Raw genomic sequence first — 55,939 nt, 5'->3', positions numbered from 1 at the left:
CATCGCAGTGTTCTTGTCTACGGCAACAGTGTGGTGGCGGTGGCCGTCTCCTGGATTGTCCCTTTACCTTGTGGTGCTGGCGATCAGTGCTGTCTTTGCCGGTCTGGCCAGGGCGTTCTTGAAGCAGTACGCCGGACTGGGGATCCTGCTGGCGGCGTACGGGATCTTGCTGGTCGATGGTGTGCTGGGGACTCCGCTGCAGTTCGGCAGCATGTTCGCTGACGGTCCGGTGATCGGCGGCAGGTTCTACGGCTTCGGCAACTCGACATTTGCCACGCTGGCTGTTGCTGCGCTCGTCACTGCGGGTTGGGTGGCGCAGAAGCTGCTTGACCGAAGCAGGGTCCAGGCTGCGCTCGCAGTACTGGTGATTGGCGGTCTGGCGATCATCGTGGACGGCAAGCCCGGTTGGGGCACCGACTTCGGTGGCATCATCGCGCTGACTCCCGCAGTACTGCTGCTGGCCTGGCTGACCTGGCGCGGCAGCATCTCGCTGAAGGCACTGGTCGCTATCGGTGTCGTCGGAGTGCTCGCTGTATCGGCAGTAGCGTTCCTGGACTACCTGCGACCTGCGGATCAGCGCAGTCACTTCGGCACTTTCGTAGCGCGGCTGCTGGACGGCGACGGCGGCGACGTGATCATCCGCAAGCTTCAGATGTCACTGGCCTTCTTCCACACGCCAGCGGGCTGGTTCATGCTCGCCGGCGTCCTGCTGGCGATGTCCGCGACCGTCTGGCCCGCCAAAGTGCCTTTCGAGACCTACCGCCGGTACTACGTGAGCCAACCGATGATCAGGCCGACCCTGCTCGCGCTGTCCACCTGCGGCCTCGTCGGCATGCTCCTCAACGACGCCGGCGTCGCCTTGCCCGCGATCATGGCCGGCTTCGTCCTTCCCTTACTTGTAGCTCACCTGCTTGCAGCAGCTACCGTTTCACCCGAGTCCCACCTAGTTCAGGAGTCATCAAGTGTCGACCGACACCGTCAGTAACGCGACCAGTACGCCGGACGTGGAGCAGCCGTGGGCGGAGCTCGGGCTGAAGCCGGACGAGTACCAGCGGATCCGCGACATCCTGGACCGGCGGCCGACCAGCTGCGAGCTGGCGATGTACTCGGTGATGTGGAGCGAGCACTGCTCGTACAAGTCCTCCAAGGTGCACCTCAAGCGCTTCGGTGAGATCCCGCAGGAGACCCCGGCCGGCAAGATGCTCGCCGGGATCGGCGAGAACGCCGGCGTGATCGACATCGGTGAGGGCTACGCCGTCACCTTCAAGGTCGAGTCGCACAACCACCCGTCGTACGTCGAGCCCTACCAGGGCGCGGCGACCGGGGTCGGCGGCATCGTCCGCGACATCCTCGCGATGGGCGCCCGCCCGGTGGCGGTGATGGACCCGCTGCGGTTCGGCCCGCTGGACGCGCCGGACACCAAGCGCGTGCTGCCGGGGATCGTGTCCGGCGTCGGTGGCTACGGCAACAGCCTCGGCCTGCCCAACATCGGCGGCGAGGTCGTCTTCGACGCGACGTACCTGGGCAACCCGCTGGTCAACGCGCTCTGCGTCGGTGTGATGCGGCACGAGGACCTGCACCTGGCGAACGCGACCGGCGTCGGCAACCAGATCATCCTGTACGGCGCGAAGACGGGCGGCGACGGGATCGGCGGTGTTTCCGTGCTGGCGTCGGAGACCTTTGCCGACGGCGGCCCGACCAAGCGTCCCGCCGTACAGGTCGGTGACCCGTTCATGGAGAAACTGCTGATCGAGTGCACGCTCGAGCTGTTCGCGGCCCGGATCGTCGAAGGCATCCAGGACCTCGGTGGCGCGGGGCTGTCCTGTGCGACCTCCGAGCTGGCCAGCGCGGGTGACGGCGGCATGCACGTCTCGCTCGACAAGGTGCCGCTGCGCGACGCTTCGCTTGCTCCGGAAGAGATTCTGATGAGCGAGTCGCAGGAGCGGATGATGGCGGTCGTCACTCCTGAGAACGTCGAGCAGTTCTTGAAGATCTGCGCGAAGTGGGACGTGCAGGCCGATGTGATCGGTGAGGTCACCGACACCGGATTGCTGCAGATCGACTGGCACGGCGAGCGCGTCGTCGACGTACCGCCGCGGACGGTCGCGCACGACGGCCCGGTCTACGAGCGCCCGTACGCCCGGCCGGCCTGGATGGACGAGTTGCAGGCCGACGGCGCCGAGAAGTTGCCGCGGGCAACCACTGGTGAGGAGCTGCGGGACACGCTGCTCAAGCTGATCGCGTCGCCGAACCTGTGTGACAAGTCCTGGGTCACCGACCAGTACGACCGGTACGTGCTCGGCAACTCGGTGCTCGCGCAGCCCGAGGACAGCGGGATGATCCGGGTCGACGAGACGAGTGGCCTCGGCGTCGCGGTCTCCACCGACTGCAACGGGCGCTTCGCCAAGCTCGACCCGTACACCGGCGCCAAGCTCGCGCTCGCCGAGTCCTACCGCAACGTCGCCACCACGGGCGCCCGGCCGGCCGCGGTGACCGACTGCCTGAACTTCGGTTCGCCGGAGGACCCGGGCGTGATGTGGCAGTTCTCCGAGGCCATCCGCGGTCTCGTCGACGGATGCATCGAGCTGGGCATCCCGGTCACCGGCGGCAACGTGTCGTTCTACAACCAGACCGGCGAGACCCCGATCCTGCCGACGCCGGTGGTCGGCGTCCTGGGGGTCATCGACGACGTCACCCGCCGTACGCCGATCGGCTTCACCGCCGACATGGAGGGCCACCAGCTCTACCTGCTCGGCGAGACCGAGGAAGAGCTGTCCGGTTCCGAGTGGGCGCACGTCATCCACGGTCACCTCGGCGGTCGCCCGCCGGCCGTCGACCTGGCGGTCGAGGCACAGCTGGCGGACATCCTGATCAACGCGTCCCGCGACGGCCTGATCGACGCGGCGCACGACGTCAGCGACGGCGGTGTCGCCCAGGTGCTGGTCGAGTCCGCGCTGCGCGGCGGCGTCGGGGCGCGGGTGTGGGCGCCGGACGGTCTCGACCCGTTCCTGTTCCTGTTCGCCGAATCGGCCGGCCGCGCGGTCGTCGCCGTACCGCGGACCGAAGAGGTCCGGTTCACCGACATGTGCACCGCGCGCCGCTTCCCGCACACCAAGATCGGCGTTGTCACCGGCGAGTCCCTCGACGTGCAGGACCAGTTCGAGGTCTCGCTGGCCGACCTCCGCTCGGTGTGGAGCGCGACGCTGCCCGCCGCTCTCGGATGATCTGGGAGGACGCGCAGCTGCTCGGCGGCCAGGTCTATCGATCCCGGCCGCCGAGTGACGCAGTACGGGAGCAGTTGATCGAGGCCGGAGTCACCGGTGTCGAGGTTCCCGAGGAGGAGCCCGGCGGTCCGGCGTACTACGGGGAGGTGCTGCGGCGCGCACCTGGTCGCATCACGTCCGTCTTCGCGCAGATCGCGGACGCCGAGCCGGGCTCCGAGGTGCTGGTCTTCGGGGACCGGACCTCGATGATCGCCGCGATGCTGCAGACGCTCGCTGGGAAGCCGGTCGCGGACATCCTGGACGAGTACGAGGACGACCTCCGCGCGCTGAACTCGGTGGCAGCTGAGCCGTTGGATGATGCGGCGCTCGACCTGTACTGCGCGGACGCGTGCCTGGCGATGGTCGCCTTCCTCGGCTCCACCGATATCGCCGGCTACCTGACCGCGAGCGGTCTCACCTTCGAACAGCTCGCCCGCCTGCGTGAGCTGTTGCTCCAGCTCTGACCAGGTGACGGAACGCCCGGGCGGTGGGTGAGCCCGGATCGGCCGTGATGAAGACGATCTGCTGGTCGTCCTCGGGCACGGTCAGGACATCGCAATTGATCCGAAGCGGGCCGGCCACGGGATGGTCCATCGTCTTCGAGCGATGGCCGGGAGCATGGACCGGGCTGACCTTGTTCTACGGCCAGGCGCTGGCCGGTGAACGCCGGCGTGCCAGGTGAAGGTCAACGCGATGGCCCCGGGACGCCGGCGTACGGAGCTCAACGCCCGGGCCGCCGCGACGGTTGACGGCGACCCTGCCGAAGCCGCTGCCGGCGCAGTACGGCTGGCTCTGCTCCCGGCAGACGGCCCGACCGGCACTTTCGTCTCCTGGGACGGCAGCCCGATGCCCTGGTGAGGTTCGAAACGGTTGTCGACCACGCGTCTGGCACACTCGAAGGGAGGCGAGTGGGGAGAGTGGATGGCCGAGAAAGCGAAGCCGAATCTGGTGAACCTGACCGGGATGGCTGCTGCGGCGGGACGGGAGGCGCGGGAGGCGGCGGCGCGCCGGAAGATGCAGACCATCCGGCTCACCGACGCGGAGCGGCGGATCTGCTCCGACGATCTCGCCGAACAGTTCGCCGTCGGCCGGATCGACGTCCGTGAGCTGAACGACCGCCTCGACCTCCTGCACAGCGCCGTCACCCACAGCGACCTGGTCCCCATCTTCGAGGGCCTCCCGGCCCCGCAGCTCTACATCCGCGAACCCAGCAAACCGGGGCGCTGGCGCTGGGCCGCGTTCGTCGGCGCGGTCTGGCTCGCCCTGCCGTTCTTCCTGACCGGCCTGATCTTCCTCGTCTTCGGCCGCGAGATCACCGCCGCCATCTTCGGCGTTCCGTCCGTCCTCTGGGTTCTCGCGACCTGGCGCTGGGCCCGCAACGGCACCCGCGCCAAATCCGCTCCCCGCCGCTGACCTACTTCGTCGCTGCCACGTACAGGGTGACCTCGCCCGCGACGTACTCGGTGGCGTCCCGGACGTACCAGTCGTCGGGCGGTGCCGGGATCGCCTTGGCGTTCCGCGGCTGGTCTGCGTCGTAGTACTCCGCCACCTTCAGCTTCCGCTCCGCGAGGACCTGCTTGACCTCGGCGACCGTCCGGTCGCGCCAGTTCGCGCCGTGCATCGCCTCGCCTGGATCGTCCACCTTGCTGCTGAAATGGAAGTAGTTCTCGCCCGGCTTCGCGGCTCGCCCGAACTGGATCTCGGTCTGCCCGTCGTAGTTCTTCGGGATCTCCAGGCCGTCTTGGCAGCCCGGATCGGAGGCGTTCAGAGTGCCGCTGCACAGCTCGCCCGGTTCGAGCCGGTGCAGTTGTGCCGTGTCGCCGTCGTCGCGGCCGGAGAAGCTGACCATCTGACCGACGAACGGCGCGCTGACCGGTACGGCCAGCACCTTGACGTCCAGGCCGAGCCGCTTGAGTTCGCGGTTGTACTCCTGGGGATCCGCCGCCGGATCGACCACCCGGATGATGAGGTTGTCGCCGTGCGCGGTGACCGACAGCGCCTCGCTCCGGTCCTGGTCGGGACGGTTCACGACGGCCGCGGTGATCACGCCACCGATGACGACCAGGCTGGCTGCTGCGAGCAACAGCCGCGGGCGACGCGACGTACGCCGTACCGGCTGTGGCGCTTCCGCTGTGATCCCCGCGGAGAGCTGCTCCCAGGCGGCATCGCTGACGTGCGTGTCGGGGGCAGGATTGAGACCGCGGGTCACCGCGTCGATGTCATTCATGCGAAGCCTCTTCTCTGAGGTTGGTCAACGGCGGGGCGGTCAGCAACCGGGCGAACCGCTTCCGCGCCCGGTGCAACCTGATCCGTACTGCGTTGCGCGTGATCCCCAGCGCGGTCGCGATCTGCGTGGTGTCGAGTTCTTCCCATGCGACGAGACTCAGCAACTCCCGGTCCTGTTCGGGCAATCTCTGGAACGCGATCGCCGCCGGAGTGACATCCGCGAGGTGCGGTCCGGGCGGCTCGTGCAGCTCGTGGCGGAGCCGGTTCGCCAGCGCGTGCCGACGACCCTCGCCGCGCCGATGGTTGGCGAGCGCTCGCCGCGCCACGCCGTACAGCCAAGGCCTCGTCTGTTCACCCGGCGGTACGTCGTCGAGCCGCCGCCACGCCACCAGGAACGTGTCGGCGAGCAGATCGGCCGCGTCCTGCCGCTCCGCGGTCCGCCGCAGCAGGTAGCCGAGCACCGCCTCGCGATGCGCCCCGAAGAACTCCTCGAACCTCTCCCGCCGGGGATCCCGTGGCACGCCCGCCCCGCTCTCCGGCCCCGGCCGGGCCCTGATCGATATCTGGCTCATACCCGGCATATGTCCGGCACCGGTTCGATCCATTTCACCTTCGCCGGAGGTCACCTGCTTCTTGAAGTGCGCCGGGGCTGAAATAGCCTGGCGGGGTGATTGCCGAGCAACGTCTTGCCGAGCCTGCCGATGCGCCTGCCATCGCGGAGTTGATGCGGGCCTCCGTCCGGGAGCTGTTTCCCGCGTACTACGACGCCCGCCAGGTCGCGAGTGCCGAGGCGCACATCGCGGCGCTCGATCTCGCGCTGATCGAGGACGGCACCTACTACGTGCACGAGGCCGGCGGTGAGATCGTCGCCTGCGGTGGCTGGAGCCGGCGCAACAAGCTGTTCAACGGCTCGGCCGCCGGCGCCGACGAGCGGCTGCTCGACCCGGCCACCGAACCGGCCCGGATCCGGGCGATGTTCGTCCGCGGCGACTGGACCCGGCGCGGACTCGGCCGGGCGATCCTCACCTCCTGCGTGGACGCGGCCCGCGCCGAGGGATTCACCCAGCTGGCCCTGATGGCGACGCTGCCCGGCGTACCGCTGTACAAGGCTTTCGGCTTCACCGAGCTCGAGTCCGCCGACCTGACGATGCCCGATGGTGTCGTCCTCGGCGGTGTCGCGATGGAACGACCGGTCGACCAGAACGGAGACGCACGATGACCGCAGGCACCATCGTCCAGGCCCCCGACGGCACCGAAGTGGTGCTCGGCGAGATCGGCACCCGGGTGCTGCTGGAGAACCCACGCGTCCGCGTCTGGGAGGTCTCGCTGGCCCCCGGCGAGGCACAGGCCTGGCACCTGCACCACAACCCGTACGTCGTCCTCTGCCTCGCCACATCCCCCTGCCACATGGACTGGCTCGACGGCAGCGCCGCCCGCGAACTCAGCGAAACCGTCGGCGGCTCCGTCTACCGCCCGGTCTCCCCGGTCCACATGCTCACCAACGACGGCGACGCCCCCTACCTCAACCGCCTGATCGAACTCCTGGACCTGGGCGAAGAAGCCTCCGGTACGCCGTACGCCGCCTCCTCCGCCGCCCCGAGTTCCTTCGACGAGCCCGGCGAGATCCCCACCAAAACCGTCGTCGACGACCCCGACGTCCGAGTCCAGCACGTCACCCCCGCCCCCGGAGAGACCTACACCTGGCGCACCGGCCCGCACCCGTCCTTGGTCGTAGACCTCGACCGAACCACCCCCACCATCACCTACCTGGAACCAGGCGAGTCCCACACCCTCCCCGCCAAGCCCACCCAAACCCCAGGCTTCAACCTCGTAGAACTCCTCTACTACTCCGCCTAATTCCCCGTCCGCTTTGGGGAGCGCTGCCCACCCGGATCGGCGGCCCACACTCCCCAGTCCCGCAAGGCGAGCTACTTGGCGAGTAGTTCTCGGACGGCTGTGGCGCTGGGGAGAGTGAGGGCGCGGGCGGCGGTTTGTTGGGCGTCGGTGAGGGTGGTTCGGCGGAGGCGCGACTTGATGAGGGGGATCTGGGGGCCTACCGCGCTGAGTTCGTGGATGCCTAGGCCGGCCAGGAGGACGGCGGCTTCGGGGGAGCTGGCGAGGTCGCCGCAGACTGCTACCTCGACGCCGGTGGGGACGTTGCGGACCACGTGATCGATGAGCTGGAGGACGGCTGGGTCGAGGCCGTCGGCCAAGGCGGCGACGGTGGTGTTGCCGCGGTCGGCTGCGGTCGTGTACTGCGTCAGGTCGTTGGTACCGATGCTGACGAAGTCCAGGCCCTCCGCGAGCGACGAGATGCGCAGCGCCGCGGCCGGAACCTCGACCATGATGCCGACCTTGACGCCCCAGCCGGACGAGCCGATGTCGGCCAGTTCGGCCAGCGCCCAGGCGACTTCCTCGGCCGTCGTCACCATCGGGAACATCACCCGGACAGGCGTCTCGAGCGCCACCTGGCAGATCGCCTTGAGCTGATCGCGGAGCAGTTCGGGGCGACGGCGGAAGGCTCGGATGCCGCGCTCGCCGAGGAACGGGTTCGCCTCGGCCGGCTGCGCGAGGAACGGCAGTGGCTTGTCACCACCGATGTCCCAGGTCCGGATCGTGATCGGCTTGCCCTGGAAGGCCGCCGCGATCTCCCGGTAAACAGCGACCTGCTCGTCGACGGTCGGCGCGACCCGACGATCCCCGAACAACACTTCGGTCCGCACCAACCCAGATCCATCAGCACCGGCAGCGTCCAGAGCGTCCTGCACGGACCCGACATTCGCCAGCACCTGGATCGTCCGACCGTCCACGGTGGTCGCGGGCTGGGCGGCATCGGCAAGGGCGGCCTCGCGCTCGGCGAGGCGGTCACGGATCGTCGTACGGAAGGCTTCTTCGTCCGGGTCGACGACGAACGATCCCGTCCGCGCATCGAACCCGACGAGGCTGCCGGAGGCAACCTCGACCTCGCCGATCCCTGTGATCAAAGGGATTCCGCGCGATCGCGCGACGATGACGCCGTGCCCGGTCGTCCCCGCGGCGCGTACGGCGATGCCCGCGATCCGCTCGACATCAAGGCCGGCCGCGGTCGCGGCGTCAAGCTCCCGTACGACGAGCAGCCCCGCGTCGGCCGTCGTCGTCTCGCCGACGCCGACCAGCGCGCGCAGTACCCGATCCCGAACGCTCCGGACATCCTGCGCCCGCTCACGCTGATAGGGATCGTCGAGCTTCTCGAACGTCGAAGCCACCGCATCCATCGCCGACTTCCACGCCACTGGCGCACTCTTGCCCTGGGCAATCAATGTTGCCACCGAGTCAAGTACCGCCGAGTCGTCCAGCAATGCCAACTGGGCCTCGAAGATCGCGGCAGCCTCAGCGCCGCCCTGGTCTCGCAAGGCGCCTAGTTGCTCAGTGGCAACCCGACGGGCATCCTCGGAGCGCTCCGGTTCGTCGCCTGCTTGGTAGCCGGCCAGCGACACCTCTTCGTCGGCAACAATCGCCCGCCCGAGTGCCACGTCCAACCCGGACCCACTCTTGCCGGGAACCACCGTCGCCACAGAAGGCGCATCGTCGAAGGAGCGCTCGGCCAGTGCGCTGATTGCCGCCAACACCTCGTCCGCGTCCGGCCCGCTCGCGCCGACCCGCAACCGATGCCCTTGTTGCGCGTTGAGCGTCGCCACCATGCTCAAACTGCCGGCATCAACCGGCCCACGCCCACTCGTCAGATCGGCCACCGTCACCTGCGCATCGAACCGTCGGGCCAGCGCCACCAACTTCGCCGCCGGCCGCGCATGCAACCCATGTTCATTGCTGACAGCAACTTCAATAAAGTTGTCTGAGGCAATCACCGATGCAACGGCAGCAGGTCCGTCCCCGAGATGATCCTGCTTCCCGGCCAACCCCCGCGAAGCCTCTTCCAGTACTGCGTCCAGCGAAGCCCCCGTCGACGTCGTCACCACCGCCGCGACGAGCCCTTCGACCAACGGCGCACTCGACAGCTTCACCCGCTCCGCGACCTCGGGATCCACGAATTCCAAGGCCATCTCGGCACTCAGTACCGCGCTGCCCAGGTCCAGCAACACCAGTACGCCGTCGGGACTGTCCGCCGTCCCGATCGCCTCCGCGACCGCGGCCGCATCGGTCCCGAATGTCGTCTCGTCCAGCCCGGCAGCCACCGCGATCACCGGCCGGTCCCCCTCGGCAACCATCTCCGAAGCCAACCCGACAGCCGCCTCAGCCAATGCGCGGCTGTGCGAAACGACAACGATCCCGATCATGCCAGCGTGCGAGCGGCCGACTCCAGCAGCAGCGTCGTACTCGTCGCGCCCGGATCCTGATGACCAGCACTCCGCTCGCCGAGATAACTGGCGCGCCCCTTGCGAGCGACCAGCGGCGTCGTCGCGTCGCGCCCCTTCGCCGCCGCCTCGGCAGCAGCGCCCAACGCCCCTGCGAGATCCGCCCCGCCCGCCACCGCCGCGTCGTACGCCTCCAAGGCCGGCGCCCAGGCGTCGTACATAGTCTTGTCGCCCACCTCGGCCTTGCCGCGGGCAAGAATCCCGCCGACACCGGCCTTCAAGGCCTCGCCAACAGAAGCAGGTGTGATCTCGACTCCGGCTAGCGCACCGCCGAAACGCAGGAAAAACGTTCCGTACAACGGCCCGCTGGCCCCGCCGACCTTGCTGACCAGCGTCATCCCGGCCTTCTTCAACAGCTCGTCGACCGACGAGAACGAAGACTCGTCGAGCACCGCGATCACCGCCGCGAATCCACGGTCCATGTTGCTCCCGTGATCCGCATCCCCGATCGCCGAGTCGAGCTCGGTCAAGTACGCCGCGTTCTCATGCAGCCTCTTCGCCAGATCCCGCAACCAGCCCTCGAACGCATCCACTCCCATGCTCACGCGCCCCAGCGTAGGCCGGGAGTGTTCACCGGTGCGTCCCAGAGACGTACCAGTTCGTCGTCCACCTTCAGCAAGGTGATCGAGCAGCCGGCCATCTCCAGTGAGGTGATGTAGTTGCCGACCAGCGACCGGGCGACGGTGATCCCTGCGCTGTCCAGCAGCCGGTGCACCTCGTTGTACATCAGATACAGCTCGATCAGCGGCGTACCGCCCATCCCGTTCATGAAGGCGATCACCGAATCGCCTTGAGAATAAGGCAGGTCGCCGAGCACCGGCTCGACCAGCATCGCGGCGATCTCCTTGGCCGGTGCCAACGGCAACCGTTGCCGGCCGGGCTCGCCGTGGATGCCGATGCCGACCTCCATCTCGTTCTCGGCCAGCTCGAACGTCGGCTTGCCCGCGGCCGGCACCGTGCACGAGGTCAGCGCCATCCCCATACTGCGGCCGTTGTCGTTCACCCGCTTGGCTAGATCGGCGACCTCCTGGAGAGGTCGGCCCTCTTCGGCGGCCGCGCCGACGATCTTCTCCAGCAGCACGGTCACGCCGACACCGCGGCGACCGGCCGTGTAGAGGCTGTCCTGGACGGCGACGTCGTCGTTGGTGACGACGGACAGTACTTCGGTGCCCGCGTCGGCCGCGGCGAGCTCGGCGGCCATCTCGAAGTTCATCACGTCGCCGGTGTAGTTCTTCACGATGTGCAGTACGCCGGCGCCCGCGTCCACCGCCTTCGTCGCGGCCATCATCTGGTCCGGCACCGGCGAGGTGAACACCTCACCCGCACAGGCGGCGTCGAGCATCCCGAGCCCGACGAACCCGCCGTGCATCGGCTCGTGCCCCGACCCGCCGCCCGAGATCAGCCCGACCTTCCCGGCCCGGGGTGCTTCCTTGCGGTAGACGATCCGGTTCTCGTGATCCACCCGCAGGCGGTCCGGGTGCGCGGCCTCCATCCCCAGCAGCGCTTCACTCACAACATCGGCAGGGTCGTTGATGAGCTTCTTCATGCCCCCATCTGAGCACACCGAACGCAACTAGGGGAGTCCCTGCTCGGCGGCGACGTCGGCCAGGAGCGGGATCGCCCGGATCGCACCGCTCAGGGTGAGCATCAGTGCGGAAAGAGCGATGATGCTGCTGAAGACGAGCAGAGCGGTGCGCGCACCGGCGTGAGCCAGCAGAATCCCGCCGAGGGCCGGGGCAACCGGCACCGTGCTGTTCGCGAGGAAGCCGATCGCGCTCTGCGCCCGGCCCTGCATCCCGTCGGGCGTGATCATCACCTGGTAGCCGAACAGCCCGGAGTTGAACGAAGGCACCAGGAAGATCGCAGCCGCCAACAGAGCAACCAGTACTAGGGGTTGCAGCGTGAACGCCGTCGCCGCGAACGCGATCGCGATCGCCCAGGCCGCGACGATCCCGATCATGCCGGTCCTGAACCGGCGGAGGATGCGCGGTGCCGCGATCGCCCCGAGCACACCACCGATGCCGATCCCGGTCTCCAGCAGCCCGATGGTCGACGGGCGGACGCCGTGCCGCTGCAGGTTGAGGATCAGCACCAGCAGAGTGCCCTGAGCGGCGAAGTTGACCAGGGTCGCGGACAGCGCCATCACCCGGATCGCCGGTTGCCGGACCACCCATTTCAGGCCGGTTCCGATCGCTCGCAGGATCGGCTCGTGCTGCTCGCCGTCCGGCTCCGGCGCGGGCAGCGGCCGGCGGATCGTCATCAGCATGACCGTCATGAACAGGTACGACACGGCGTCGAAGGCGATCGGCAGCACCCGGCCGACCGCGTAGAGCGCTCCGCCCAGCGGAGCACCCAGCAACCCCGCCACGTGCTGCCGGCCCTCGTTGGCGGCCATCGCCGTCCCGAGGTCCGCCGGCTGGACGATCTTGCGGAGCGCGGCGTTCTGCGCGGGCATGAAGAAGGAGTTGGCGGCGCCGGAGCAGAAGGCGACGACGATCAGGTGCACGATCGTCAACCGGTCGAGCCACCCGGCGACCGCGACCGACCCGAACAGGACGGTCCCGGCGAGACTGCACGCGACCAGCACGTTCCGCCGGTTCACCCGATCCACCAGCGCTCCCGCGGGCAGCGAGAACACCGTTCCGCCGAGCGCACCCGCCGTACCGACCAGACCCGCCTGGACCGGCGATCCGGTGATCGCCAGCCCGAGCAGGGTGAACACGAACGCGCTCATCGCCGTACCGAGCGAGCTGATGCTCTGCCCGCTCATCAACCGGAGATAGTCCCCGTTGTGCAGCAGACGTCGCGGCGCAGGCATGCCGAGAGCGTACGGACCGGGAGGATCAGGTCTGGAGCTTGTCGATCGCGCGGTCGAGCCACTCGCCGAGGAGCACTCGCTCCGCCGGGCTGAGCATCTCGAGGTCGGGGGTGATCGCCCGCAATGCGACTGCCGAGGTGACCGCTCCGCTCTGGGCCGATGGCGGGGTATCGGTCAGGATCTGCCGGAGGACTGCGTCGAAGATCTCGTCGGGCAGACCGAGGTCGCGCTGCTCCGGTGGCGTGGTCAGCAGCACCTGGATGGCGCCGACGCCGGCGGCCTGGATCAGCCCCATCGCGCGTTGTTCACTGACGCGGAGACGACCGGCCTCGGCGATCCGGCGAACCCGCGTCCTGAGTACCTGCAGGCCCGACTCCGCAGCGGCCGAATGGAGCACCCTGTCCGGGTCGCTCAGCAACCGGAAGATCGCGGGGTTCGCGAGCCCGAAGTCGATCTGTGCCTGCCAGCCGGCCCGCAGATCGTCCAGCGGGTCGACGCCGTCGGCGGAAGCCGAGGCCACGATCGCCGCCTTGCTCGAGACATACGAGGCCATCACGTGCTCGGCGACCGCTTCGAGCAGTCCGTCCTTGTCGCCGAAGAGTCGATAGATCGTCGGCGCCTGAACTCCGGCGCCCTGGGCCACCCCGCGGGTCGTCACCGCCGCCGGTCCCTGCTCACGGAGCAACTGAGCAGCGACGTCGATGATCTTGGCTCGCACGTCGCGGCGGGTGTCGGTCACGTATCAACGATAACGCATTCTTGATTTCGCTTGTTTCCATCGTTACGCTGAATCTGATTCCAACGATAACAAGGAGATTTCATGATCATCGTCACCGGAGCTACCGGCGCACTCAACGGCGCAACCGTCGACCATCTGTTGCAGCGGGTCCCCGCGAGCGAGATCGCCGTCGCCGTCCGCGATGTGGCCAAGGCGCGGCGATTCGCCGAGCTCGGGGTGGAGGTTCGTCGCGGTGACTACGCCGACCCCTCGTCGCTGCCCGCCGCGTTCGAGGGCGCCGACCAGTTGCTGCTGGTCTCCTCGAGCGATCCGCGAGCGGATGCCGTCAGCTTGCACCGCGCCGCCATCGAGGCTGCCGTGCAGGTCGGAGCCGGCCGCATCCTCTACACGAGTCACCAGGGCGCCGCGTTCGACACCCCGTTCGGGCCTGGACGCGACCACGCCGAGACCGAGCAGCTCCTCGCCGAGTCGGGCGTTGCCTGGACGTCGCTGCGCAACGGCTTCTACGCCCACAGCCTCAACTGGTGCCTCGGGGAGTGGCGCGAAACCGGCGTCATCGCGGTGCCGGCCGACGGCCCGATGTCGTGGACCGCGAGAGAGGATGCCGCGGAAGCAGCCGCGGTCATCCTCGCGTCGAACGGTGGCTATGACGGTCCGACGACGCTGACCGCGAGCGCGGCACCTACTTTCGAAGACATCGCCGCCATCGCGTCCGACATCTCAGGCCGCCCGGTAGAGCGTGTAGTGATGGAGGAGGGCGAGTGGATCGCCGCCCAAGTGGCCGCGGGGCAGAACGAGTTCGCCGCACGCTTCATGGTCGGAATGTTCCAGGCAGCGGCGGGCGGCTTCTTCGCCGGAACCGACCCGCTGCTCGGCATCCTTCTCGGCCGCGAACCACGCTCGGTGCGCGACCTCCTCCGGGAGCCCGTCGCCGCGTACTGACCGCTGTCAGTCTTTGGGGCGGAGGAGGGGCCGGACCACCTCGCGGGCGTCGTGGATGCGGGACTTGATCGTGCCCAGCGGAGCGCCGACCTCGGCGGCGATCTCCTCGTAGGAGAGCCCGTAGACGTCCCGCAGGACGAGCGGGGTGACCATCTGCGGCCGGTCCCGCTCGAGCGTCTCCAGGGCCTCCAGCAGGTCGAGCCGGGTGCCGGCGATGACGCTGGTGGTGCGCGGGTCCGGCTTCTCCATCTGCTCGGGGTTGTGCGCGGCCTGGGCGGTGCGCTTCAGCTTCCGGTACGTCGACCGGGCCGAGTTCGCGGCGACCGAGTGCACCCAGGTCGAGAAGCTGCTCCGGCCGGAGTACGTGTGGATCTTGGTCGCGATGTTCAGCAGCGCTTCCTGAGCGGCGTCCTCCGCGTCGGCGGAGTACGGCAGCACACTGCGGCAGATCCGCAGCACGCGCGGGTGGACCTGTCGCAACAGGTCGTCCATCGCGTTCTTGTCACCGCCGGCGGCACGCTCGGCCAGGATGCCGAGGTCGTCGGTCGGGCTGCTGCTTTCGCTCATCTGCGCCTTCGTTGTCAGCGGTCCTCCGGAAGAGGGACTCCGAGTACTCCATAATGCCTTGTATGGGGGTCCCATCCAGACTAGGCCGGTACGTCGTGCGCCGACGCCTGGGCTCAGGCGGTTTCGCGACGGTCTGGCTCGCGTACGACGAGCAGCTGGACGCCGAGGTCGCGGTCAAGGTGCTGGCCGACAACTGGGCCCACGACGACTCCGTGCGCCGGCGGTTCCTCGAGGAGGGCCGGTTCCTGCGCCGGGTCGAGTCCGAGCACGTCGTCCAGGTCCACGATGTGGGCGAACTGGAGGACGGCAGGCCGTTCCTGGTGCTCACGTACGCCGACCGCGGCACCCTCGCCGACCGGCTCAAGAAGGAACCGCTGCCCCTGGACGTCGCCGTCGGCGTGATCGTCGAGGTGGGCCGCGGCCTCCAGGCGCTGCACCGGCGCGGGCTGCTCCATCGCGACGTGAAGCCGGCGAACGTGCTTTTCCGCAGTACGGACGAGGGGGACCGGGCGGTTCTGTCCGATCTCGGGCTGGGCAAGTCGCTGGACGAGGTGTCGAGGATCACGATGCCGGGCGGTACGCCGTCGTACGTGGCTCCCGAGCAGGCGATGGGGGACCGGCTGGACCAGCGAGCCGATCAGTACTCGCTGGGAGCGGTCGCGTACGCAGCGTTGACCGGGCGTTCACCGCACCAGGTGGACGGGCTGGGCGCAGCCGGGCGGGTCGAGGCTGCGCCGCCACCGAGTTCGCTGGGCTTCGCCGTACCGGACCGCATCGATGCCGCGATCGTCCGGGCGCTCCAGCCCGATCGGGAGAAGCGCTGGCCGGACGTCGCCTCCTTCACCCGGGAACTCGTCGGAGCGCTGGACGAGACCACCCGGAACTTCAGCGGGCCGGCGAAGAAGCCCGTGGCCGCCGTTGTCGATGTGGACAGCGTCGGCGGGGTCAAGACGGAACTGGCGGAGAGCGAGGCCGTGACGGTCGGCCCGCCGGGTGAGACAACCGCGCTGAGCGACGCGAACAAACCGACCGTCATCAAGACCGCACCAGCCGTCGACGCCCTCCCCGGCCCTGAAACCAGCACCGAGACCGGCGCTGAAACTGCCGCCGGTGCTGAGGCTGACGCCGCGACCGCGTCGGTCGCTCTTCTCGACGCGAAGGCCGGTACGGCTGAGCCGAAGAAGCGGCGCCGTGGTCGCTGGGTTGTTGCGGCGTTCCTCGCCCTGATCCTCGGCGCCGGTGCCGGCTTCCTCGCCCAGCGGTACTACGAGCCGCGCCGCGTCATCCAGGTCGGCCAGGGCAGCTTCACGGTCCGGGTCCCCAAGGACATGGCCGCCTTCGTCACCCAGGGCGACTGGCAGCCGCCCGGAAGCTCGAACGCCCAACCAGCCTTCCGGGTCAGCAAGTACGACAACTGGGGATCGGCCGGCACGACGACGCCGGGCCTCTTCGTCGGCGCGATGCAGGCGGCAGTCGATCCCACGAAGTTCCTAGCGCCAGGGAGCCAGTTCGGTTGCGCCAGCGATGGCACGCCGTCCCCGACCCAGATCGCGGCCGGCGACGCACTGGACAAGATCTCCACCGGATGTCCGGAGGGCAACACGCTCCTCCAGCGCGTGGTGACGAACGCCGGGTACTCCCTGCTCGTCCAGATCCAGGTGCCCGCCGATTACCGGATCAGCCCGGCCGAGATCGCCGACTCGATCTCCTTCACCGGCGGGCTCTCGTGAGGATCGACTTCGAACGCCTCCGGCCGTCACCCGCGCTGATCCAGTCCGGCCGCCGGCACTTCTACCGCTTGCGTTCGGTCGTGTTCCGGACCATCTGGCCGCGCTGAGCGGATCGTCAGCCAGGTCAGCAACGCCGCGAACAGCCAGAGTCCGGCGCCGATCCAGGCCAGCTGATGCAATCCGTGCACGAACCCCGGCCCGGTCGCCGGGCTGCCCACAACACCGCCGTACAAGGCGATTCCGACAGCTCCGACGGCCTGTCGTGCTGTGTTGTTCACCCCACTGGCGAAACCCGCCCGATCCGGCGGCAGCGACGCGATCGCCGCACTGACCACAGCCGCCGTCAGTAGACCCATCCCAAGGCCCAGACCCAGCTCAACCGGTACTACGGCGGCGAACCCGCCAGCTGGCCGTACCAGCAAGAGAGACGCAGATCCGGCAGCCCCGAGCAGCAGCCCGGCCGTCATCGGCAGCCGTGGACCGACCCTGGCGGTGATCCGCCCGGTGACGGGCCCCAGTACTGCGAGTGGCGCAAAGAGCGGCAGCAGTTCCAGCCCTGCTCGCAGTGCACTGTGACCGAGTCTCTCCTGGAGGTAAAGGGTCATCACCAGGATGGTGCCCAGCCCGACCAGGTTCATCAGCCCGGCGATCACGTTGCTGCCGACGAAGGCGCGGTTCAGAACCAGCCGCGAACGAGTCGAAGGCCTACTTGGCGGACGAGGAGGCACCAAACGGACGGCGAGGGGGATGGCCGCGGCGATCAGCGGCAGGTTGATCAGGAACACCGCACGCCAACCGAAGGCGTTGACGAGCAGACCGCCGAGGATGGGCCCGGACGGCAGCGCGAGTGCGCCGGCACCCGCCCAGATCCCGACCGCTCTCGCCCGCGCCGCGCGATCGGCGTACAGATCGGTGATGACAGCGAGGGTGCCGGGAAGCAGGAGGGCCGCTCCGATGCCCTGAACGGCTCGGGCGGCCACCAGGGTCTCGATGCTGGGCGCGACACCACACGCGAGCGAGGCGAGTCCGAAGACACTCAGCCCGGCCAGGACCACCTTGCGATGACCGATCCGGTCGCCCACCGCGCCGCAGAGCAGCAGGAGACCGGCCAAAGCGATCATGTACGCGCTGACGACCCACTGCTGCCCGGCGAGACTGGTGTGCAGGTCCAGCCTGAGCGAAGGCAACGCGACGTTCACGACTGTCACGTCCAGCTGGACCAGGAAGATTCCGACACAGAGCACTGCAAGCACCATGCTTCCAGCCTCTCGCCGAAACACTTCGAGTCGCGTCGAAGCGTGTCGGTGCCAGCATGGAAGGCATGGGATCAGCAGGAGACGCCGATGTGGCTTCAGCCGCAGCACTACTCGCCGAACCGGCCAGAGCCAAGGTCCTGATGGCGTTGGCCGACGGCCGGGCGCTGCCTGCTTCCCTGCTCGCGACAGAGGCAGGCGTGTCGCCACAGACGGTCAGCTCACACCTCCGCAAGCTCCTGGACGGAGGACTGCTCGCAGTAGAGAGCTCTGGGCGCCACAGGTACTACCGGCTCGCTGGACCGGAGGTAGCAGCCGCAGTAGAGGCCGTTGCAAGGATTGCCCGGCCCCTACCGATCAAGTCGCTACGACAAAGCACCAGAGCAGCAGCACTCCGCGAGGCCCGCACCTGCTACGACCACCTCGCAGGACGCCTCGGCGTCGCTCTCCTGGAAACACTCGTACGCCGTGAGGCACTCGTCCGAACCGACGGCGGCTCCGGCGCGGAGCGGCGCCCGGACGACCCCCTCGCCCAACAGTTGCCCGACGGCCCGTATGAGCTGGGTCCGGGCGCGGCCGAAGTCTTCGGCGAACTCGGGATCGACCTGTCAGCAGGGGGCTCGTCGCGCCGACTGCTGCGGTTCTGTGTCGACTGGAGCGAACAACGCCACCACCTTGCGGGCCGACTCGGCGCCTCCGTCGCGAACGTCTTCTTCGACCGCAACTGGATCACCCGCCGCCCGCACCAACGAGCCGTCGACCTCACCCCAGCCGGCCACCAGGGCCTCAAACAATTGGCCCAAGGCAACTAAAGCGGCGAGTCCGACCGGGTCACGCTCTTGGTCGCGTGGTCGAGGACATCAAGCAGCGCAGCTTTGTCCTGCGGCAAACCGGTCGAGCTCATCTCCACTCCCACGAAGCCACTCGAGTCGAGGACGACCCATCGGACGATCACATACCGGAGCGTTTCCGAATCGGGAGGGATAGGAGGGATATAGGTGTAGGCCAGGGTCGCTGCCTTCGTCACCGGATCGACGTCATGAGACAGGAAGGTGAGGGTCTGGCTGGGCGGCAAGTCCCTGAGTTGCTCCATCCGCAGTGCCATCGAGTCGGCCGGTGGCCGGGTCCGGGTGAAGCCGGACTCGACCCGCAGCCAGCGTTTGCCGGTCGGATCCGTGAAGCGGCCCAACAGTTTCGGGTCCGGCTGGGTCATCCACCAGTTCCGCGGCACCTTGACCGTGATGTGCGAACGCACATTCTTCTCGGTGTCGAACTCGCGGGTCCGATAGCTGAGTTCGTCGGCTTGCATCGGCTCTGTGTGGTCCGGTTTCGGCGTCTTCCGCGGCGCGACCGGAACCGACGGTGTGGACGACGGGTCCGTGGCCGGGGTTACCCAGCCGAGTGGAACCGCGCCGCCCGCGTTCTCCGAGGCGGCGCTTGTCATCAGGCCGATGCCGTAACCGCCTGCTCCCCCGAGCACGGTCACCGCGAGCAGCCCGGAACCGAGTAGAGCGCGCCCGATCCCACGTCCGGCCACGTTCACCCCTCCTCCCCGGTCCCCACACCAGCTACGTCCTTCGACACGCTAGACCGCCCCGAGGTTCGCCGGCCCGCCCCGATGTCACAGAACCGTGATCCAAACCCTTCCGGGCACCAACCCCGGTCCGCCAGGTCAGTCGTTGATCTCGACGGTCTCGCTGGCTTTGGCGGTGACCGGAGCGAGACCGGCCGCATCCTGGGGCAGGCCGGTGATGCTCATCTCGACGGTGGCGATCCCGTCGCCGCCGGTCGCCACCCAGCGGACGACGACGTAGCGCAGAAACTTGGTCGGGATGTAGGTGTAGATCAGCGTCGCGACAGTCCGCTGCTGACCGTCGTCGCCCTCCACCTGCCCGTTGATCTGGGAGATGAACTTCAGGTCGTTCTCGTACGGCTGGCTGGCCTTGAGCTCTGCGATCAGCTTGGCCATCTGGTCCGCCGGTGTGAGAACCGGCTCGAGTGCCTCGACCCGCAGGGCCTGGTCCGCCGACGACAAGAACTTCACCTCGCCCGGTGTCTTCGCTGACCGGGTCAGCTGCCAGCCGCGGGGTGCCTTGATCGAGAGCCGGACCGTGTCCATGTCTTTCGGGTGCACCGTGAAGCTCTGCTCGCGGAAGGTGAGTCCCTTCGACTTGAATGCAGGGAGGTCGTTCGGTAGGGCGACCTTGCGGGGAAGCGTTTCGGGCGGAGGGCCGGCAGGCAACGGTGTGGCTGTGCCTACCTCGTGGATCGGGGAAGAACCGGTGTACTTCGCGCCGCCGTAGTAGCCGCCCGCACCACCGAGCAGGGCGAGCAGGACGAGCCCGCTCACCAGGAGCGTCTTCCTCACCCTGCCACCAGATCCCAGAACGCCAGCTCGAACCGGACCACCCGGTCGAACGCCTGGGTCAGCTCGGGAGTCAGCTCTTCGCGATCGACGAGCCCGCCGAGCTGATCGACGTACGCCGCGAACTCCGGCGACGACCAGTTCGCGATGAATCCCGCGTACTGCGTATCGGGGCCGGTCGTGTCGCGCACGGACGCCCACGCGTCGTAGTACGCCTTCTCGACCGCATAAAGAACCGTGATGGCAACCGGCCAGTCGGCCAGCACAGTCGCGGCGATGTACGACGAATAGCCAAGGTTGACCAGCGACGGTTCGACCTCGAGGTCCAGCCCGCGTTCAGCGGCGGCGGCTTCGAACAGCGCCAGCTCGGGCTCAAGCGCGGCCAGTCCACCGGACAGCACCTCGCTCGCTTCCTCGTCCGGCGCGATCGCGACCAGGTCCGTGAGGAACGCGCGGAACGAGCGGACGAAGTAGTAGTCCTCGACCAGCCACCGGTCGAAGGCTCTTACCGGGAGCGTTCCGGCGGAAGTCTGCGCCACGAACGGGTGCTCCAGGATGAGTTTCCAGGCTGTCTCCTGGCTACTCAGCAGGGCGCGGGTCGTCTCAGGCACAGCGCCATTCTGACATCCGGGCGGGACAAGCCCGCGGGTGCTGCGATGAATCCTTTCAATTGACCGCGGCGGACCTCTTGACACCTGCTCCACAGCCTCCGTAGCGTGCGCGGCGTGGGAAAGTTAACACTCCTTTCCGTTTAGTTCACGTCAATCGGCGATATTTTCTGCAGCCGAGCTCTGGAGGAACCGTGGCATCCGTCATCGAGCAACGTCCCGTCAGCCGCCGGCGGCTCCTGCAACTGATGGGTGGAGCGGCCGCGGTCGGCACCCTGGCGGCCTGTGGGGGCAATTCGTCCGGCAGTTCCGGCGGTCAGCTGAAGATCATCGGCGCGGGCAGCCAGGAGGCCGGCCTGCGCAAGGCGCTGGACGAGTACAAGGCGAAGAACGCGGACTTCGACTTCAACCTGTCCTTCTCGCCCGCCGACCAGCTGCAGACGGCCCTGCGGGCGCAGTTGGCGGCCGGCAACGCGCCGGACCTGCACGCGGTCTACCCGGGCAACGGCAGCGCGATGTCGATGGTCCAGCTCAGCAAGGCGAAGCTGCTGGCGGACCTGAGCGACCAGGCCTGGACCCAGAAGATCCCGACCGGGTTCAAGGGCGCCTACCAGCAGGACGGCAAGACCTACATCTTCTCGCCTGGCACCAGCGTCCTCGGCGCCATCTACAACAAGAAGGCGTTCGCGACGGCCGGAGTACAGCCGCCGACGACCTGGAGCGAGCTGCTCACGGTCTGCGAGGCGCTGAAGAAGAAGGGCATCGTGCCGCTGGCCCTCGGCGCCCAGACGCCGTGGGTGACACAGCTGATCAACTACGCGCTGGTGCCCGGCACGGTCTACTCCAAGCAGCCCGACTTCGACGACAAGATGGCAGCCGGCTCCGCGACCTTCGCCGGTTCCGGCTGGGCCGACGCGATGAGCAAGTACCTGGAATTGCAGAAGCGTGGCTTCTTCAACGACAACCCGAACGGTACGACGTACGAGCAGGCCACCTCGATGGTCGGCACCGGCAAGGCGGCGATGGCCGTCCAGGTCTCGGCCGTCCTGCAGGCCTACCGCGCGGCGGCGCCGTCGCCGGACGACCTCGGCATGTTCCCGTTCCCGGCCACCGATTCCGTCGCGGACAACTGGATCCCGGGCGGCATCGTGGTCGGCATCGCGATCAGTGCGAAGAGCAAGAAGGCCGACCAGGCCCGCAAGTTCATCGAGTTCTGCGGTCAGCCGGATGTCGTCAATGCGTGGGCCGAGGCCGTCGCCTGTGTCCCGCTGTACTCCGAGGGCGAAGCCAAGGTGGACCCGGTACTCAAGCCCTTCCTGCCGTTCCTCGCGGACAACAAGGCAGTGCCCTTCATGGACCAGCGGTGGCCGAACGCCGAGGTCCAGCCCACCCACTTCGCCGTAGTACAGGAACTGCTCGGCGGAAAAACCACGGTCGACGGAGCCCTGAAAAAGATGGACGAGGCCTACCGGAAGTCTGCATGACGGCGCTCATCGCGCCTCCCGTCAAGCCGGCACCACCGCCCGTACGCCGGGTAGGCCGGCGCGGTGGGATCGCGCCACCCTGGTTCTTCGCTGCGCCGGCGTTGCTGGTCTACGCGCTGGTGATGCTCTACCCGAGCATCGTCGGTGCCGGGTCGGCCTTCACCGACTGGTCGGGTGTGGGGGAGCAGCGGTCTTTCGTCGGACTGACGAACTTCAAGCAGCTCCTCCATGACGACCAGGCCCTCGGCGCGCTGCGGAACACCCTGTTCCTGACGGTCGCGATCGTGGTCGTGCAGAACGGCCTCGGATTGCTGCTCGCGCTCGGCGTCCACACCACCATCAAGAGCCGGATGGTGTTGCGGGTCATCTTCTTCGCGCCGGTCGTGGTGAGTCCGGTGATGGTGTCGTTTCTCTGGAAGTACGTCTACAACCCGGCGCCGGACGCGGGCCTCAATGCGGCACTGAACGCGGTCGGCCTCGGCTCGTTGCGGCAGGACTGGCTCGGGAATCCGTCGCTGGCGATCTGGTCGGTCGCCTTCACGGTGATCTGGCAGTGCGCGGGCTACTCGATGGTGATCTTCCTGGCCGGCCTCGAAGGCGTGCCGCAGGAACTGCACGAGTCCGCGATGGTGGACGGCGCCGGCACGGTCGCCCGGTTCCGGCACATCACCTGGCCGCTGCTCGCGCCGGCCGTGACGATCAACGTGATGCTGTCCACGGTCGGCGGGCTGACGCTGTTCACCCAGATCATCGCGATGACCAACGGCGGTCCCGGCTACGCCACCGACACGCTGTCGACCGTGCTCTACAAGCAGGCGTTCGTGTTCGGCAAGTTCGGCTACAGCACCGCGGTCGCCCTGGTGCTGGCGATCTTCGTCGCAGCCGTGTCCTTCATCCAGATCGGCTATCTGCGGTCAAGGGAGACGGCGGCATGAGGACCGGGTACCGGCCGCGCACCTTCGTGCTGGAGATCGTGATGGTGGCCGCCGCGGTCGCCTTCCTCTTCCCCGTCTACGCCCTGGTGACGCTGGCGTTCAAGGATCCCGGGCAGATCGCGAACGCGCCGCTGTCGCCACCGAACCCGCCGTCGGTCGACAGCTTCGGAACCGCCTGGCAGTCGGCCTCACTCGGCTCCGCGCTGCTCAACAGCACGCTGATCACGGTCTCCAGCGTGATCGCTCTGATCGTGCTCGGCTCACTGGCGGCGTACTTCCTCGCCCGCCGGGCCTCGCGGCTGAGCTACAGCCTCTACATCCTCTTCCTGGTCGGGATCATCCTTCCGTTCCAGCTCGGCATGATCCCGCTCTACCAACTCGTCAACGATCTCGGTCTGCTCGGTACCTACCAGGGCATGATCCTTTTCTACACAGGGATCCAGCTGCCCTTCACGGTCTTCCTCTACACCGGCTTCATCCGTTCGCTGCCTGCCGACTACACCAATGCGGCGTTGATCGACGGAGCCTCACACCTCCAGGCCTTCGGGTACGTGATCTTCCCGCTGCTCCGGCCGATCACCGGCACCGTCCTGATCCTCAACGCCGTCCATATCTGGAACGACTTCTTCACCCCGTTGCTCTACCTCGGCGGTTCCGGCCGGGAGACCGTGCCGGTCCGGGTCTTTGCCTTCGTCAACGAATACACGTCCGACTACGGGTTGGTCGCAGCCGGCCTGGTCCTCGCCGCACTCCCGATCCTGGTCGTCTTCCTGCTCCTGCAGCGCTACGTCATCCGCGGTTTCTCCAGCGGCCTGAAGGGATAGCCGGTGCCCCTCCCCGAGCGACTGGCGGCGGTCCTGACCGATCCGCCGAGGTCCTTCTCTCCCGTCCCGATCTGGTGGTGGAGCGGCGAACCGCTGGACCCGGCCAGGTTGCGCTGGCAGCTCGAGCGGTTCGTCGAAGGCGGCGTCTACCAACTCGTCGTACTCAACCTGGCTCCTGCCGGTTCCGACCACGGTTGCGATGCCGACGATCCGCCGTTCCTGTCCGAAGCCTGGTGGGAGATCTTCCTGGGCGTCTGCCGGGATGCCGAGGAGCTGGGCGTCTCGCTGTGGTTCTACGACCAGCTCGGCTTCTCGGGAGCGGACCTGCAGGCGAAACTGGTGGCCGGCTTCCCGGCGTACGCCGGGCGTCGGTTGCAGCGGGCAACAACCTCGGGCACCGGGCGGCTGGTACTGCGGTGCCCGGCGGGCGGGCGCCCGATCGCCGCTGTCCTGGAGCCGCTCGACGGAGGGCCCGGGCAACCGGTGACCACGACCGGCGACAAAGCCGAGTGCGAGGCGCCGATGGAATCCAGGCTCTCCTTGTTCTACGACACCGACCATGGCTTCGACTACCTGAGCAAACAAGCCTGTACTACGTTGCTCGACCAGGTTCACGGGGAGTTCGCGCGTCGTCTGGGAGACCGGCTGGGCAAGGTGGTAGTCGGCTCCTTCCAGGATGAGCTTCCGTCGATGCCCACTTGGTCGGCCGACTTCGCCGACGAGTTCGTCAGCAGGTACGGCTACGACCTGCGGGACCGTCTCGGCGCCCTCTGGGGGAGTCCGTCGCCGGATGCGGATCAGGTGCGACGCGACTACCACGCTCTTCGCGCGACGCTGGCCGAAGAGGCATTCTTCAAGCCGCTGCACGAGTGGCACGAGCGCTACGGGCTCCTGGTCGGCTGCGACCAGCAAGACCCGGCCCGGGCCGGCCGCCCGATCGAGGGCGTTCAGCTGTACGCCGACTACGCGCGGACTCATCGCTGGTTCAGCGCACCGGGCTCGGATCATCACGGTGACGCTCGGATCCACTCGTCACTCGCCCATCTCTACGAACGGCCGCGAACCTGGATCGAGGCCTTCCACTCCACGGGCTGGGGCGGCACGTTGGAGGAGACCTTCGACTGGCTGCTGCCCTGGCTGCGGACCGGCGCCACCCTCTACAACCCGCACGCTGTCTATTACACGACCCGCGCCGGCTGGTGGGAGTGGGCGCCACCGTCGACGGATTGGCGTCAGCCGTATTGGCGCCACCACAAGCACTTCGCCGACACGGTCGCCCGGCTGTGCGCCGTACTGTCGATGGGTCGGCATCTCTGCGACGTCGCCGTGCTGTTCCCCACCGTGACCGCCCAGGCCGACCTGACCATGGACGGGCCCGGGCCTGACGCCGTTCGAGCGCAGGAGGTCTATCGCGAGCTGATCGGCGACGCGACCTGGTTCGCGCCGGTGCTCGGTGTGCTCGACCAGGCCCGGATCGATGCCGATGTCATCGACGACGACTCCCTCGCCGGTGCGGAGGTGGGCGCGGGACCGAGGTTGTACATCGCGGAGGAGGAGTACGCCGCAGTTGTGTTGCCAGCGGCAACGGTTCTGGAAGGTCCGGTGGCCGAGCGGCTGGACGAGTTCGTCACGGCCGGCGGTCTGCTGGTCGCGGTCGGTGCGCTGCCTGCCCGAGGCGTGGCCGGCGGCGACAAGGCTGTCGCTCTGTTGCGGGAACGGTTCTTGCGGGGTGAGGCGCACCTGGTGGCGACCGCGGCCGAGGTCCCCGGCGTACTGGCCCGGCTGGCGCGACGGGTGGACGCCGAGGTTCCGGTGCTTGTCCGCGAGGTGGATGGGTCGCTGGTGGTCTTCGTGCCGGCGACCGAATGGACGGCGACCAGGGTCGGCGACGGCCGGACGGTCGAGCGAGGGATCAGCCACGACTGGGCGACGGTCGGCTACGACTTCGATCCGGACCGCTATCTCAGTGAGGTGACGGTCAGGGTTCGCACTGCGCCGGGTTCGCCGATGCTGGTCTCGCCGTTCGGTGGTGAGCCGAAACCCCTTGCCTGCAAGGTGGATGGCGACATCACCGAGGTTGTTGTCCCCTTCGATCAGGGACCGGCTGCGCTTCTGATCTTTGCTCCGGGCAACGACAGTGCCACGCCATCATCAGTGGTGAACTGGCAGGAGGAGTTGCTTGTCGGTGACTGGGAAGCCACCCTGCTGCCGACGCTGGACAACACCTGGGGCGACTTCAGTTGGCCGGCTGGCGGTGAATTCGTAGTGGAGCGCTGGGCGTTGCGGCATCGGGTCGAGGGCGATGAGCATTGGAATTCCGCCCATGCCACGTTCGGGCCGCACGGGCTGATCGAAGGCGCCCCGGTCGAGTACTCGGAGCGGCTGGGTATCCGCAACGACCCGATCCACAAGGACTCTCTGGGCCCCAAAGGACACGTGCCGGAAGAGTTCCTCGACTTCGGCGTGGTCGCAGCCGGACAGTCGGTTTCCTTCCGGGCCGCCTTCACCGTGGACGATCCGCTCGACACCACGGTGGTCGTCGGGGCACCTGCCGCCAAGGAGTTGGTCGTCGACGGCGAGCTCCTGCCGATCGACGACGCCGGCGGTCACTTCGCCTCCGGAGGTCTGAGCCTTCCGGCCGGGAGGCACACGGTCGAACTCCGCCTGACGCCGTCCGACGATTTACCGCTTCGGGCCAACCTGGCCTTCGTCCGTGATCCAGCGGCCTATCGGCGTCCCGAGTGGATCGCGTCCGCCACACCACCTCCGCCGGGCACGGCGAACCGGTTCACCACAACCGTCGTACCGGCTGGTGAATCAGAGCTCACCCTGACCGCGAGCGGTTCGGCGCGGTTGTTCGTCAACGGCAACGAGGTCGGTCGGCAGGGTGGATTCCTCCCGTACGAGCGTCCGACGCCGCGGGTCCGCCGGTACGACGTGGCGGCCGCGCTGCGACCGGGTGAGAACGAGATCTCGATCGAGGTCGACCAGTCGGCGCCGATCCTCGTCGACGGGCTCGTCGTGTCCGATCACGACTGGTCCTGCGAGGTCGCTGGTGAGCGGGTGGAGGTGGTCCGTCGGCGGCAGCGCCATCGCGCACTGGCCGACTTGTACCTGACGCGCCGTCCGCATCCGTTGCCGGCGGCATCCTGGCTGGACGGCACGGATACCTCGGTGGTCGAGCCGATCACCTTCGCGGTGCCGCGCCTCGAGCCACAGCGGGTCGAGTACCTTGGCTTCGATCTCCCGCCGGGCACAGTTCGCCTCGAGTTCGATCTCGCCGTCCATGCTGTGCTCGCCGTGGACGGGACCGAGATCGCCGCCGGAACCGGTCGGCTGACCGTCGAGGTTCCGGCCGGTGCCCGCAGTGGCCAACTGACACTGCTGACCGAGCCGGGCTTCGAGGCGGGTGCAGCCCTTGCCGGACCCATCCGGGCGATCGTCGGTCCTGGCCGGATCGGCCTGGGCGACTGGGAAGAGCTGGGGCTCGCTGAGTTCAGCGGTGGCGTCCGCTACCGCCGCCGGATCACCACTACCGGCGATCGCTCCCAGCTCGACCTCGGCAAGGTGCGTGGGACGGCTGAGGTCTTCCTCGACGGCCGCAGCGCAGGAGTCCGGTTCTGCACACCGTACGTCTTCGAGCTCACCGCACCGGCGGGCGAGCACACGCTCGACATCGAGGTCTTCGGGACGGTCGCGCCCTACCTGGACGCGGTCAGCCCGACCCATTTCGTGTTCGGAGGACAGCGGACGTCAGGCCTGTTCGGGCCGGTCCGGGTGAGGCACTTGCGAGAGGAGCCCTGATCAAGTGACCGAAGATCTCAGACCCGCGGTGAGACTGGCCCGACGCCGGTTCCTCACCCTCACCGGCGCCGCCACCGCGGTGGCGTTCGGAACCAACCTTCCGGGCACGGCCGTCGGCAGCGGCGCGTCCGGCGGCCTGACCGGCAACCCGTTCACGCTCGGCGTCGCTTCGGGCGATCCGCTGCCCGATGCCGTGGTGATCTGGACCAGGCTGGCGCCCAAGCCCTTCGAGCCACTCGGCGGCGCGCCGTACAAGGAGGTCGGCGTCGACTGGCAGGTCGCGAAGGACGAGCACTTCCGCCAGGTCGTGCGAGCCGGCCGGGCTACCGCCCGACCAGAGTTCGCCCACAGCGTGCACGTCGACGTACAGGGTCTGCAGCCCGGTCGGCACTACTGGTACCGCTTCCGCGTCGACGGTTATCTCAGCCAGATAGGTCGCACCCGTACTGCGCCGGCACCTGGTCAGCAAGGCGGTCAGCTGACTCTCGCGGTCAGCTCCTGCCAGGCCTGGACGGACGGGTACTACACAGCCCAAGGCCATCTGGCGTCCGAGGACGTCGATGCGGTGGTCTTCCTGGGCGATTACATCTACGAGTTCGGCGTTTCGGCGGCCGGAGGATTGCGCAACCTGCCCGACCCGGTGCCCGACCAGTTCCGTACCGAGGCGGACACGCTCGACCGATACCGGCTGCAGTACGCGCTCTACAAGTCGGACCCGAACCTCCAGGCGGCCCACCTGAACGCTCCTTGGATCACCACCTGGGACGACCACGAAGTACAGGACAACTACGCCGGACTCGTCTCGAAGAACAACGCCCCGGTTGAAGACTTCCTGGTACGCCGGGCGAACGCGTACCGCGCGTACTGGGAGCACCTGCCGTTGCGCGGACCGGCTCCGCAAGGACCCGACTACATGCTCTACCGCCGCTTCAGCTTCGGTCGGCTGGCCGAGCTGAGTGTGCTGGACACCCGGCAGTACAGGTCCGACCAGGCCGCCGGAGACGGTTGGAAGGCGGACTCCGATGCCAGGCGTGATCCGGCGCGGGTGCTGGCCGGTCAGCAACAGACCCAGTGGTTCCTGGCTGGGCTGAATCGCTCGCGAGCGACCTGGAACGTGCTCGCCAACCAGGTGATCATGAGCCGGATGGATCTCGACCCGAGTCCGGCGGACCTCTACAACATGGACGCCTGGGACGGATACGCCGCCAACCAGGCGATGATGCTCGACGGACTCGCTGCGAATCGGCAGCGCAATCCGGTGGTGCTGACCGGCGACGTCCACGCGGGCTACGCGATGGAGATGAAACGCGACTTCGCCGATCCGTCGTCGCAGACCTACGGAGTCGAGCTGGTGCCGACTTCGTTCAGCAGCGGCGGTAACGGCGTCGACGTCTCGCCCAACGGAGAGAAGTTCCTGGCCGCCAACCCGCACCTGAAGCTGGTCAACGAGAAGCGTGGGTATTCCGTACTCCGGTTCGATGAGCGCGAGCTCCGCGTCGACTTCCGTGCGGTGCCCTACATCGATCGGCCCGGCGCGCCGATCTCCACCATCCACTCGTTCGTGGTCGAGGCCGGCAACCCCGGCCTGAACACCGTTGCCGGGAAGGCGGTCCGATGAAGCGCCCCATTGCCGTAGTTGCCGCTGCCCTGATGGGAATAGTTGCCGCAGGCATCATGGGACCTGCCGCGGCCGATCGTTCCGTCCAGCGGGGGCTGACCATCGCGACCGACGTCGCGCAGGTGGCGGTCACTCCGGTTCCCTGTGCGAAACAAGGCTTCGAGCTGCGCTTCGGCAACACCGGAACGACGCCCGTGTACGCCGATGCCTTCCTCGACGCGGCTGCACCGCTGACACTGTCGCGCAAGCTCGTCTCCAGTTACCTGCCGCCGGGCTACACGCTCAAGGTCCCGATCGCCGTCAACGCACCAAGGGGCACCGCGCCGGGCAACTACACGATCGAGATCAAGGCGGGAGATCAGAAGCTCACTCTTCCGGTGCAGGTAGGGGAGCCGCCGACCGACAACAGCGGCAACCTCGCTCGCTTCGTGCCGGTAAGCGCGTCGAGCGAACACCTGCCGGTGTATCCGGCCTGCGGCGCGGTCGACGGTGACCGCGACTCCGAGCACTGGGCGAAGACCACCGGCTGGAACGACGCCACCAAGGGCTACTTCCCGGACTGGCTCCAGGTCACCTTCGACCAGCCGCAGAGCATCGGCCGGGTCGACCTCTACACGCTCGATTCGAAGCAGTACCCGGCTGCCAAGTACGGCCTGAAGGACTGGGACGTGCAGGCCAGGGTCGGTGATGCCTGGCAGACCATCGCCGAGGTGAGAGGCAATTCGGTGGGCTTGAAGAGCTCCACCTTCACCCCGGTGACGGCTACCGCCGTACGGATCCTCGTGTTGGCTAGCAACGAAGGTCCGACGTACTCGCGAGTTGTTGAACTAGAGGTTTACAGCAGCTAGTACACCTCGATCCGGTCGAGACTGATGACGGTGCTGCTGGATGAAGGGTTCTTGTCGCCGGTCACCCGCACCTTGAGGGTGTGGGGGCCGGCGGACAAGGTCGGGCTGACGTAGTTGAGTTGTTCGCCGACCCGGATCGAGCTGTAGTAGTCGGCCCGCTGTTCCGGGCCGCCGTCGATCGAGATGGCGGCGATCCCGTTGCCGGTGTCGCGGACACTCAGTAGCGCGACCTTGGTGCCGGTGAACCTGATCGTGGCCGACGCATTCGTCTGGCCGGACCAGTGGTCGTTGCCCCAGAAGCACTGGTTGCCACAACCGGACCCGGAGCTCCAGCTGCCGGCATACTCGACCTGGTTCAGGCCGGTTCCGGTGTCGGTGTCGTTGATCCAGTAGTTCGCCGAACCGGGGTCTCCGGACGGCAGGGTCTGGGTGGCGCCGGCCGCGAGTGGGCTGCCGAGATTCGGCGTACCGTCCGCTTTCCAGCCGATCTTCTGCACGCGGGCGGTGCGGAAGGAGTACGTGTAGGTGCTGGTGTTCTTGCCGTGATAGGCGATCCAGTCCTCGGTCCCGTCCGGCGAGGTGAAGAACGAGTGGTGGCCGGGTCCCCAGACGCCGGTCGAGTCGTTCCGGGAGAAGCTCGGGCCGGGGATCTGCACCCAGTTCGACGCCACCATCGGGTCGAGACCGTTCGCGATGCTCTTCATCCACAACTGGTAGTCGGGCTTGCCGGTGTCACATGTCGAATACGTCAGGAAGGTCCGCCCGTTGCGATAGAGCGGCGTAGGACCTTCCCGTACTTCGGTGCAGCCACCGTCCGCCGGAATGGCGACCCGGGCGCCCGTCGACGTCCAGGCGTTGCTCATCCGGACGATGTAGAGCTGCGCCGGACCACCTTGTCCACGTCCGGGACCGGTCCAGACGAAGTACTGCTGACCGTTGTGGGTGATCGGTTCGCCGTCGATCGCGTACTCACCGAAGTCCGCGATCTTCGCCTTGAACTGATACGGGCCCTGCGGGTCGTCGCCGCTCGACTCGAGCACGTACATCCGGTGGTTCGCGTCGACGCCGTCGGAGGCGGTGTAGTAGATGTACCAACGGCCGCCGACGTGCCGGAACGCGGGCGCCCACATCTGTGTGTTACGGGTGGTGTTCGTGTCCCGCCACACCACGGTCTCGGGTGCGACCAACAACGTCGCGAGGCTGGGAGACGACCAGATGCCGATGTGATCACCGGTGGTGGTCGCCACGTAGTACTTGCCGTTGTAGAAGAAGAGCGATGGATCGGCGCCGGTGTTCACCGGATTCCGGAAGCTTTGGGACAAGATCGCCTGCTTGTCGGGGAGTTGGGCGGCCGGCGCCGGACCGGTGACGACACCGGTCAGCAATGCTGCGAGGGCCACGATGACCAGGGCGGGGCGGAGGAACCTCATACTCCGTCTTACAACGATGGAAGCCGACCCGTAAACAGTTCAGACCAGCACTAAATAGGTGGTCAGCTTTCACCGGCTGTGGAACCGTCGACGATATGGGGAACGTCGTATGCGGCATGAAGCTCAAGGTTCGCGTGGTGCACTACCACTGCCACGGCGTGGACTGCTGGTACGCCGACATCGACGACGCCGAGGACCGGCAGCCCGACGACCCGTTCTGGTACGTCGACGGCTGCCGTACCCAGGCGGAGGCCCTCACCGCCGCATGCACGCAGCTGGCCGGATTCGACCAGCTGCTGGCCTCCGGCGTCCTCCCGGTCCGGCTGAGCGAGGCAACCGCCCAGGCTGCTTAGCGAAATCTGTTGTTCAGGGCAACCAATGCCTCGGCGAGTGCGGCGATCCGCGGCCGGATCAGGTCGGGATCGAGCAACCGGGTCTGGCCGGACGTCTCGAATTCCCATGAGCTGTCCACCACCAACGCCAGGAGTTCGGTGTTGCTGCGCAAGGTCAAGCGTTGCAAGGCGATCCGGTGTGCCGCGTTCAGTCCGCGCTCACCGGCCCACGCCTCGGCCAGCGGTCGCGATACGCCCTCCAGCCACGGTGTGACGGCTTTGGCGAGGCGTTCGCGATAGTCGGCCAGCCAGGGCGAGCACGGATCACGGCCGGCCTCGACGGTGAAGAGTGCGGCGCTCGTACCGTTCGCCACGATGGCGCGCAGCAGCGTCACATGCGCCCGGACGGTCGCGAACCTGGGCGTTCCGCCGAACAGGTTCAGCACGACGCCGGTCTTCGGCACAACGGTGCCCAGATCAGAATCCATGGTCCCCCCACGATCCGATCGACTGCCTTCAAGGTCCGCCCGTGCCGGGCCGATGTCAAGGGCGGCTGTCCGTCCTCCGGCCGGCGGTACGGATTCGCTGGCGGCGACGGCTGCAGTGCAGGTACCAGCCGTAGGCGAGCAGAGCGCAGATGGCGCCGTTGAGCATCCCCGCGGCGACGTCCGTGACGTGATGCATCCCGCGGTAGAGCCGCGCGAACGCGACCATCAGCGGCATGAGCAGGCAGAGGATCACCGTGGTCCAGCGCAGCCAGGGCCGCTCGATCCGCGACGCGAGCAGGGCGAACGCGAGGTACAGGCCGGTCGACGCGCCTTCGTGTCCGCTCGGGTAGCTCGCCGTCGGTGGTGACTTGTCGAGCTTCGGGACCTGGGGACGATCGCGGTCGACGACCTTGGCCGCGATCAGGAAGATCAGCCCCTGCATCGCGATCGAGATCGGCGCGACGAACGCCAGCCACAGGTCCCGGGTCCGCCACAGCAGCAGCACCGAGACGATGACGCAGACGCCGATCACGCCCGCCGTGTTGCCGATCTGCGACCACACCGCGGTGATGGTGTTCCAGCTGCCGGTCCGATCGGAAGCAAGATCCTTGTTGACCGCCTCCTCCGCGTGCGACAGGCCGTCGAGTGGTCCGTCCAGCGCGAGGCCGAAGCCCACGATGACGCCGCCGAGTGCTATGCCGGGTGCGATGGTCCTGGTGAGGAGGTCGCTGCCGTCTTGCCGATGAAACCGATCCATGAAGCGAACATAATGCCCAGACCGAGTACGTGCCCGGCGAAGATGTCGGACGGGAAGTGCGCACCGATGAACAGCCGGTCCAGACCCACCACGAGCGGCACCACAATCGCGAGCGCGACGGCGATCCGGCGCCGGCCGGCGGACAGCAGTGGCCAGAGCAGGAAGACCACCACACCGGCCGCCAAGGTGATGTTCAAGGCATGGCCGGAGGGGAACGAATAGCCCTGGGCGTGCGGTACCGGATCGTCGACGACCGGCCGGGCGCGTTGGGTGAGGGGCTTGGTGACGCCGCCGATTCCCCAGCCGAACATCATCGTCACGAACGCCCACAAGGCCCGCCCTCTGAGCCGCTTCGCGCGCCAGACCCAGATCACCACCAGGGTCGCCGCGAGGTAGACGAAGATCGGCAGGCTGACCACCTGGATCACCTCCAGCAGCGGCAACAGTCCGTGCCGGACGCTGAACCCGGTCGCCGCCCGGCTGGCCGCCTTGTCGGCTCTGATCAACGGATCGAACTGCTGGCGCACCGCGAACCCGAGCAGTACCACCGGCAGGGCGAACGCCACCATCGCCACGATGCCCCGGAGCAACCGCCCGCTCCGTGCCCGGACAACTGCGGTCGCGCCTGCCCGTCGTATCGCCATGACCGACCTGTACCCATCCGGCCGCCGACCGGACGTGTGGAGTGCCGGATGCCTCTGAGTGACTGGTCGCGCACTACCCGCTGCTCTGGTCAACGCGCCGATCGGCACCATATTCTTTACCGAGATTTAGCCGTGACGTCCGGTCGCAGTGATCGTTGATCTGTCAGACACTTCCGATCATCGGGTCCTCTGGGGGGATCCGGGAGGGCCGCCATCGTGCACAAGTTCAATCCGCCACCGAGCTGGCCCGAGCCGCCGAGCGACAGCTGGCGTCCGCCGCATGGTTGGCAACCCGACCCGGAGTGGCCGGACGCGCCGGCCGGCTGGGGATTCTGGCTCAATCGGCACGGCCGCCGCGCCAGCGGACCGATCGGTGCGTACGGCGCCATCGACGCCGGCCGGCTCGAGCTCGCGACCGCGGATCGCTCACTGCTGTTGATGCACTCCTGATCTTGGTGCACTCCTGACGCTGTTATCGCCGCTTGATGTTATGTTACCAATCGACATAACATTTGCCGGGTGGCGACGGGAGGCGGGAGCGTGCGGAAACCGTCCTGGATCGGCGTCGATCTCGGTACCCAGAGCGTGCGCGCGGTCCGGATCGCAGCGTCCGGGGCCGTGCTCGGCCGGGCCGCCCGCCCACTGACCAGCTCGCGCCCCGACGAGGTGCGGCACGAGCAGGACCCGCTCGACTGGTTCGCCGCCGTCGATGCCGTACTGGCCGCGGTCGCCGACCCGTCCGTCGCCGGCCTCGCGATCTGCTCGACCTCCGGCACCGTCCTCCTCACCGACACCACCGGCCGCCCCCTCACCCAGGCCCTGATGTACGACGACGCCCGCGCCACCCTCGAACTCCCCAAGGTGATCGCCGCAGACCCCGCCCGCTGGTCCACAGCCATGCAACCCACCTGGGCCCTCCCCAAAATCCTCACCCTCACCCCCTCCACCCCGAGCGAGTGGCGCGTTGCGCATAGTGCGGACGCTGTTGCTGCCGACCTTGTCGGGCACCCTGTTGCGACTGACACCAGTCATGCGCTCAAGACCGGCTATGACTTGGTTGCCCGGAGCTGGCCGTTCGACGCTTTCGATCGGCTGGGACTTGGTCGCGAACTCTTTCCCGAGGTCGTCCTGCCCGGCGCCGAGCTCGGCAGGGTCTCGGCAGCGAAAGCCCAGGTCACCGGGGTCCCTGAAGGGACTCCGATCTACGCGGGCATGACCGACGGATGCGCCGCCCAGATCGCCGCCGGTGCCCTCGCGCCAGGCGCCTGGAACTCCGTCCTCGGCACGACCCTCGTCCTCAAAGGCGTCAGCAAGGATCTCCTCGACGACCCGACCGGCGCCGTCTATTCGCATCGCCACCCCGACGGCGGCTGGCTCCCCGGCGGCGCATCGAACACCGGCGCCGGTGCCCTCAGCACCCTGCTACCAGACGCCGACCTCGACGCCTTCGACCGGCGAGCCCGGGTGCTCGGTCCGATCGACGCCGCCGTCTACCCGCTCACCAAGCGTGGCGAACGCTTCCCCTTCGTCGCCCCCGACGCCACCGGCTTCGAACTCGGCGACCTCCCGGACGACCAGCACCGGTACGCCGGAGTGCTGCAGGGCGTCGCCTTCATCGAGCGACTCGCCTTCGAGCACCTGGTGAAGCTTGGCGCCGAGCCAGTCGGATCCGTGGCCCTCACCGGCGGCGCAGTCCGCAGCGGGTACTGGAACCAACTCCGGGCCGACATCCTCGGCGTACCGGTCGAACTGCCCGCCACCCCCGATCCGGCGTACGGGATGGCAATCCTTGCCGCGTCGGGCGCGTCGGTGACCGAGACCGCCGCCCGGATGGTCGAGATCGCCGAGGTGCTGGAGCCACGCCCGAGTGCCCGGCTCGAGCACCTGTACGGCGAGTTCGTCGCCGAGCTGGATCGCCGGGGATATCTGGGATGAAGACCGTCATCGTGCTCGCCCGGCACGGCCGCACCGAGTGGCATCACGGCAACCGGTACACCGGCGCCACGGATCTCCCGATCGACGACGTCGGCCGACAGCAGGCGAACCAGTTGCGGGAATGGGCCGAAGACTTCGCTCCGGATGCGCTCTGGTCATCGCCGATGCTCCGCGCCCGGCAGACCGCGACCCCGACCGCCGAAGCACTCGGTCTCCCACCCGTCGTCGACGCCCGCCTCCGCGAACTGGACTTCGGTACTGCGGAAGGCCGGATGCTCAGCGAACTGCCCGTCGCCGTGGCGAAGGCGTTCGAGCTCGACCCGGTCGGTCACCACTTCCCAGGCGGCGAAGATCCAGCAGCCGCGGCCGAGCGGGTGTATGAGGTCTTTCAGCAGATCGGGAAGGAACATGCCGGCCAGAAGGTGCTCGTGGTCGCGCACAACACGCTGATCCGGCTGCTTACCTGCCGGGTGCTCGGCCTGCCGTTGCGGGACTACCGCAGACTGCTTCCAGCGCTCGGGCCCGCGGCGCTGGTGCGGTTCCGCTGGCAGCCGGACACAGTAGGCCTGGAGGCTTACAACGTCCCGGCGGTACGAATGGAGAAGCTGGCATGACTTCCGACCTCGATGGTGACTCCCCAGAGCTGAGCCGGCCGGCCCGGCGCCAAACCGAGATCGCGGCGTACGTCGTGAAGCACGGCTCCGTCTCGGCGAACGACCTCGTGGAGGCATTCGGGGTCAGCGTGATGACGGTGCACCGGGATCTGGACGAGCTGGAACGCCAGGGCGTGGTCCGCAAGTACCGCGGTGGCGTGACCGCCCAGCCGACCAGCGTGTTCGAGAGCAACGTGGCCTACCGGCTGAACACCGCGCAGGCCGAGAAGGCCGCCCTCGCCCGGCATGCCCGCGCGATGATCGAGCCGGGGATGTCGGTGCTGCTGGACGACTCGACCAGTGCGCTGGCGCTGATCGACCTGTTCGAGGACATCACCCCGCTGACCGTCGCGACCAACTTCCTGCCCGCGATCGGCAAGCTGAGCCAGTTGCGCGACATCACGCTGCTCGCGCTCGGCGGGATCTACTCGCCGTCGCACGACTCGTTCGGCGGGCTGCCGTGCGCGCAGGCGGTCGAGGCGCTGAACCCAGACCTCTTGTTCTGCAGCGTTTCGGCGGTGTCGCCGACGCACGCGTTCCATCAGGAGCAGGAGATCGTCCTGGTCAAGCAGGCGATGTTGCGGGCGGCGCGGACCAAGGTGCTGCTCGTCGATCACGGCAAGCTGCAGCGCACCGCCCTGCACCGGCTTGCTCCGCTGACCGATTTCGACGTCGTGGTGGTCGACGAGAAGACCCCGGCCGATCTGGTCGACGGGCTGCGCGACCACGGCGCTCACGTCGAAGTCGCGCCACTCTAGGAGGCTTCATGGACGTCGGTGTCGATGTCGGGACGACGGTGACCAAGGCCGTTGTCTTCGACGACGAAGGGCAGCAGGTCGCCGAGGCGTCCCGGCCGACCAGGCTGGTCCGGCCGGGACCGGGCCGGTTCGAGCACGACACCGACGAGATCGTTGCCTCAGTCAACGAGGTCCTGAGCGAGCTGGCCGCGACTGTCGGCTTGCGGTCAGGAGCGGAAGCCGCGATCGCCGGCTCGAAGCCGGCAGCGGTACCGCGGCTGGGGGTGTTGGCGATTACGGCGCAGGGGGACGGACTCTGGCTGGTCGACTCCGACGGGCGCCCGGTCCGCCCCGCGATCTCTTGGCTGGATGCGCGGAGCAGTTCGATCCTCGAGCGGTGGACGTCCGACGGCATCGCCGAAAACGTTTTCCGTGTTTCCGGCAACCGGATGTTCCCGGGCGCTTCGGGGCCGCTGCTGGCCGCAGTACTGGCTGAGGAACCTGACGTGCTCGCGCGTGCCCACACAGCGACGTACTGCAAGGACGTGGTGATGCAGCGGCTCACCGGGGTCCGTGCTACTGACGTCTCTGATGCCTCCGCGCCGTTTCTGGATCCGCGGACCGGTTCCTACGACGAGGCTGCCCTGGCTGCTTGTGGTCTGCAGGAGTGGCGGCATCTGCTGGCTCCGGTCGAGCTTGCACCAGTGGGTGAGCTGACCGATGCGAGTGCTGGTTTCGCCTTAGGAACAAGGGTTTCCTCCGGTCCGTACGACCTGCCAGCAGCAGCTGCCGGGGCTGGTGTCACCGAAGTCGGTGACGCGTTGCTGACAGTCGGTACGACGCTCGCGTGTCAGGTGGTCACGCAGGAGCTGCCGGTTGACGGAGAGCCTGCTGGCTTGTTCCTGGGCACCTGGACGCCCGGGACCTGGTTGCGGGCGATGCCGGCCATGGTCGGTACGGCGGCGCTCGATCGCGTACTCGCGCTCGTCGGACTCGGAACCTCGCAGTTGGCCGGTCTGCTGGCGGAAAGCCCGGCCGGCGCCCACGGCGTGACTGTGCTGCCTTACTTCTCGGAGGCCGGCGAACGCGCGCCGTTCGTCGATACCGGAGCGCGGGGAACGTTCGACGGGATCGATCTTTCCACCACCCAGGCGGACCTGGTCCGGGCGACCTGTGAGGGGATCGCGTACGCCGCACGGCATTGCCTCGAGGCGGCGGGCTGGTCGGGTCGCGTCACCGTCTGCGGCGGCGGCGCACGGAGTACCGAATGGACGCAGATCCTTGCCGACGTGCTCAACAGCCCGTTGCACACGACCGAGGCGTCGCAGGTCGCGGCGCGCGGAGCCGTGATCGGCGCCCGGCGCGCTGCCGATCCGGAGAGCACCGGGCCCGAGTGGATCGCGGAGACCCGGCAGATCGATCCGGATCCGGCCCGTGCTGCCTTCTACGACGAGGGTTACGCCCACTACTTGCGGCGCGTCGAGTTGGCCCGCCCGCGGTGGGCCGACCCGGCGCCTCGCTGAGACTTGAAGCTGCACAGATGAGACCAGGAGCCTGATGAGAACCGTCCCCACGCTGCTTGCCGGAGACCACTTCGTCCGCAACGAACTGCTCGCAGCCGAGCTCGGGAAGCTGCCCGAGGTCTCCTTCGATTTCCGCGAGATCACGTTGCCCTGGCCGCTCACGCCGTACGGGCGGGTGGCCGAGGTGGACGAGGCGAGCGACGCCGAGAACCAGCTGATCGAGGCGCTGCCGGGAGTCGAGGTGGCGGTCACCCAGATGGGGCCGTTCACCGAGCGCGTGCTCGACGCGGCGCCGGACCTGCGGTTCCTGGTCTGCTGCCGGGGTGGCCCGGTGAACGTGAATGTGAAGGCGGCCGCCGAACGCGGCATCGTCGTGTCGTCCACGCCCGGCCGCAATGCGGGGGCAGCGGCCGAACACGCGGTCACCTTGATGTTGGGTGCCCTGCGCAACCTTCCCCGGCTGCAGCGCACGCTGGAGGAAGGGGAGTGGCGCAGCGATCTGTACGCGTACGACGAATGTGGCGGCGAGCTGGACGGTGCGACGGTGGGGCTGATCGGCTTCGGTGCGATCGGGAGCCGGGTCGCGCGAGTGATGCTCGCCTTCGGCGCCCGGGTGCTGGTGAACGATCCGTTCATCTCCGCGGCGCCCGACGGCATCGAACTGACCGGCCTCGAGGAGCTGCTGCGACGCTCCGACGTGGTCAGCCTGCACGCCCGGCTGACCGACGAGACCCGGAGCATGATCGGCGCGAAGCAGTTGGCCCTGATGCCTCGCGGCGGCGTACTGGTGAACACGGCCCGTGGTGGCCTGCTGGACTACGACGCGACGGTCGACGCGCTGGAGTCGGGGCAGTTGGCCGCGGCGGCCTTCGACGTGTTCCCGGCCGAGCCGCTGCCGGCCGGCTCACGGTTGCTGACGGCACCTAATGTGGTGATGACGCCGCACCTGGCCGGCGCCACCCGGCAGACCGCGCATCGGGCCGCATCCATCGCCGCCGAAGCAGTCGCCGCCTACCTGGCCGGCCGCGACCCGATCGGCCTGGTCCCGGCCTGAGCGCTCCTGTTCTATCGTGGTGATGCTATGAAACTGGCGACGTCGGATACGTGGGTCGAGCTGCTCCTGCTGCTGATCGCGTTCGTGTTGTCGATGCTGATCGGCGTCGAACGGCAGATCCGGCAGAAGAGCGCGGGTGTCCGGACCCATACGCTCGTCGGTACCGGCGCAGCGGTCTTCACGCTGGTGTCCGGGTTCGGCTTCTCGAACGTGCTCGGCTCCGAGGTGAACCTCGATCCGTCCCGGATCGCGGCCCAGGTCGTCTCCGGTGTCGGCTTCCTCGGCGCCGGGGTGATCTTCATGCGCCGCGACGTGGTCCGCGGGCTGACCACCGCGGCGACGATCTGGATGACGGCCGCGATCGGGATGGCCTGTGGGGCAGGGATGCCGGTGCTCGCGGTGGCGGCGACAGCGCTGCACCTGATCGCGGTCGGCCCGTTCACCCGGCTGACCCGGCATCTGCCGTCGCCGGATCGCCGCAAGATCGTCACCGTCCGGTATCTCGACGGCGCCGGCGTACTGCGGGAGATCCTGCACACGGCGAGCTCGATGGGCTTCGAGTCCTCGGTGCTCGGCACGGAGGTGCATCGCGAAGGTGGCCGGCAGCAGGTCCGGGCCGCGATGCGGTTCACCGGCCGGGCGCCGCTGCAGACCCTGGTGCTGGCGCTGGACGAACTCGAAGGTGTCACCGGCGTGCGGCTCCGCGACGATGATGACGACTGATGTGATTTCGCCGAGAAAATCACATCAATTATCTATACGTAACCACCATCTGGTGATAATTTCACGGGATGTGCAGCGCTGACGTCAAGGAACTTCTTGCTCTGGCCGTCACCCTCGCAACGTCCGCGGGAGCGGAACTGCTCACCAGGCAAGCTGCCTTCAGCATCGACGGGCCGGCTGTCGAGACCAAGAGTTCGGCCAGCGATCCCGTCAGCGCCGCCGATCGTGCGTCCGAGAGGCTGATCACCGACGGTCTGGCCGCCGCCCTGCCCGACGACGGACTGGTCGGTGAGGAAGGCGCCTTGAAACTCTCGCTCTCCGGCGTCACCTGGGTGATCGACCCGCTCGACGGCACGGTCAACTACCTCTACGGCCGTCCGGACTGGGCCGTCAGTATCGCGGCCGAGGACGAAGCAGGTGCGTTGATCGGTGTGGTTCACCAACCGAGGACCGGGATCACCTGGCAGGCCGTGCGCGACGGCGGCGCCACGCGGAACGGCGTACAGCTGGAACTGCGGGAGTCGCGGGATGCTTTGGTGAGCACTGGGTTCTCGTATCTGGCGGAACGGCGGGCCGAGCAGGCGGAGTACCTGCGGCACGTGCTGCCCGCCGTACGGGATGTCCGTCGGGGTGGGTCTGCAGCGCTGGATCTGTGCTCGGTCGCCGACGGCACATCCGATGCGTACTACGAACATGTGATCCAGCGATGGGATGTCGCGGCCGGCGGGCTGATCGCCCGGGAAGCCGGTGCGCGGACCATCGGCGGTCCGGGCACGCCGCTGGCGGACGGCGTACTGGCGGCCGCACCGGACCTTGCCGATGCGCTACTCGACCTATTGGGGAGGGTCTCGTGACTGCTCTCGATCTTCCGGTCCGGACGCATCCGGACGAACGGCGACAAGTTGCTGCAGGCAACCAGGAGCAGCGGCGCCGGCGGCGGCGCGAGTACCGGCTGTTCGCCTTGCTGGTGGCGCCGAACCTGCTGGTGATCGCCGTGTTCGCCTACTGGCCGATCATCTACAACGCCTATCTCAGCCTGACCGACTGGAACATGATCGCGGCCCGGCCGAAGTTCGTCGGACTGACGAACTACGTGAACACGCTGAACGATCCCGCCTTCCACAAGACGTTGTGGATCACGCTCGCCTTCACCGGCCTGATCGTGGTCGGCAGTCTGGTGATCGGGCTGGCGCTCGCCGTCCTCTTCGATCAGCCGCTGAAGGGCCGGGGCGTCGTCCGGACGCTGTCGTTCGCGCCGCACATCCTCTCCGGTGCCGCGGTCGCGACGATCTGGTTGTTCATCTTCGATCCCGGGTACGGCCTGCTACGCGCGCTGATCGAGCCGTTCGGTGCCGAACCGCCGGACTGGATGAACAACTCCGGCTGGGCCCTGCCCGGGCTGGTGATCGTCTACCTGTGGAAGAGCGTCGGCTTCACCGCGCTGATCTACCTCGCCGGCCTGCAGGGGTTGCCGAAGGAGCTCGACGAGGGTGCGGCGATCGACGGCGCGGGGACCTGGACCAGGTTCCGGCGGATCAAGTTGCCGTTGCTCGCGCCGGTGACGTTCTTCCTGCTGATCACGACGGTGATCGGCACGTTCCAGGCCTTCGACGTGATCGCCGTGATGACCGGCGGCGGCCCTGGTGATGCCACCACCACGCTGAGCTGGTCGATCTACAACGAAGGCTTCCAGGCGTTCAACGCCGGTCGCGCGGCGACGCTGTCGATCATCATGTTCGTGATCCTGTTGATCGTCACCGCCGTCCAGGCTCGCGTGATGGAGAGGCGGGTGCACTACAAATGAGAGCCAGACCGCTGCAGTACGTCGTACTGGCTGGTGTCGCCGCGATCTTCCTGGCGCCGTTGTACTGGTTGATCAGTACTGCGCTGAAGCAGTCCGCCGATATCTACCAATGGCCACCGGTGTGGTGGCCGCATGACCTGACCTGGGAGAACTTCTCGCTGGCCTGGAAGGCGGCGCCGTTCGACCGGTTCTTCCTCAACTCGACGATCATCACCGTGATCGGAACGCTGGCGAAGGTGGGTAACGCAATACTGACCGCGTATGCCTTTGCCTACTTGAGGTTTCCGTTCAAGAAGGTGCTGTTCACTTTGGTGCTCGGGGCAATGATGGTGCCCGGACACGTGACGTTGCTGCCGAACTATCTGACGATCGCGTCACTCGGCTGGATCAACACGTACGCCGGGTTGATCGTGCCGGGGATCGGGTCCGCCTTCGCGACCTTCTTGATGCGCCAGCACTTTCTGACCTTGCCGACCGAGGTGACGGATGCGGCCGCTGTTGATGGAGCCGGGCATCTGCGGACCTTGTGGCGGGTGGTGTTGCCGATGTCGCAGCCGATGCTGGTCACGGTCGTGGTGATCACCGCGGTGGAGGAGTGGAACAACTTCGTCTGGCCGTTGATCGTGACGAACACCGCGAACATGCGGACCTTGCCGGTCGGGCTGCTAATCCTGAAGGACGAGGAGGGGCTGGCGAACTGGGGGACGATCATGGCCGGCACCTTGCTGGTGCTCGCGCCGATGCTGCTGATCTTCCTGGTGGCGCAGCGCCACATCGTCGGGGGCATCACCCAAGGAGCGTTGAAAGGATGAGGCGTCGTGCGTTCCTGGGGCTGGCCGCGGCTGGCTCCCTGGCCGGCTGTGGCTACCGGTCGATCGATGCGGAGTACGAGCAGCCGGCGGGCGCAGTACCGAAGCAGTACGCGCACCGCACCCGGGTCGTCTTCTGGTCGTCGTACGGCGGTGCGAACGGCAAGGCGGTCGAGAAGCTCGTTGCCAAGTTCAACGAGTCGCAGCAGGACGTGTATGTGGAGGCGCAGTTCCAGGGCTCGTACGACGATGTGGCGCAGAAGGTCGCCGCTTCGCTGATCGCCAGGCAGGCGCCGGACATCGCCGTACTGTCCGATGTGACGTGGGAGCGGTTCTATCTCAACGATGCGTTGGAGCCGCTGAACGGGTATTTCACGGATGGCTTCGGGCCCGCGGTCTATCACCAGAAGCTGTTCGGGGAGTACGTGGTGAAGGGACAGAGCTGGTGTGTGCCGTTCGCCCGGAGTACGCCGATCCTGTACTTCAACCGGGATGCTTTTGCGAAGGCGGGGTTGCCGGATCGGGCGCCGCGGACCTGGAGTGAGTTGCGGTCGTGGGGGCCGTCGTTGGCTCGGGTTCAGGCTGGTGGACGGCCGTTGCGGAGTCTTGCGTTGGCGAAGGTCGATGGGGACTGGCAGTTCCAGGGCAATGTCTGGCAGTTCGGCGGGGCCTATTCGAACGGGCTCGACGTAACGATCGACCAGGACGGTGCGGTCGCGGCCGGTGAGTGGCAGCGGCGGATGGTGCACGACGACGGCTTTGCCTATATGGCGAACAGCGCGATGACGGACTTCGCGAACGGGCTGGTCGCGATGGTCCAGGATTCGACCGGTGGGTTGAAGAGTGCGATGAGCAAGGCGAAGTTCAAGGTTGGTGCGGGGTTCGTGCCTTCGGAGGTGGCCGCCGGCATCGCGACTGGTGGTGGCGGGATCGGTATGTTGCGGAATGCCTCCGCCGAACGCAAGCAGGCGGCGGCAGTGTTTCTCGCCTTTCTTGCGCGGCCGGAGAACTCGGCCTGGTGGACGACCCAGACCGGGTATCTGCCGGTGGTCGACAAGGCGCGGGAGGATCCGGCGCTGAAGAAGCTGATCGCGGACGAGCCGAACTACGGGGTCGCTATCGCGCAGTTGACCAACGCCCGGAAGCAGGATGCGATCCGGCTCTACGGACGGAATTCGAACGTGGCCATCTACACCGGGTTGCAGCAGATCTATGCCGACAATGCGTCGCCTCGCAAGGTCTTCGGGGCGGTCGCGCGTCGGCTCGAGGCGATCGCCGACGAGGTGCGGCGCCAGTACGAGGAGAAGGTGCTGTGATCATCACCGGCCATCGTGGCGCGCTCGGATCGGAACCGGAGAACACGCTGCGATCCTTCCGTCGCGCGGTCGCCGACGGCTGTGACGAGATCGAACTCGACCTCCGGGTGAGCGCGGACGGCGAGCTGGTCGTCATCCACGACGCCACCGTCGACCGCACCACCAACGGCACCGGCGCCGTCACGGACCTGACCTTCGCGCAGCTCCGTTTGCTGGACGCCGGGCTCGGCGAGGTCATCCTCACCTGGGCCGAAACGGTCGCCGCCATCTCCGTCCGCATCCAAGCCGAAGTCAAGGCCCACGAAGCGGTCCCTCTCCTGGCCGCCTCCCTCCAGGCTGATCCCTCGCTGGCGGCCCGCACCCTGATCACCTCATCCCAATCGGAGATCCTGCTGTCCGTACGCCGTGCTCTCCCGTCCGCCGACACCGGCCTCATCCTCGGCCGCACCCCACCCATCGACGACGTCATCACCCTCACCAAGTCCGCCCAAGCCACCTGGGCCCTCTGCGGCATCAAGGGCCTGACCCCCGAAGGCGTCGCCACCCTCCACGCCCACGGCCTCTCGGTTACCGCGTGGCCCGTCCCCGACCCCGAAACCCTCGCCCAAGCCATTGCCCTGGGCGTAGAAGGCATCACCACCGACCACCCCGATCGCCTCCTCGCACCCGCTCCGCGAGCGTAGTACGAGGGGTTTGTCTTGATGTGCGGAATTGTTCTACCGGGGCAGATAAATGTGTGATTGCCTTGGTTTATGAGTATCAGCATCGGTGTGGTCGGCGCAGGTCAATTCGCTCCTTCGTTCCTGCGGCTGTGGTCCGCGCACCCTGACGTCCGCGAAGTGAGCCTGACCGACGTCCTGCCGGATCGCCTCGCCGCGATGGCCGAACAGCAAGGCGTCGCGATCACCTACCAGTCGTTCGAGGAGATGCTCGACTCCGACGTCGACGCGATCGCGATCTTCACCCAGCGCTGGCTGCACGGCGAGATGGCGATCCGTGCGCTGGAAGCCGGCAAGCACGTCTACTCGACCGTCCCGATGGCGATCGAGGCCGACCAGATCGCGCGGATCATCGAGTTGGTCAAGCAGACCGGCCTGACCTACATGATGGGCGAGACGAGCTTCTACTACCCCTCGTCGGTCTACTGCCGCGACAAGCTCGCCAAGGGTGAGTTCGGCCGGGTCTTCTACTGCGAGGGCGACTACGTCCACGACATGGATCTCGGCTTCTACGCCGCCTACCAGTACTCCGGCGGCGAGGACTGGAAGAAGACCGCGTCCTTCCCACCCATGCTGTACCCGACGCATGCCGTAGGCAACGTTCTCTCGGTGACCGGGCAGCACGCCACCCACGTCTCCTGCATCGGTGTCCAGGACGATCGCGGCGATGGGGTGTTCGACAAGGAGATCAGCCAGTTCGACAACGACTTCAGCAACGCGACTGCGTTGTTCAAGCTTGCCGATGGTGGTGTGATGCGGACGAACGAGATGCGCCGCGTCGGGTACCCGTCGCACCTCCGCGAGTCGCGCCTGCGCGTTTTCGGTACCGAAGGCAGCTTCGAGCAGCTCGCCACCACCACCGTGTGGCAGACCAAGGAAGGCGCCGAGGACATCAGCCACCTGATGGAGACCTCGGCCGGCTCACTCGACGACGCCGACCTCGCGAACGTGGACCCTGCGCTCCGGGACGCCTTCCGCAGCGGCTTGTCGCCGGTCCACGACCGCAGCCGCCTGCCTGCTGAGTTCGACGGCCTGCACAACGGGCACGAGGGTTCCCACCACTTCCTCGCCGACGACTTCGTCCGCGCCGTCGCCGACAAGACCCTCCCCCCGGTCAACGCCTGGGTCGCCGCCCGCTACACCCTCCCCGGCATCTACGCCCACCAATCCGCCCTCCAAGGCGGCGTCCAACTGGAAATCCCGGACCACGGAGACGCTCCCGCCTGAACGTCGGCGTCGAGGTGGCCGAGTTCGAAGGTGAAGGTCGCGCGACCGCCGACGAGTTGGTCGACGCGCTGGCCGCGCTGTTCAGTTCCTGCTCAGGTCGTTGCTAGTTCACTGTGAGGGTCTTGCGGGTGGTTGGCGGGTGACATAGGAAGTAGGTATGACCTTCCGCCGCCCGCAAGACCCCACCCGCCCAGGCGAACGCCGCGAGCCCCCGCGCCTTTCCACCACCGACTCCACGGCGGACCATGGTGCCCAGCCGTCGATTCACCGGCCTCGCCGTGCTTTGGCAGGTGCGGTCGCCGCGGCGCTGGTGGCTGGTTCGGCGTTGGCCGGTACGGCGTCCGCGCAGGCCGGTCACCCGTCGGGCAGCCCCGCTCCGGCGAGCGCCGCGCTGCCGTTAGGTCCAGCGGGTTTGCCGGAGGCTCGGGATGTTCGGGTGCTGCAGCCTGGCGTCACGTTGACGACGATCGTGCGCGGTGTGGCCGATCCGAAGTCCGTGTGGACCGTCGAGGTGGCGATCCCGTCGTCGTCGCCTGATCCGGATGCGCCGGCGACCGCACTGTCCGACCAGCCAACTGCTGATGCTGTCGCCGCGCGGTTGCGAGCCGCCGGTCTGGATCCACGGGTGGAAGACGTACCGACACCTCAGCTCGCCGACGCAGGTGGCAACAACCTGGGCTACCGGGTTCGGCTTGGGTCGTTTGCAGCGAAGGCCGACGCGGATGCTTTGCGGGCGAAGGTCATCGCGGCCGGGGTGGGCGCCTCCAGTGTGTTCACCGGGTGGGACGGCGAGCCGGACGACGTGAGTGGATCGACCGGTCCTTGGCATGTCCAGGTGCTGACGATCGATCCGAGGAAGTTCCGCGGTGGCCTCGACGCGTCGTACGGGCTCGACCTCGAGGCGCGCGAGACCACCAGCACGCTGGCGACGCTGACCGGCGCGACGGCAGCGGCCAATGCCGGCTTCTTCGTCCTCGACCCGAAGTCAGGTGCTCCTGGCGATCCCGCCGGCGTCGCCGTGTACGACGGGCGCCTGGTCAGCGAGCCGACCGCCGGCCGTCCGGCACTGGTGATCAACGACGGCGCCCGCAATACGGCGGTCGAGCGCTTCCGCTGGCGCGGCGAGATCCGCGGCCTCGGCGCACCGCTTCCGCTCGACGGTCTCGACCGGGTCCCCGGTTTGATCCGCAACTGCGGCGGTACGGCGGACGACCTGCCGACCTCGAAGCCCTTGCACGACGTGACCTGCAAGGATCCCGACGAGCTGATCGCCTTCGATTCGGCGTACGCGGCCTCGACGCCGAGCGGTCCGGGTGCGGAGGTCGTCATCGATCGCCACGGTGTGGTCACTGCGATCCGTACGACGACGCGCGGCGGCGCGATCCCCGAAGGCGGCCGCACGGTCCAGGCCATCGGCAACCAGGTCCCGCTGCTCCTGGCCGCCGCGAAGATCGGCAACCGCCTGGAGATCCGCGCCTCGCTGACTGACCTTGGCGGGCACGACGTACGCCTCTCGCCTCGCACGACGATCGTCAACGGTGGGCCCGAACTGATTCGCGACGGCCAACTGCACGCCACCCCACTCGCCGACGGGATGGCTCCGCCGGACAACCCGAGCCAGTACTACGGCTGGGTGCACAAGCGAAACCCCCGCACCATCGCCGGCGTCGACGCCCTCGGCCGCACCGTCATCATCACCGCGGACGGCCGCTCGGAAGCCAGCCTCGGCCTGGGCATCGCCGAGGCGGCCGCCGTCGCCAAGTCCTTCGGCCTCCGAAGCGCCATCAACCTCGACGGCGGTGGCTCCACCACCATGGTCGCCAACAACAAGCTCGTGAACTCTCCGTCGGACGCCACCGGCGAACGCCCAGTAGGAGACGCCCTAGTCATCACCCCAACCCGCTGACCCACCGCCGGTCCCGGATGTTGCCCGGGGCCGGCGACGTGGGGTGTCAGGTGGTGTGCAGGACTCGGCCGGTGTAGGTGATGCAGCCGTAGGCGGCGAACCCGTGTTTGGCGGGGGCGTTGGCAACGCTGTCGATGTCGACCCACCGGTTGTCGCCGCCACAGTCGGTGTACGACCGGCCGACGCGCTGCCCATTGCAGCCGAAGTCGATCATCTTGACGCCCGCACCGACGAAGTAGTCGCCCGTGGTCGAGGTTGCCGACCGGAACAACGTGATCCCGGTGTCGGTCTTCCAGAAGCAGTCATAGATGGGAGCAGCTTGGGCCTCGCTGACGGTCAGCAGGGAACCGCCACCAACGGCGAGCACTGCGCCCAGCGTGCTGAGCAGACGTTTGGGGAGCATCTCATCCTCCGATTGTCCCGGGACGACCTCACGCCGTCCGCCCGGTCAGCATCGCCGCCACACCCGCCACCCACCCGGTTCTCGACCAAACCCGACCACTCCACCACCGGATCGACCACCTCAAACCCGCAGACGGTCAGCTGTCCTCAGCGCTCGGCATCGTGCGCCGGGCCGTGCGGTCGAAGAAGGTGGCGACCGCCACCGCGACGGCTGTCACCGGCAACATGATCGCCACGGCAGGCCCCCAGTCAAAGATTTCCGCGAGGCCGGACAGGCACATAGTGCCGAGGAACACGAACATGACCCCGCCGAAGAGGATCGGATGCCGTGCTATCCACGCGGCGCTGCGTCCGTCGAACAGTCCCTGTGGCGAGATCGCGAACAAGAGGAAGAAGGGGGCGAGGACCGCAGTCTCGAGCACGTCCTGCAGTTCGTGATCCGGGATCAGCAAAGCGCAGTACACGACCGCCACCACCGCCGCGACGATCCGCAACCACCGCGGCGGTCGCCTGACGGGCTTTGGCAGCGGGTTCCCACCGTACTGCGTGAGTCGGCTGCGCCCTGCGTCCAGGGACTCCTCGTCCTTGCCCGGCTGTGCCGTCATCTCATGTCCCCACTCGCGATTCGCCCCGACCAGGATCATCGCACGATGCAGAGGCCCTCGCGTTGGCGAGAGAGGCCGATGATGCGGGGGTGTGCGGGTGCGGGTGCGGGTGAGGGTGGGTGGGTGAGGAGTGAGGGAGTGAGCTGGTGAGGGAGTGAGGGAGTGAGGGAGTGAGGGTGCGCGGCGGGCGGTTGGTGGTCGGGATCGGTGGTGGGGGAGAGCTACTGTCTTCGGGTGAGTGTGGCTCAGGTGGTGGTGTTTACCGGGCTTCCGGGAACGGGGAAGTCGACGGTGGCGGAGTTGGTGGCACGGGAACTCGGCGCGCCGGCGTTTGCCGGTGATTGGTTGCTGGGGGCACTCAAACCGCACGGGCTGCTGACGGGCCTGGATCGCCCGGCCTTTCTCGCCATGTACTACGACTTGCTGACCACGTTGATGAATCGGCAGTTGATGCTCGGTCAGTCTGCGGTGATGGATTGCCTGATCAACGACGAACTTGTAGATCGATGGAGCAAGAGCGCTCGCCAGTACGACGCTCAGTTCCACGTCATCGAATGCGTCTGCAGCGACGAAGCCGAACACCGTCGCCGCGTCGAGACCCGCACCCGCAACATCCCCGGTTGGCGCGAGGTCGATTGGGCCCACGTGGAGCGGATGCGTACGGAGTACCCACCTCTGACCTTCGAGCATCTGACCCTCGACGCCGTCCGCCCGCTCACCGAGAACCGGGAGACCGTCCTTCGGTACCTGGGTCGCAAGGATTGACTCAATTATCTAGTGTACTAGTACTATAGTTCAATGCTCAGCCGTCGAACGATGCTCAAGGTTGGTGTTGCCACTGCGGCCGCGGGAGGGAGCGGTCTGCTTCGCCCGACCGCTCGTACTGCCAATGCCGACCAGATGACTCCAGGAGTTGAACTGCAGGAGATCATCGACGAGCTTGCTGGCTCGGCTGCATCGGCAGTGGTGGTTGAGGTTCGTGATTTTGGCAAGGTTTGGCGGGGGAGTAGCGGGGTTGCCGAGCTTGGGTCGGCGAAGCCGGTTGCGGTCACTGGACGGTTTCGGGCGGGGAGCATCACCAAGTCCTTCGTAGCGACCGTCGTGCTGCAGCTGGCCGGCGAGCGTCGGCTTCGGCTCGACGACACCGTTGAGCGCTGGCTGCCGGGCGTCGTCGCAGACGGCGACCGAATCACTGTGCACCACCTGCTTCAACACACCAGTGGCATCGTGAACTACACGAACACCCGTGAGTTCCGCACTCTCTACGGCACGGCCGACCAAGTTCTCGCCATACGCGACCGCACCTGGACTCCCCAGGAACTACTGAATTTCACCGCCGGTCAGCCGCTGCTCTTCGAGCCCGGCACCACGTGGATGTACTCGAACACCAACTACATCCTGCTCGCCCTGGTGATTCAGCGGGTGACCGGTAACCACTACGCGAAGGAGGCCGAGCGCCGGCTGCTGCATCGACTAGGGCTGCACGGAACGGAATTCCCCGGCCGTCGCTCAGTCATCGCGGGACCTCATGCCCACGGCTATCTACCGCGAAAAGTAGACGATCACGTCGAGCCGGTGGATATCACCAGGTTCAACCCGACGGTCACCGGTGCTTCGGGCGAACTCGTCTCCACCACAGCCGATCTCAACGAGTTCTACCGGTCTCTGCTCACCGGCTGGCTGCTACGCCCGGAGCAGCAGAGTGAGCTACTGCAAATCCGCAGTACGGGCCGTGACTATGACTACGGTCTTGGGCTGGAGACCAAGCTGGTCAACGGCATCCGGGTGTGGGGCCACGACGGCGACATCTTCGGCTGTCAGGCTGCCTCGTGGATCACTGAAGACGGTCGTCGCCAACTGACTATCGCCTTCAATCCGTGGGGTAACGGCGACCCGAAGCCTTCGATCGAGAAGTTGCTCGCCGTCGTCTTCTATTCGTAGATCTTTCGGAGGCGGTGGGTCATGGAGTTTTCCAGGTGCTGGTTCATGGCGGCCTCGGCGGCGGCGGGGACGCCGCTGGTGATCGCCTCGACGATCTGGCGGTGTTCGACGAGGACCTCCGGGCCGGTGTCGCGGTCGTAGTGCAGCCGGAAGATGTGCAGGTGGCAGTGGGTGCGCTCGAAGGCGAGACGGACCTGCTCGCTGCCGGACAGCCTGGCGATCAAGGTGTGGAAGCGGTTGTCGTGCGCGGTGAGTGACTTGTACCCCGCGTAGTCCACCGACGTCGGTTCGACTGCGGTCGCGAGTTCCGCATGGAGACATTCGCGGCCGGCGTCGTCGAGTCGTTCCGCCGCCCGCCCTGCCGCCCACGGTTCGAGCAACCGGCGGAACCGGTACAAGTCGTCGAACTCCGCCAGCGTCAGCAGCGGCGTCGCCCGATACCCCTTCAGAGGCTCCTTGTCGGCCAGCCCTTCGGACTCCAGTCGCGCCAGTGCCTCGCGCACCGGAGTCGACGACACCTGGAAATCGCGGGCGAGGCCGTCGATGGAGATCCGCGCGCCGGGACGGATGGCGTGGTCCATCAGCATCGTCTTGATCGCCTCGTACACGTCGTCGGCGAGCATCTGCCGCCGCAGCAGCCGGCGATCCGGCGGCTCCACGGTCTCGGTCATCGCAATCTCCAGGGACTGGTCGCGCCCTTGACCCGGCCCGCTTCGTTCGGCAGGGTGGCACTGTAATCATGCATCATGCACGATTCGGCACCGGACAGCTACCGGGAGGCGCCCGCGATGGTCAGTTTCGACGAGATCGGCGTGTTGCCCGAACCGGGCGACAACGTCGCGATCTGTTCTCGCCGGCTTGAACAGGGCACCGTGGTCGACTTCGCCGGTACGGCGGTGACGCTGCCGCACACGGTCCTCGAAGGTCACCGGATCGTCGCCCGCCCGATCGCTGCCGGCGAGGCGCTGTTGTCCTGGCACACCCCGTTCGCCCGGGCGCGCCGCGATCTCGCGATCGGTGACTACGTCTGTACGCCGACCAGCCTGGCCGCCGTCGCGAGTCGAGGGGTCGAAGGTCTCCCGGCTGAGCCGTCGGCCGACAACGAGCCGCTTGATCCGTACGAACTCGACGAGAACGCCCTCAACTTCGGCCAGCAGGTCACCTCGGTCGAACAACCCGGAACCTTCCTCGGCTATCCCCGCGAACAAGGCCCCGCGGGCACCCGCAACCACCTAGTACTCCTAGCCACCAGCTCCCGCAACAGCGCCTTCGTCACCGAACTAGCCAAACGATTCGCAGATGCGGACGGGTTTGATGGGGTCGTGCCGGTGGCGCATACGGAGGGTGGGGAGGAGGGGGCGCCTAACAATCTGCGGATTCTGTTGGCGACGCTGGCTGGGTTTGCCTTGAATCCGAATGTCGGGGCGGTGCTGATCGTCGACAGCGAGGGTGAGCTCGTGTCCGGGCAGGCGATCCGGGACTTCATGGTCGAGGAGGGGTATCCGCCGATCCGCGTGCCGCATGCGTACTTCACTCGCCGGAGTGGCTTCGAGAAAGACCTCGCCGAGGCGGCGAAGCTCGTTGAACCGTGGGTGCCGATCGTTGCGGCGCAGGAGCGGCAAGAGGTTCCGCTGGCTGATCTCTGGATCGGCCTGCAGTGCGGCGGATCGGACGCGTTCTCGGGTGTGAGTGCCAACCCGCTGTCCGGGGCTGTCGCGCGTGAGGTGATCCGGCACGGCGGCATCGCAGTACTGGCTGAGACCGATGAACTGATCGGTGCGGAACCGTACGTGCTCAAGAACGTCCGCGATCTTTCGACTGCCAAGCGGTTCCTCAGGACCGTGCAATCGTTCAAGGAACGAGTTGGATGGCATGGTCATACGGCTGAGGGAAACCCGTCCGGCGGCAACGTCTATCGCGGGCTCTACAACATCGTCCTCAAGTCCGTCGGCGCCGCCCGCAAGCTCGATCGCGACGTCCGGCTCGACCACGTCATCGACTATGCCGAACGCATGCCCGGCCACGGCTTCGTCTTCATGGACAGTCCCGGCAACGACCTGGAATCTGTTGCAGGGCAGGTCGCGAGTGGCTGCAACCTGATCTTCTTCACCACCGGAAACGGCTCGATCACCAATTTTCCGTTCGTTCCGACGATCAAGTTCGTCACCACGTCTACCCGCTACGAGTTGCTGCACGCGGAGATGGATGTCGACGCCGGGCGCTACCTGACCGGTACGCCGATGGCGAAGCTCACCGATGAGACGTTCGATCTCACCGTCCGGGTGGCGTCGGGCGAGCCGAGCGCAGGTGAACGCGCCGGGCACAGCCAGGTGTCGATCTGGCGCAACTGGCGCCAGAGCGGTCCACGTGAAGGCATCTCCATCACCACCGACGGCCGCACCTCCCGCAGCCTCGCCGATCTCCCGGCCGAAGACCGCGACGCCCCACTCCCGGCAACACCGCTAACGTTTTCCGCCGAGAAGACAAGTACTGCTACTGGTGTTGTGTTGCTGGAGGCGGACGGAAAACGTGTGCCTGAGCAGGTGGGGTTGATTCTGCCGACCAGTCTGTGTTCGGGGATGATCGCGCTCCGGCTGGCGGAAAAGGCGGAAACGGAAAACTGGGCGGGAGTTTCCGTCAGCAGGATGGTCGCGTTGCCGCATACCGAAGGATGTGGGTCGAGCGGCGGTGCGTCCGAGGAGACATTCGCGCGGACGATGGTCGGCTATCTGCTGCATCCGAACGTCCGGATGGCGCTGCTCCTCGAGCACGGCTGCGAGAAGACCCACAATGACTACTTCCGGTCGCGGCTCGTCGAGGCCGGCGCGGATCCGTCCCGGTTCGGCTGGGCGAGTATCCAGGCCGACGGCGGGCTGGACGCGGTCACCACGCGGGTCAAGGACTGGTTCGGCAGCTTCGCCCTCCCTGCGCCGGAGCAGGTCGAGGGGACGGTCGGCGAACTCACGGTCGCCCTCGAAGCGCGCGGCGATCTCACCCCGGAAACAGCCGAGGCGATGGCGTTGATCGGCCGGGAGATCGTCGGTGCGGGTGGGTCGGTCGTGCTCTCATCGCGAGGTGCGCTGGTCGCCGATCAGAACTTCCGGTCCGCCGCTTTCGGTTCGACCGCGGAGGTAGGTCCGACAATCGCGCACGGACAGCGGTTCACTCTTCCGGGCTGGCACGTGATGCGGATGCCGGGCAAGGACTGGATGGAGACGGCCACCGGGTTCGGGGCGGGCGGCGTACAGCAGATCCTTGCGCATGTCGCTGGCGGCACCTTGTCGGCTCAGCGCTTCGTCCCGGTCGTCCAATTCAGCAGTCATCCGCCGACGGTCGCGACGTACGGGGACGATCTCGATGCCGTCGCCCTCGGTGACGCGGGCGAGCAGGCGCAGGCCGGCCTGGAGATCATCGCTGCTGTCGCGAGTCGGCGGCAGACCCCGAAAGCAGTTGCCTCCGGCAACGTCGGCTTCCAGATCACCCGCGGCCTCCTCGGCACCTCGATGTAACCCGACTACCCGATGCAGCGCCGGCATTTCGATGTGAAAGGTAGAACCTGATGCACCTGGTCCGTTTCCAGCTCCCAGGCCAACCGCCCCAGGCCGGGGTCCGAACCGGTGACACGGTGGCACCGGTTCGCGGCATCACACGGATCGCGGAGCTCCTCCACCTGACAGCCGAGGAGCTCCGCACCGCCACCGCCCCGGACCAACTCGGCGACCCGATCCCCCTGTCCGGCGTGCGGCTGCTTGCGCCGCTTGATGGGTATGGGGAGGTGTGGTGTGCGGGGGTGACTTATGAGCGGTCGCGGGGGGCTCGGATGGAGGAGAGTACTGAGCAGTCTGTGTATGACCGGGTGTACTCGGCGAAGAGGCCTGAGCTGTTTCCGAAGGCGGCGGCTTGGCGGGTGGTGACGGAAGGGGAGCCGATCGGGATTCGGGGAGATTCCGGGCACGACGTACCGGAGCCCGAGTTGGCGGTCGTCGCCAATCGGTACGGCGAGATCGTCGGGTTCACCATCTGCAACGACGTCAGCTCGCGGTCGATCGAGGGCGAGAACCCGCTCTACATCCCGCAGGCGAAGGTGTTCGCCGGCGGATGCGCGCTGGCGAACGGGATCCGGCCGGTCTGGGAGGTCGCCGACCCGAAGGACCTCACCATCGACCTCGCGATCCGCCGCGGCGACGAAGAGGTCTTCACCGGTACGACGTCCACCAAGAACCTGGTCCGCGAACTGCAGGACCTGATCGACGTGCTCTTCTTCCCCAACGACTTCCCCGACGGTGTGATCCTCGCGACCGGCACCGGGATCGTCCCCGAACTCGACTTCGCGCTCCAGGCGGACGACGTGGTGGCGATCGCGATCAGCGAGATCGGCACGCTGACGAATACGGTGGCAGTCGGCCGGGAACCTTTCGCCTTCCTGGCAGCCCAGACCCTGGAGGAGAACCGATGACCCCGGACACCACCCCTGCCGAGCTCGAGCAGGCGCTGACCGACGCCGCCGAGGCCGCGCGGCCGTTGGCCGCCTCGGAACCGGCCCTCCGGGCCGGGTGGA

Annotated in this window: 54 protein-coding genes and 2 pseudogenes (1 of these 56 cut by a window edge); 35 read left to right on the top strand and 21 right to left on the bottom strand. The window is 67.5% G+C overall.

Annotated features, from left to right (window positions below):
• The 3 genes in view from ABZ004_RS12055 to ABZ004_RS12045 are tightly spaced (each overlapping or abutting the next) and all read left to right on the top strand, a layout consistent with a single transcriptional unit that may run on beyond the window.
• Nucleotides 1-985, top strand: the 3' portion of a protein-coding gene (locus ABZ004_RS12055; protein WP_355679830.1) for a hypothetical protein. It extends 1,088 nt beyond the left edge of the window; only the last 985 of its 2,073 coding nucleotides appear in the window; its start codon lies beyond the left edge, outside the window; it ends in the stop codon at nt 983-985.
• Nucleotides 963-3,224, top strand: a complete 2,262-nt coding sequence (gene purL / locus ABZ004_RS12050) for a phosphoribosylformylglycinamidine synthase subunit PurL (protein ID WP_355679829.1) — start codon at nt 963-965, stop codon at nt 3,222-3,224. Before ABZ004_RS12055 ends, purL begins: the two co-directional genes overlap by 23 nt.
• Complete coding sequence (locus ABZ004_RS12045; RefSeq protein WP_355679828.1) at nt 3,221-3,727, top strand: tyrosine-protein phosphatase; 507 nt, start codon at nt 3,221-3,223, stop codon at nt 3,725-3,727. Before purL ends, ABZ004_RS12045 begins: the two co-directional genes overlap by 4 nt.
• Here the strand turns inward: ABZ004_RS12045 and ABZ004_RS12040 are convergent.
• A pseudogene (locus ABZ004_RS12040) lies at nt 3,678-3,878 on the bottom strand (hypothetical protein); the annotation flags it as partial. The gene ABZ004_RS12045 and the pseudogene ABZ004_RS12040 overlap by 50 nt on opposite strands.
• 78 nt (nt 3,879-3,956) lie before the next feature.
• Here ABZ004_RS12040 and ABZ004_RS12035 point away from each other — a divergent pair.
• Nucleotides 3,957-4,121, top strand: a complete 165-nt coding sequence (locus tag ABZ004_RS12035) for a hypothetical protein (protein ID WP_355679827.1) — start codon at nt 3,957-3,959, stop codon at nt 4,119-4,121.
• 63 nt (nt 4,122-4,184) lie between these two features.
• Nucleotides 4,185-4,676, top strand: a complete 492-nt coding sequence (locus ABZ004_RS12030) for a DUF1707 domain-containing protein (RefSeq protein WP_355679826.1) — start codon at nt 4,185-4,187, stop codon at nt 4,674-4,676.
• A 1-nt stretch (nt 4,677) separates the two neighbouring features.
• Here the strand turns inward: ABZ004_RS12030 and ABZ004_RS12025 are convergent, their stop codons facing one another.
• Complete coding sequence (locus ABZ004_RS12025) at nt 4,678-5,490, bottom strand: hypothetical protein (protein ID WP_355679825.1); 813 nt, start codon at nt 5,488-5,490, stop codon at nt 4,678-4,680.
• Nucleotides 5,483-6,010 (bottom strand): sigma-70 family RNA polymerase sigma factor, encoded by a 528-nt coding sequence (locus tag ABZ004_RS12020; RefSeq protein ID WP_355679824.1) that lies wholly within the window; start codon nt 6,008-6,010, stop codon nt 5,483-5,485. The genes ABZ004_RS12025 and ABZ004_RS12020 overlap by 8 nt, the downstream gene beginning before the upstream one ends.
• Nucleotides 6,011-6,156: 146 nt before the next feature.
• Here ABZ004_RS12020 and ABZ004_RS12015 point away from each other — a divergent pair, with 146 nt between their 5' ends.
• Together ABZ004_RS12015 and ABZ004_RS12010 are read left to right on the top strand one after the other, a co-directional pair.
• Nucleotides 6,157-6,708 (top strand): GNAT family N-acetyltransferase, encoded by a 552-nt coding sequence (locus ABZ004_RS12015; RefSeq protein WP_355679823.1) that lies wholly within the window; start codon nt 6,157-6,159, stop codon nt 6,706-6,708.
• A complete protein-coding gene (locus tag ABZ004_RS12010; protein WP_355679822.1) occupies nt 6,705-7,346 on the top strand; it encodes a hypothetical protein in 642 nt (213 codons plus the stop codon). The genes ABZ004_RS12015 and ABZ004_RS12010 overlap by 4 nt, the downstream gene beginning before the upstream one ends.
• A 71-nt stretch (nt 7,347-7,417) precedes the next feature.
• On the opposite strand, the gene ptsP is transcribed toward ABZ004_RS12010, so the two are convergent.
• The 6 genes and pseudogenes from ptsP to ABZ004_RS11980 all read right to left on the bottom strand — a co-directional run bounded on the left by ptsP (nt 7,418) and on the right by ABZ004_RS11980 (nt 13,398).
• Nucleotides 7,418-9,334 carry a phosphoenolpyruvate--protein phosphotransferase gene (ptsP, locus tag ABZ004_RS12005; protein ID WP_355680020.1) on the bottom strand — a complete coding sequence of 639 codons (1,917 nt, stop codon included), beginning with the start codon at nt 9,332-9,334 and terminating at the stop codon, nt 7,418-7,420.
• A 48-nt stretch (nt 9,335-9,382) separates the two neighbouring features.
• Nucleotides 9,383-9,763: pseudogene (gene dhaM, locus ABZ004_RS12000) on the bottom strand (dihydroxyacetone kinase phosphoryl donor subunit DhaM); the annotation flags it as partial.
• Nucleotides 9,760-10,380: a dihydroxyacetone kinase subunit DhaL gene (dhaL, locus tag ABZ004_RS11995; protein WP_355680019.1), complete on the bottom strand. Its 621-nt coding sequence runs from the start codon at nt 10,378-10,380 to the stop codon at nt 9,760-9,762. The pseudogene dhaM and the gene dhaL, both read right to left, overlap by 4 nt.
• Before the next feature lie 2 nt (nt 10,381-10,382).
• Nucleotides 10,383-11,387 carry a dihydroxyacetone kinase subunit DhaK gene (gene dhaK / locus ABZ004_RS11990; protein ID WP_355679821.1) on the bottom strand — a complete coding sequence of 335 codons (1,005 nt, stop codon included), beginning with the start codon at nt 11,385-11,387 and terminating at the stop codon, nt 10,383-10,385.
• A gap of 27 nt (nt 11,388-11,414) precedes the next feature.
• A complete protein-coding gene (locus ABZ004_RS11985; RefSeq protein WP_355679820.1) occupies nt 11,415-12,659 on the bottom strand; it encodes an MFS transporter in 1,245 nt (414 codons plus the stop codon).
• 25 nt (nt 12,660-12,684) lie between these two features.
• Nucleotides 12,685-13,398, bottom strand: coding sequence for a TetR/AcrR family transcriptional regulator (locus tag ABZ004_RS11980; protein ID WP_355679819.1), 714 nt, complete (start codon nt 13,396-13,398; stop codon nt 12,685-12,687).
• 81 nt (nt 13,399-13,479) lie between these two features.
• On the opposite strand from ABZ004_RS11980, the gene ABZ004_RS11975 reads away from it, so the two are divergent.
• Nucleotides 13,480-14,340 carry an NAD(P)H-binding protein gene (locus ABZ004_RS11975; RefSeq protein ID WP_355679818.1) on the top strand — a complete coding sequence of 287 codons (861 nt, stop codon included), beginning with the start codon at nt 13,480-13,482 and terminating at the stop codon, nt 14,338-14,340.
• 6 nt (nt 14,341-14,346) lie between these two features.
• Here ABZ004_RS11975 and ABZ004_RS11970 read toward each other — a convergent pair whose 3' ends face one another.
• Nucleotides 14,347-14,907, bottom strand: coding sequence for a sigma-70 family RNA polymerase sigma factor (locus ABZ004_RS11970; protein ID WP_355679817.1), 561 nt, complete (start codon nt 14,905-14,907; stop codon nt 14,347-14,349).
• Between the two features lie 62 nt (nt 14,908-14,969).
• Here ABZ004_RS11970 and ABZ004_RS11965 point away from each other — a divergent pair, with 62 nt between their 5' ends.
• Nucleotides 14,970-16,637 carry a serine/threonine-protein kinase gene (locus ABZ004_RS11965; RefSeq protein ID WP_355679816.1) on the top strand — a complete coding sequence of 556 codons (1,668 nt, stop codon included), beginning with the start codon at nt 14,970-14,972 and terminating at the stop codon, nt 16,635-16,637.
• Nucleotides 16,638-16,663: 26 nt separating this feature from the next.
• Here the strand turns inward: ABZ004_RS11965 and ABZ004_RS11960 are convergent, their stop codons facing one another.
• Complete coding sequence (locus ABZ004_RS11960; protein ID WP_355679815.1) at nt 16,664-17,893, bottom strand: MFS transporter; 1,230 nt, start codon at nt 17,891-17,893, stop codon at nt 16,664-16,666.
• Nucleotides 17,894-17,958: 65 nt separating this feature from the next.
• Here ABZ004_RS11960 and ABZ004_RS11955 point away from each other — a divergent pair, with 65 nt between their 5' ends.
• Nucleotides 17,959-18,702 carry a winged helix-turn-helix domain-containing protein gene (locus ABZ004_RS11955; protein ID WP_355679814.1) on the top strand — a complete coding sequence of 248 codons (744 nt, stop codon included), beginning with the start codon at nt 17,959-17,961 and terminating at the stop codon, nt 18,700-18,702.
• On the opposite strand, the gene ABZ004_RS11950 is transcribed toward ABZ004_RS11955, so the two are convergent.
• The 3 genes from ABZ004_RS11950 to ABZ004_RS11940 all read right to left on the bottom strand — a co-directional run bounded on the left by ABZ004_RS11950 (nt 18,699) and on the right by ABZ004_RS11940 (nt 20,866).
• Nucleotides 18,699-19,427: a hypothetical protein gene (locus ABZ004_RS11950; protein ID WP_355679813.1), complete on the bottom strand. Its 729-nt coding sequence runs from the start codon at nt 19,425-19,427 to the stop codon at nt 18,699-18,701. The genes ABZ004_RS11955 and ABZ004_RS11950 overlap by 4 nt on opposite strands.
• Nucleotides 19,428-19,562: 135 nt before the next feature.
• Entirely contained in the window at nt 19,563-20,258 is a 696-nt protein-coding gene (locus tag ABZ004_RS11945; RefSeq protein WP_355679812.1) for a hypothetical protein, read from the bottom strand.
• Nucleotides 20,255-20,866 carry a transcriptional regulator gene (locus tag ABZ004_RS11940; protein WP_355679811.1) on the bottom strand — a complete coding sequence of 204 codons (612 nt, stop codon included), beginning with the start codon at nt 20,864-20,866 and terminating at the stop codon, nt 20,255-20,257. Before ABZ004_RS11940 ends, ABZ004_RS11945 begins: the two co-directional genes overlap by 4 nt.
• A gap of 191 nt (nt 20,867-21,057) precedes the next feature.
• Between ABZ004_RS11940 and ABZ004_RS11935 the strand changes: the two genes are divergently transcribed.
• Genes ABZ004_RS11935 through ABZ004_RS11910 form a run of 6 tightly spaced genes read left to right on the top strand, consistent with a single transcriptional unit; the run spans nt 21,058 to nt 30,376 of the window.
• Nucleotides 21,058-22,347 carry an extracellular solute-binding protein gene (locus ABZ004_RS11935; RefSeq protein ID WP_355679810.1) on the top strand — a complete coding sequence of 430 codons (1,290 nt, stop codon included), beginning with the start codon at nt 21,058-21,060 and terminating at the stop codon, nt 22,345-22,347.
• A complete protein-coding gene (locus ABZ004_RS11930) occupies nt 22,344-23,282 on the top strand; it encodes a sugar ABC transporter permease (protein WP_355679809.1) in 939 nt (312 codons plus the stop codon). The genes ABZ004_RS11935 and ABZ004_RS11930 overlap by 4 nt, the downstream gene beginning before the upstream one ends.
• Nucleotides 23,279-24,106, top strand: coding sequence for a carbohydrate ABC transporter permease (locus tag ABZ004_RS11925; protein WP_355679808.1), 828 nt, complete (start codon nt 23,279-23,281; stop codon nt 24,104-24,106). The genes ABZ004_RS11930 and ABZ004_RS11925 overlap by 4 nt, the downstream gene beginning before the upstream one ends.
• Before the next feature lie 3 nt (nt 24,107-24,109).
• Complete coding sequence (locus tag ABZ004_RS11920) at nt 24,110-27,910, top strand: hypothetical protein (protein WP_355679807.1); 3,801 nt, start codon at nt 24,110-24,112, stop codon at nt 27,908-27,910.
• Between the two features lie 4 nt (nt 27,911-27,914).
• The gene (locus ABZ004_RS11915) at nt 27,915-29,528 is read left to right on the top strand and encodes an alkaline phosphatase D family protein (protein ID WP_355679806.1); all 1,614 of its coding nucleotides are present in this window, start codon (nt 27,915-27,917) and stop codon (nt 29,526-29,528) included.
• A complete protein-coding gene (locus tag ABZ004_RS11910; protein ID WP_355679805.1) occupies nt 29,525-30,376 on the top strand; it encodes a discoidin domain-containing protein in 852 nt (283 codons plus the stop codon). The genes ABZ004_RS11915 and ABZ004_RS11910 overlap by 4 nt, the downstream gene beginning before the upstream one ends.
• Here the strand turns inward: ABZ004_RS11910 and ABZ004_RS11905 are convergent.
• Nucleotides 30,373-31,806 (bottom strand): glycoside hydrolase family 43 protein, encoded by a 1,434-nt coding sequence (locus tag ABZ004_RS11905; protein WP_355679804.1) that lies wholly within the window; start codon nt 31,804-31,806, stop codon nt 30,373-30,375. The genes ABZ004_RS11910 and ABZ004_RS11905 overlap by 4 nt on opposite strands.
• Nucleotides 31,807-31,901: 95 nt before the next feature.
• Between ABZ004_RS11905 and ABZ004_RS11900 the strand changes: the two genes are divergently transcribed.
• Nucleotides 31,902-32,159, top strand: a complete 258-nt coding sequence (locus ABZ004_RS11900) for a hypothetical protein (RefSeq protein ID WP_355679803.1) — start codon at nt 31,902-31,904, stop codon at nt 32,157-32,159.
• Here the strand turns inward: ABZ004_RS11900 and ABZ004_RS11895 are convergent.
• The 3 genes from ABZ004_RS11895 to ABZ004_RS11885 are packed head-to-tail and all read right to left on the bottom strand — an operon-like array spanning nt 32,156 to nt 34,027.
• The gene (locus tag ABZ004_RS11895; RefSeq protein ID WP_355679802.1) at nt 32,156-32,626 is read right to left on the bottom strand and encodes a hypothetical protein; all 471 of its coding nucleotides are present in this window, start codon (nt 32,624-32,626) and stop codon (nt 32,156-32,158) included. The two genes, ABZ004_RS11900 and ABZ004_RS11895, sit on opposite strands and share 4 nt — an antisense overlap.
• Nucleotides 32,627-32,681: 55 nt before the next feature.
• Nucleotides 32,682-33,383: a phosphatase PAP2 family protein gene (locus ABZ004_RS11890; RefSeq protein WP_355679801.1), complete on the bottom strand. Its 702-nt coding sequence runs from the start codon at nt 33,381-33,383 to the stop codon at nt 32,682-32,684.
• Nucleotides 33,320-34,027, bottom strand: a complete 708-nt coding sequence (locus ABZ004_RS11885) for a phosphatase PAP2 family protein (RefSeq protein WP_355679800.1) — start codon at nt 34,025-34,027, stop codon at nt 33,320-33,322. The genes ABZ004_RS11890 and ABZ004_RS11885 overlap by 64 nt, the downstream gene beginning before the upstream one ends.
• A gap of 216 nt (nt 34,028-34,243) precedes the next feature.
• Here ABZ004_RS11885 and ABZ004_RS11880 point away from each other — a divergent pair, with 216 nt between their 5' ends.
• From ABZ004_RS11880 to ABZ004_RS11815, 14 genes are all read left to right on the top strand, one after another.
• A complete protein-coding gene (locus tag ABZ004_RS11880; RefSeq protein ID WP_355679799.1) occupies nt 34,244-34,477 on the top strand; it encodes a hypothetical protein in 234 nt (77 codons plus the stop codon).
• A gap of 90 nt (nt 34,478-34,567) precedes the next feature.
• On the top strand, nt 34,568-35,962 hold the full coding sequence (locus ABZ004_RS11875; RefSeq protein ID WP_355679798.1) for an FGGY family carbohydrate kinase: 1,395 nt from the start codon (nt 34,568-34,570) through the stop codon (nt 35,960-35,962).
• Nucleotides 35,959-36,576 carry a histidine phosphatase family protein gene (locus ABZ004_RS11870; RefSeq protein ID WP_355679797.1) on the top strand — a complete coding sequence of 206 codons (618 nt, stop codon included), beginning with the start codon at nt 35,959-35,961 and terminating at the stop codon, nt 36,574-36,576. Before ABZ004_RS11875 ends, ABZ004_RS11870 begins: the two co-directional genes overlap by 4 nt.
• The gene (locus ABZ004_RS11865) at nt 36,573-37,373 is read left to right on the top strand and encodes a DeoR/GlpR family DNA-binding transcription regulator (protein WP_355679796.1); all 801 of its coding nucleotides are present in this window, start codon (nt 36,573-36,575) and stop codon (nt 37,371-37,373) included. Before ABZ004_RS11870 ends, ABZ004_RS11865 begins: the two co-directional genes overlap by 4 nt.
• A gap of 8 nt (nt 37,374-37,381) precedes the next feature.
• On the top strand, nt 37,382-38,875 hold the full coding sequence (locus ABZ004_RS11860; protein WP_355679795.1) for an FGGY-family carbohydrate kinase: 1,494 nt from the start codon (nt 37,382-37,384) through the stop codon (nt 38,873-38,875).
• 34 nt (nt 38,876-38,909) lie between these two features.
• Nucleotides 38,910-39,929: a 2-hydroxyacid dehydrogenase gene (locus tag ABZ004_RS11855; protein WP_355679794.1), complete on the top strand. Its 1,020-nt coding sequence runs from the start codon at nt 38,910-38,912 to the stop codon at nt 39,927-39,929.
• A gap of 27 nt (nt 39,930-39,956) precedes the next feature.
• Nucleotides 39,957-40,652, top strand: coding sequence for an MgtC/SapB family protein (locus ABZ004_RS11850; RefSeq protein WP_355679793.1), 696 nt, complete (start codon nt 39,957-39,959; stop codon nt 40,650-40,652).
• 68 nt (nt 40,653-40,720) lie between these two features.
• Nucleotides 40,721-41,506 (top strand): inositol monophosphatase family protein, encoded by a 786-nt coding sequence (locus tag ABZ004_RS11845; protein ID WP_355679792.1) that lies wholly within the window; start codon nt 40,721-40,723, stop codon nt 41,504-41,506.
• Nucleotides 41,503-42,456 (top strand): sugar ABC transporter permease, encoded by a 954-nt coding sequence (locus ABZ004_RS11840; RefSeq protein ID WP_355679791.1) that lies wholly within the window; start codon nt 41,503-41,505, stop codon nt 42,454-42,456. Before ABZ004_RS11845 ends, ABZ004_RS11840 begins: the two co-directional genes overlap by 4 nt.
• Nucleotides 42,453-43,268 carry a carbohydrate ABC transporter permease gene (locus ABZ004_RS11835; protein ID WP_355679790.1) on the top strand — a complete coding sequence of 272 codons (816 nt, stop codon included), beginning with the start codon at nt 42,453-42,455 and terminating at the stop codon, nt 43,266-43,268. Before ABZ004_RS11840 ends, ABZ004_RS11835 begins: the two co-directional genes overlap by 4 nt.
• Nucleotides 43,265-44,581, top strand: a complete 1,317-nt coding sequence (locus ABZ004_RS11830) for an ABC transporter substrate-binding protein (protein ID WP_355679789.1) — start codon at nt 43,265-43,267, stop codon at nt 44,579-44,581. Before ABZ004_RS11835 ends, ABZ004_RS11830 begins: the two co-directional genes overlap by 4 nt.
• A complete protein-coding gene (locus ABZ004_RS11825) occupies nt 44,578-45,264 on the top strand; it encodes a glycerophosphodiester phosphodiesterase family protein (protein ID WP_355679788.1) in 687 nt (228 codons plus the stop codon). The genes ABZ004_RS11830 and ABZ004_RS11825 overlap by 4 nt, the downstream gene beginning before the upstream one ends.
• A 69-nt stretch (nt 45,265-45,333) precedes the next feature.
• Nucleotides 45,334-46,527: a Gfo/Idh/MocA family oxidoreductase gene (locus ABZ004_RS11820; RefSeq protein WP_355679787.1), complete on the top strand. Its 1,194-nt coding sequence runs from the start codon at nt 45,334-45,336 to the stop codon at nt 46,525-46,527.
• Nucleotides 46,528-46,684: 157 nt separating this feature from the next.
• Nucleotides 46,685-48,433, top strand: a complete 1,749-nt coding sequence (locus tag ABZ004_RS11815; protein WP_355679786.1) for a phosphodiester glycosidase family protein — start codon at nt 46,685-46,687, stop codon at nt 48,431-48,433.
• Between the two features lie 46 nt (nt 48,434-48,479).
• On the opposite strand, the gene ABZ004_RS11810 is transcribed toward ABZ004_RS11815, so the two are convergent.
• Nucleotides 48,480-48,836: a hypothetical protein gene (locus tag ABZ004_RS11810; RefSeq protein WP_355679785.1), complete on the bottom strand. Its 357-nt coding sequence runs from the start codon at nt 48,834-48,836 to the stop codon at nt 48,480-48,482.
• Between the two features lie 136 nt (nt 48,837-48,972).
• A complete protein-coding gene (locus tag ABZ004_RS11805) occupies nt 48,973-49,440 on the bottom strand; it encodes a hypothetical protein (RefSeq protein WP_355679784.1) in 468 nt (155 codons plus the stop codon).
• A 234-nt stretch (nt 49,441-49,674) separates the two neighbouring features.
• Here ABZ004_RS11805 and ABZ004_RS11800 point away from each other — a divergent pair, with 234 nt between their 5' ends.
• Nucleotides 49,675-50,205, top strand: coding sequence for an AAA family ATPase (locus ABZ004_RS11800; RefSeq protein WP_355679783.1), 531 nt, complete (start codon nt 49,675-49,677; stop codon nt 50,203-50,205).
• Nucleotides 50,206-50,238: 33 nt separating this feature from the next.
• The gene (locus tag ABZ004_RS11795; protein ID WP_355679782.1) at nt 50,239-51,381 is read left to right on the top strand and encodes a serine hydrolase domain-containing protein; all 1,143 of its coding nucleotides are present in this window, start codon (nt 50,239-50,241) and stop codon (nt 51,379-51,381) included.
• Here ABZ004_RS11795 and ABZ004_RS11790 read toward each other — a convergent pair.
• A complete protein-coding gene (locus ABZ004_RS11790) occupies nt 51,372-52,052 on the bottom strand; it encodes a GntR family transcriptional regulator (RefSeq protein WP_355679781.1) in 681 nt (226 codons plus the stop codon). The genes ABZ004_RS11795 and ABZ004_RS11790 overlap by 10 nt on opposite strands.
• A 75-nt stretch (nt 52,053-52,127) precedes the next feature.
• Between ABZ004_RS11790 and ABZ004_RS11785 the strand changes: the two genes are divergently transcribed.
• The gene (locus ABZ004_RS11785) at nt 52,128-54,890 is read left to right on the top strand and encodes a UxaA family hydrolase (protein ID WP_355679780.1); all 2,763 of its coding nucleotides are present in this window, start codon (nt 52,128-52,130) and stop codon (nt 54,888-54,890) included.
• Between the two features lie 50 nt (nt 54,891-54,940).
• Nucleotides 54,941-55,837, top strand: coding sequence for a fumarylacetoacetate hydrolase family protein (locus ABZ004_RS11780; RefSeq protein ID WP_355679779.1), 897 nt, complete (start codon nt 54,941-54,943; stop codon nt 55,835-55,837).
• Nucleotides 55,838-55,939: the final 102 nt, after the last annotated feature.

It is taken from the genome of Kribbella sp. NPDC006257 (assembly GCF_040613535.1).
Taxonomy (GTDB): Bacteria; Actinomycetota; Actinomycetes; order Propionibacteriales; family Kribbellaceae; genus Kribbella.
Note: the sequence above shows the minus strand (reverse complement) of the source record. Positions and strands in the feature narration are given on the sequence as shown.

Bases quoted from the DNA above. Each gene is read 5' to 3' on its own strand.
- ABZ004_RS12045 (WP_355679828.1), top strand. From the start codon at position 3,221: ATGATCTGGGAGGACGCGCAGCTGCTCGGCGGCCAGGTCTATCGATCC.
- ABZ004_RS12035 (WP_355679827.1), top strand. From the start codon at position 3,957: ATGGCCCCGGGACGCCGGCGTACGGAGCTCAACGCCCGGGCCGCCGCG.
- ABZ004_RS12030 (WP_355679826.1), top strand. From the start codon at position 4,185: ATGGCCGAGAAAGCGAAGCCGAATCTGGTGAACCTGACCGGGATGGCT.
- ABZ004_RS12025 (WP_355679825.1), bottom strand. From the start codon at position 5,490: ATGAATGACATCGACGCGGTGACCCGCGGTCTCAATCCTGCCCCCGAC.
- ABZ004_RS12010 (WP_355679822.1), top strand. From the start codon at position 6,705: ATGACCGCAGGCACCATCGTCCAGGCCCCCGACGGCACCGAAGTGGTG.
- dhaL (WP_355680019.1), bottom strand. From the start codon at position 10,380: ATGGGAGTGGATGCGTTCGAGGGCTGGTTGCGGGATCTGGCGAAGAGG.
- dhaK (WP_355679821.1), bottom strand. From the start codon at position 11,387: ATGAAGAAGCTCATCAACGACCCTGCCGATGTTGTGAGTGAAGCGCTG.
- ABZ004_RS11985 (WP_355679820.1), bottom strand. From the start codon at position 12,659: ATGCCTGCGCCGCGACGTCTGCTGCACAACGGGGACTATCTCCGGTTG.
- ABZ004_RS11975 (WP_355679818.1), top strand. From the start codon at position 13,480: ATGATCATCGTCACCGGAGCTACCGGCGCACTCAACGGCGCAACCGTC.
- ABZ004_RS11970 (WP_355679817.1), bottom strand. From the start codon at position 14,907: ATGAGCGAAAGCAGCAGCCCGACCGACGACCTCGGCATCCTGGCCGAG.
- ABZ004_RS11965 (WP_355679816.1), top strand. From the start codon at position 14,970: ATGGGGGTCCCATCCAGACTAGGCCGGTACGTCGTGCGCCGACGCCTG.
- ABZ004_RS11960 (WP_355679815.1), bottom strand. From the start codon at position 17,893: ATGGTGCTTGCAGTGCTCTGTGTCGGAATCTTCCTGGTCCAGCTGGAC.
- ABZ004_RS11955 (WP_355679814.1), top strand. From the start codon at position 17,959: ATGGGATCAGCAGGAGACGCCGATGTGGCTTCAGCCGCAGCACTACTC.
- ABZ004_RS11930 (WP_355679809.1), top strand. From the start codon at position 22,344: ATGACGGCGCTCATCGCGCCTCCCGTCAAGCCGGCACCACCGCCCGTA.
- ABZ004_RS11925 (WP_355679808.1), top strand. From the start codon at position 23,279: ATGAGGACCGGGTACCGGCCGCGCACCTTCGTGCTGGAGATCGTGATG.
- ABZ004_RS11910 (WP_355679805.1), top strand. From the start codon at position 29,525: ATGAAGCGCCCCATTGCCGTAGTTGCCGCTGCCCTGATGGGAATAGTT.
- ABZ004_RS11905 (WP_355679804.1), bottom strand. From the start codon at position 31,806: ATGAGGTTCCTCCGCCCCGCCCTGGTCATCGTGGCCCTCGCAGCATTG.
- ABZ004_RS11900 (WP_355679803.1), top strand. From the start codon at position 31,902: ATGGGGAACGTCGTATGCGGCATGAAGCTCAAGGTTCGCGTGGTGCAC.
- ABZ004_RS11895 (WP_355679802.1), bottom strand. From the start codon at position 32,626: ATGGATTCTGATCTGGGCACCGTTGTGCCGAAGACCGGCGTCGTGCTG.
- ABZ004_RS11890 (WP_355679801.1), bottom strand. From the start codon at position 33,383: ATGGATCGGTTTCATCGGCAAGACGGCAGCGACCTCCTCACCAGGACC.
- ABZ004_RS11885 (WP_355679800.1), bottom strand. From the start codon at position 34,027: ATGGCGATACGACGGGCAGGCGCGACCGCAGTTGTCCGGGCACGGAGC.
- ABZ004_RS11870 (WP_355679797.1), top strand. From the start codon at position 35,959: ATGAAGACCGTCATCGTGCTCGCCCGGCACGGCCGCACCGAGTGGCAT.
- ABZ004_RS11865 (WP_355679796.1), top strand. From the start codon at position 36,573: ATGACTTCCGACCTCGATGGTGACTCCCCAGAGCTGAGCCGGCCGGCC.
- ABZ004_RS11860 (WP_355679795.1), top strand. From the start codon at position 37,382: ATGGACGTCGGTGTCGATGTCGGGACGACGGTGACCAAGGCCGTTGTC.
- ABZ004_RS11855 (WP_355679794.1), top strand. From the start codon at position 38,910: ATGAGAACCGTCCCCACGCTGCTTGCCGGAGACCACTTCGTCCGCAAC.
- ABZ004_RS11850 (WP_355679793.1), top strand. From the start codon at position 39,957: ATGAAACTGGCGACGTCGGATACGTGGGTCGAGCTGCTCCTGCTGCTG.
- ABZ004_RS11845 (WP_355679792.1), top strand. From the start codon at position 40,721: ATGTGCAGCGCTGACGTCAAGGAACTTCTTGCTCTGGCCGTCACCCTC.
- ABZ004_RS11835 (WP_355679790.1), top strand. From the start codon at position 42,453: ATGAGAGCCAGACCGCTGCAGTACGTCGTACTGGCTGGTGTCGCCGCG.
- ABZ004_RS11830 (WP_355679789.1), top strand. From the start codon at position 43,265: ATGAGGCGTCGTGCGTTCCTGGGGCTGGCCGCGGCTGGCTCCCTGGCC.
- ABZ004_RS11820 (WP_355679787.1), top strand. From the start codon at position 45,334: ATGAGTATCAGCATCGGTGTGGTCGGCGCAGGTCAATTCGCTCCTTCG.
- ABZ004_RS11815 (WP_355679786.1), top strand. From the start codon at position 46,685: ATGACCTTCCGCCGCCCGCAAGACCCCACCCGCCCAGGCGAACGCCGC.
- ABZ004_RS11810 (WP_355679785.1), bottom strand. From the start codon at position 48,836: ATGCTCCCCAAACGTCTGCTCAGCACGCTGGGCGCAGTGCTCGCCGTT.
- ABZ004_RS11805 (WP_355679784.1), bottom strand. From the start codon at position 49,440: ATGACGGCACAGCCGGGCAAGGACGAGGAGTCCCTGGACGCAGGGCGC.
- ABZ004_RS11795 (WP_355679782.1), top strand. From the start codon at position 50,239: ATGCTCAGCCGTCGAACGATGCTCAAGGTTGGTGTTGCCACTGCGGCC.
- ABZ004_RS11790 (WP_355679781.1), bottom strand. From the start codon at position 52,052: ATGACCGAGACCGTGGAGCCGCCGGATCGCCGGCTGCTGCGGCGGCAG.
- ABZ004_RS11785 (WP_355679780.1), top strand. From the start codon at position 52,128: ATGCACGATTCGGCACCGGACAGCTACCGGGAGGCGCCCGCGATGGTC.
- ABZ004_RS11780 (WP_355679779.1), top strand. From the start codon at position 54,941: ATGCACCTGGTCCGTTTCCAGCTCCCAGGCCAACCGCCCCAGGCCGGG.